Raw genomic sequence first — 57,671 nt, forward strand, 5'->3', positions numbered from 1 at the left:
TGCTGACATTATGACGCTAGGTGCGATCCAGGCGATAAAAGCTGCAGGAAGAGAAAAGGAAATTAAAGTCATTAGTATTGATGGTCAACAAGCTGCTTTTGACAATATTTCAAAAGGAATTATAGATTCTACTGCAGTTTATCCTGTTGTCGTTCCTATGAGTATTATTGCAGCTGCAAAAGCCTTAGCCGGTGAAGAAATGCCGGAATTCATTAAATTAGATGCACCAGTAGTGACAAAGGATAATGTATCAAAATATAACGGTACAACCTATTAATTAATAAAATTTAGGAGGAATTACTATGACAATGAAACTATCTTTTAACACTTGGCCTTATGCAAGCTTTCCAGTTTGGTTACCAGCCTATCCACTTGAAGAGGTAATCAAGCGTATTGCCAATATTGGTTATGACGGTATTGAAATCGGTGCTGCCAGCCCTCATAGCTATCCGCCTACAACCACAAAAGAAAGACGTAAGAACATTAAAAGTGTTTTGGAGTATTACAATCTTGAAGTATCTAGTATGCTGCCTGGTCTTAGCGGCGGCCCTGGTCATAACGTTGCTTCACCTATACCTGAAGAACGCCGGCATACTATTGAGCATTATAAACAAGTGGTTGAGCTATGTGCTGAGTTAGGAGGAAAAACAGTCCTTTATATTCCAGGTTGGCAAGTTTTCGGAACAACTCGTAAACAGGCTTGGGCTTGGAGCCGTGAGGCACTTAGTGAAATCTCTAAAACGGCAGCGGACTATGGAGTTACGATGGTTATTGAACCTACCCCATTTGATAGTAATCTAGTTGATCGTTGTGACGATGCTATTGAGTTGATGCAAGAAGTGGCGGAACCTAATGTAAAGTTGATGTTTGATACTTTCCATGCCCTTTACCGGAAAGAGGTTTCATCAGATTATGTATACAGCATGGGTGAAAATCTCCACCATATTCATATTTCTGATAATGATCGATTAGTTCCTGGACAAGGTAGAGGAGATTTCGTTTCTCTCATTAATGCACTTAAGGATATTAATTATGATGGATACCTAGCTATGGAGCTTGGATTCGACCGCCGCGATATTGAGCCGGACAACGTGGCACGTCAAGCATTCGAGTATCTGAAACCATTAGTGGATGAAGCCAATAAGAGCATGTTAATTAAAGCTGAAAGATAAAGTTTTCATCACATGTAAGTTCCTATCAATTTGGTACATGCATTGTTCCATACCAAATTGATAGGTTTTGAATGAAAGGGGAGGATATTGTGACTGATAAAAAATTATATGTTAGACCCGATGATGTAGAAACCTTGATGTTTGACTGGGGCTGCTTTAAGTTAACTTCTACAACGGATGTTACAGGGGCAAAAAGCTTTAGCACGGGTATAGTGGTGGTGGATCCGGGTAAAGGGCACGAACGGCATAACCATCCTGGTACGGAAGAAATCATCTATATCGTTTCCGGTGAGGGTGAACAGATGGTGGAAGATGAGAATGGCAATCCAGTGATACAGAAAGTGACAGCGGGCTGCACTGTCTATGTTCCTGAAGGCAGATACCATTATACCATCAATACTGGATGGGAACCGATGAAATCATTTGTGATTTACTCCCCAGCAGGTGCCGAGCAGGAGTTAAAGGAATTACCTGATTGCAGAATAGCACCGCCCGGTGAGATACCAAATCGATAGTCCGAATTCATAAGGAGGTAAAGGATCATGGCAACTGTCGTTGTGTTAGGAACACTGGACACGAAAGGGAACGAACACAACTTCGTCAATCAGATCATCCGCAATAAAGGTTGTGATGTCGTACTGATCGATATTGGTGTTCTGGGACAGCCCCAAATCAGGCCAGATATAAGCAGAGAGGAAGTAGCTCGTGCAGGTGGAGTTGAGATTGAAGAACTCGTCCAAAAAAATGATCGCGGATTTGCCATGGAGGTCATGGCAGTCGGCGCAACAGAGATTGTGCGTCGATTGTATCAGGAGTGCCAACTCGATGGGATTTTTGCGTTAGGAGGTTCCGGCGGGGCTTCCATTGCAACCCACGCCATGCGGGCACTGCCAATCGGGGTACCGAAGCTTATGGTTTCGACAGTTGCGTCAGGTGATACCAGGCCATATGTAGGAGAATCAGATATAACCATGATGTATTCGGTGGTAGATATTGCAGGAATTAATTCCATTTCAGAACGAATTCTCTTTAATGCTGGGATGGCTATTTCTGAAATGGCTAAAGCAGGCGGTACTTACGTGCCGCAAAAAAAAAGCAAACCATTGGTTTCCATTACTATGTTTGGTGTTACAACACCATGTGTTTTACAGGCAAGTAAATGGCTGGAATCAAAAGGTTACGAAACAGTAGTATTTTCCGCTAACGGTGTGGGCGGGCGTGCCATGGAGGCACTGATGAGAGACGGATTTATAGTCGCTTCCTTAGATGTAACCACTACCGAACTAGCGGATGAGTTAGTTGGAGGAGAACTCTCGGCAGGTCAAGATCGGCTGGAAATGGCGGGACGTCTTGGAATTCCACAGGTTGTATCTCTTGGAGCTTTAGATATGGTGAATTTTGGTCCAGTTGATACACTTCCTAAACAATTCTCTGGAAGAAAAATCTATAAGCATAACCCGAATGTGACGCTTATGCGTACGACCGTTGAGGAGTGCCAGCGATTAGGAAAAATCATGGCTCATAAATTGAATCAAGCAAAAGGACCAGTAAGTGTATTTATCCCGCTCAAAGGCATTTCTGCTGTTGCCAAAAAGGGGGAAGTTTTCTACGATCCCCAGGCCGATCAAGCACTAATTGATTCCTTAAAAGAATCGTTGGAGCCTCATATTGATGTAGTTGTGTTGGATACAGACATTAACGACCTATTATTTGCAGAGGCGATGGCGAAGAAAATACACGAGTTATTTTCTAACAATAAAAAAATCGAGGTGTTGAATTATGAGTAGAAAAGAAATTTTAAGCCGATTAAAAGAACAAGTGGCAAAAGGGATACCAATTATTGGAGCAGGAGCAGGGACCGGCATTTCTGGTAAGTGTGCGGAAGCCGGAGGGGCTGATCTTTTGATTGTTTACAATTCTGGGCGTTTTAGGATGGCAGGAAGAAGCTCTATTTCTGGTTTGATGCCATATGGAGATGCAAACCAAATAGTCGTCGAAATGGCAGCTGAGATCTTGCCTGTCATAAAAAATGCTCCAGTACTTGCCGGTGTATGTGGTACGGATCCTTTTAGAGACATGCGTTCCTTCCTGGAGGAATTAAAAAAGATCGGATACCAAGGCGTTCAAAACTTTCCAACCGTTGGACTTTTTGAGGGTCGCATCCGACAGAATATGGAGGAAACAGGTCTTGGATATGATCGCGAAGTGGAGATGATCCGTATCGCGCGTGAACTTGATCTTCTAACTACCCCTTATGTCTTCAATGAACAAGAAGCGCGGGACATGGCTGCCGCTGGAGCGGACATTATTGTTGCGCATGTTGGAACAACTCTAAGTGGCTTGACTGGAGCTCATAGTACCATGGGCCTTGGAGAAGCTGCTCAAATCATTCAAGGTATCCACGATGCTGCCAAAGAAGTAAATCCGGATGTTCTTGTCATTTGTCATGGCGGCCCGATTGCCGGGCCAGAAGATGTGGAATATATCTTAGAGCATACCAAGGGTATCGATGGTTTCTATGGTGCATCCAGTATGGAACGACTACCTGTTGAAACCGCTATTATTGAAAACACAAAACGCTTTAAATCGTTACCACTGTCAAATGCAGGGGTGTAATATACATCCTATCATTTGTTCATAGATTAATAGCGGGCAGGAAGTTCCTCCCGCTATTTCAATAGAATACTAGTTTAATGGAGGAGGGGAAAACAGTGAACAGAAATAAAGAATTACCCGTTATGATGTTTTTAAACCCGGATGAAGCTAGAACGATTGAAGCCATAGCCTCCCGTATCATTCCAAGTGATGAGACCAGACCGGGCGCAAAAGAAGCAGGTGCAGTGATTTATATTGATCAATCACTAGCAGGTTATTTTAGGCATCTTCAAAAATTTTACCGTCAAGGAATCATCGAATTCGAATCTTTTTGTAGAGAAAAATTTGGAATAGCTTTTAAAAATCTTACTGAGGAGCAGCAGGATCAACTTCTACTTTCTATAGAAAAAATTGAAATAGTTGATATAACAGAATCCAGTGATGATATAGAGAAAAGAGAAAATTTATTAGCACAATTTTTTGCGGTTGTACACGAGCATACAATGGAAGGAACATTTGGTGACCCATTATATGGTGGAAATCGTGATACGGTAGGCTGGAACTTGATTGGCTTTCCAGGCGCACAATGGGGCTATACTCCTGAACAAATGACACTAGGCTTTGATGTGAATCAAATCAAAGTAAAAACGCTTTCTGATATACAAAAGGAATACAAGCCAGTGGTAACAGAGGTGAAATTATGACAAAGAAAATTGACGCAATTGTCGTAGGACTAGGTGCTTCCGGAGGACTTATCGCAGCAGAACTTGCTCGGGCAGGATTGAAGGTAGTTGGACTTGAAAAAGGTGCTTTCTATCAGGATGCGGATTTTTTAACAAAATTCGACGAAATTCGTTATTATACGCGAAGCGCCATGGTTCCTCACATGAAGACAGACCCTATTACATGGAGACCGAATGAAAAGACAAAGGCGAAAGTTCTTCCTTGGGCATCCAATAAGCTTGGATTGGGAAATCCGTTCCAAATTCCTCCTTCGATTGGAACGGGAGGCGGTACACGGTCATGGGGGGCAGCGGCATTCCGGTTCCGGGAAAAGGATTTTAGTATGCGCAGCTCAATCATTGAGCGATTTTCTGAGTCAGCATTACCGGAGGACAACACCATCGTTGACTGGCCAATTAGTTATAACGATTTAGAACCCTACTATGATCGAGTCGAATGGGAATTAGGTATATCTGGTAAAGCGGGTAATATTAATGGTGAAATACAATCTGGGGGGAATCCTTTTGATCCACCTCGGAAAAGAGATTACCCAATGCCGTCTTTGCCGCGTGCAGGAGCTGATAAGATATTTGTGGATTCTGCTATACGCTTGGGTTACAATCCTTTTCCCACTCCAACAGCAATTGCCACAAAAGACTATAAAGGAAGAAATGCTTGTACCAACTGTGGTTTTTGTCATGGATACCATTGCCATGTAGGGGCTAAAGTATCAACACATGATTTAGTCAAAACTGCAGCTTTAGAAACGGACAACCTTGAAATCCTGCCGCATGTTCGCGTTTTCCGGGTGAATACAGATTCCACTGGAAGAGTTCGTGGCGTTTCATACTTTGATCAAGAAGGCCAAGTTGTTGAAATTGAAGCTGAGATTGTGATTTTAGCTACTTATGCGCTTGAAAATGCACGACTGCTGTTTGCCTCAGGAATTAATGGCAATGGTCAGGTTGGAAAACATTTGTCCATTCATAATTATGGCTGGTTCACAGGTGTTTTACCTGAAATTACAAATCCATTTATGGGCTCCTTGCAGTCCGGAAGTGTCATCGACGATCTGACATCAGAATTAATACCTGATAATGATGAGGGTGTCCTATGGGGTTCACCAATCAACACATGGACAGGTGATATGCAGCCAATGGAGGTTGTACATAGTCTCCCGCCGCATGTTCCACGTTGGGGCAAAGGCTTTAAAGATTGGATGACTGAAAACTATCGGAAATTATTCAAAATCTATTCACAACACTCATCTTTACCATCCAAACAATTCTATGTTGATTTGGATCCTGCTGTTAAGGATCGATTTGGTCAGCCTGCAATAAGGATAACCCATGACTGGACAGACTACGATCATAAAACGGTTGAATACTTCATGAAAATTAAACGCCAGCTTGCCAAGGAGATGGGCATTACTGAATATTGGGAAGATATCCCTAAACCGACATATCATGTTTCTGTTCATGATACCGGAACACACCGGATGGGGTGGGATCCTACAACGTCTGTTGTGAATCCTTTTGGAGAAGTACATGAGTGTGAGGGTCTTTACGCAGTTGGTGGAGGCCAATTCCCAACTTTACCTTCCTACAATCCAACTGAGACTATCATGGCCTTAGCTTATTTAACCGTTGATCATCTTTTAGGTAAAGCTCGACAAGAAGGGGAAAAAGTAAAAGTTGGCACCCATCATCCTATCGCATAGAACCGGAGGTGTGACAGATGAAGGTCGTAATTGCACCAGATTCATTTAAGGAAAGTCTGACGGCACTCGAAGTTTCTGAAGCTGTTGAAAAAGGTTTTAAAAGGATTATGCCAGATGCTGAGTATGTAAAAGTGCCAATGGCAGACGGTGGAGAAGGAACGGTTCAGTCGCTTGTTGATGCAACCGGTGGGAAAATAATTCGAAAAAAAGTCACGGGACCGTTAGGTGTACCGGTGGAAGCATTTTTCGGAATTCTTGGTAATAAGACTACCGCTGTGATTGAGATGGCTGCTGCTTCTGGCTTACACCATGTGCCTGTTGGAAAGCGAAATCCCCTAACTACAACTACTAGGGGTACCGGGGAATTAATCAGTGCAGCCCTTGATTTTGGGGTAAACCGTATTATTATTGGAATAGGTGGGAGTGCTACAAATGATGGCGGTGCGGGGATGGCGAAAGCCCTCGGAGCTCGTCTCCTTGATCGTAATGGATTGGAGATTGGCGAAGGAGGAGGCTCACTGTGTGATTTAGCTTCTATTAGTCTATCAAATTTAGACCCCCGAATAGATAGTATCAGGTTTGATGTCGCTTGTGACGTAGATAATCCACTTACTGGTGAAACAGGGGCTTCCGCCATTTACGGACCACAAAAAGGGGCGACCCCTGAAATGATTGTTCAGTTGGATCATGGTCTTGAACATTTTGCCGCCATAATTGAACGTGATCTGGGCATGAAGATAAAAGATGTACCCGGTGCCGGCGCAGCTGGCGGTCTTGGAGGAGGTCTACTGGCATTTTTACCTTCTGAGCTCAAGCGGGGCATAGATATTGTAATAGAAGCATCTGGACTTTCAAATTTAGTTCAGGGTGCGGATTTGGTAATTACAGGGGAAGGAAAAATCGATGGACAAACGATATTTGGTAAAACGCCAATAGGTGTAGCAAAAACAGCCCAGAATTATGGTATCCCTGTCGTCGGTATAGCAGGGAACATCTCTAAAGACAGCCATGTTATTCATGAATATGGTATCGATGCTATCTTTAGTATTGTTCCCGGTGTTGTTTTGTTAGAAGATGCCTTTAAAAATGCAGTGGAATATGTTGAGCGGACAGCCGAGAATATAGCGGTAGTTTGGAAAAGAAAAAGATGAAAAGGATATAGGAATTTTAAAAAAGCAGAAAAACTCCAGTTCAGTTCTTTCAGGAGAAATTGCTATGAAATATAATAGATAAAAATTGATCAGCTATGCCCGTTGTTTTACAATTACTTTTTGAGAAAAATCCCGTCCATCGAACGGGATTTTTTTAGGTACTTAGGAAATATTTTTGTGCTTATGTCGGGAATTATCGAACCTAAAAATTTGCTTCCTTTGTTTCCACGGATTCAAACCTATTTTAATAACCGCTTATCCCAATATTTTCATCATTCCATTTGGCAAATGGTTTGTTTCACAACCATTCTACCTTATTTAAATAAGCCTCAATTGGGGAAAAAAACGGGCGTCATATCGTTAATTTTAATTGGTCTCCTATTAAGTGGGACGCATGCGCTTCAAATCTCTGTTCTCGGGGCGGTTATGTACAGCCGGGCTACATTTCCTATGTTTGTAACCATCAGCAAAGTAAACATTGCTGATTTTCTGCAGAGTATGGATTCAATTGTCATTCTTACCCTAATTATTGGTGTATATTTTAAAATATCAATTTATTGTTTTGCCGCGGTAAATGCTTTTTTGTTAATAAATTTTCTAAAAATGAGATAGTTTGTGTACACCGTTGATTTTTTCATTTACGTAAAGTATTGTATTTATTCATGTAATCGATTACAATAAATGTAAACGAACACTGAAGGGGAAAGTAATACATGGTCAGAATTGCGGATGTTGCAAAAATGGCAAATGTTTCAACGGCCACAGTATCCCGAGTCATTAGTAATGCAGGGACTGTAAAAAAAGAAACAGCTGAAAAAGTTTTAGAAGCCATAAAAAAATTAAATTACCACCCTAATATGCTGGCAAGACAATTGAGAAGATCTGAAACCAAAACAATTCTTGTGGTGGTTCCTGATATAACCAATACTTTCTTTTCTGCGGTGCTGCGCGGAATTGAATCCGTTGCCATCGAAAACGGATATCAAGTACTTCTAGGAGATGCGCGAAACGAAGTCGAAAGCGAAACTGGTTTTTTAACGATATTAGGTCAGAAAAAGGCCGATGGGTTGATATTATTAACCGCTAGGACGGATCAAAAAATATTAGAAGAATTATCCCAGGATTACCCCGTAGTATTGGCGTGTGAATACTATGAGGGTTCCAAGCTGCCTACGGTCTCCATTGATAATGTTAGCAGTGCAAGAAAGGCAACTGAATATTTAATTAGCCTAAACCACAAGAGAATTGGACATATTTCCGGACCCTTGAATATTGTCGTTGGACGAGATCGATGCAGGGGGTTTCACCAAGCAATGGCGCAACACGGCCTGTCTGTGGATCCAAGTTTGGTACAGGAAGGCGAATTTTCTTTCGAAAGTGGATTTAATTTAATGATGAAATTTTTGTCACTAGAGAATCCTCCGACAGCCCTTTTTGCCGGTAATGATGAAATGGCTATGGGTGCCATAAAAGCCGCTAAATCAAAAGGTTTAAGAGTTCCAGAAGATTTATCTGTTGTTGGCTTTGATGATATTCAATTTGCATCAATTTTTGAACCTGCTCTAACAACCGTGGCACAACCAACGTTTGATATGGGTCAAAAAGCAATGCGTTTACTGTTAAAATTAATTAAGGATGAAGAAATAGAGAAAGATCAATTTATTCTTCCTGATAAACTCATTGTCCGTGAATCATGCAAAGAACTTACCATAGAAGAGTAGTTTAGCCTAATCCTGTTAGAATTAAAATAATGATAAAAAGGGAGTGAACGTGGATCACTCCCTTTTTATCATTATTAGGGGACCGGCGATTCTATTGGTTCCAGAATAGTTTTTATCATTCTGATTAAAAAAGAATCGAAGAAGTTTTAAAAAAAATATTGAATTCTAGACTGTAATCGATTACAATAAAGGTGTCGATAAAAAGAGTAAAATATATTAGTCTAAGTGAACAGGTAGTTTATCCTGAAAGGCTATTTCTTAATTTAAATGTATGAATAAACTTAAATTTTTTTCGACTAAAATGTAATCCATTACATTTATAGATGTTTGAAGTATAGGTAAATTATTTATTCATTAAGATTAAACACATATTTTTTTGCAAGCTATTGTAATCGATTACACTAAATGACTTCTATTCATTCTTGGGTGAATAGAAAAGTTCGATTGGAGGACGGAAAACAAATGGAAAAAATAAAAGTAGGAATCATCGGGACAGGTTTCATTGGCCCGACACATATTGAAGCAATCAGAAGACTTGGATTCGTGGAAGTCGTAGCATTAGCCGAGACAAGTCAAGAACAAGCGGAAAGAAAGGCAGCTGAACTTGGAATTCCGAAAGCATACGGAGATTACCGTGAAATGCTGCGTGACAGCGAAATTCAGGTAGTTCATAATTGTACCCCAAACCAAGTGCACTTTGCGATCAATAAAGAAATTATTTTAGCAGGTAAACATGTGATCTCAGAGAAACCGCTTGCGATGAATAGTGAAGAATCAGCGGAATTGTTGGCATTGGCTCAAAAACAGGGTGTTGTACATGGTGTGAACTTTAATTACAGACAGCATGCGAGTGTGCAAAACCTGCGAGCTAAAATTGCTAACGGTGACCTTGGGAAAGTGAATTTGGTTCACGGAAGCTATTTGCAGGATTGGTTACTATATGAAACGGATTTTAACTGGCGTTTAGCACCGGAAGTCGGCGGGAAATCTCGCGCAGTAGCAGATATCGGATCTCACTGGTGTGACACCGTTCAATTTGTTACCGGTAAAAAGATTGTAGAAGTATTTGCTGATTTAGCAACGGTCATTCCAGTTAGAAAGAAAGCAATTGGAAGTGTGGCCACTTTCAGCACACAAAGTACTGAAGATGTAGAATATGAAGATGTTTCAATCAATACAGAAGACTATGCATCCGTACTAGTTCGTTTTGAAGATGGATCAAGAGGAGTCTTCACTGTTTCACAAGTAAGCGCAGGACGAAAAAATCGATTAAGCTTTGAAATCGATGGCAGTGAGAGCTCTGCTTACTGGAATCAAGAAGAGCCTGAAAAACTATGGATGGGACACAGGGATAAGCCAAATGAAATTCTTCTTGCCGATCCGGCACTGTTCGCACCTGAAGCAAGATTAGCGATCCATCATCCAGGAGGACATAACGAAGGCTGGCCGGACGCACTGAAAAATATGATGTTAAATTATTATTCGTTTATTCGTGATGGCAAAGATCCTTTAAAGGATCAAGCTAATTTTGCTACATTCGAAGACGGTCACATTTCAATGGCCATTACCGATGCCATTTTAGAAAGCCATGAACAGCAAAAATGGGTGAAGGTTCAGTCGGATAAGGAGGTTTTAGTGTGAAACTAGGTGTGTTTACAGTTCTATATCAAAATCTTCCTTTCGAAGCCATGTTAGATAAATTAGCCCAAATCGGAGTAGAGGCCGTTGAGTTAGGAACCGGTAACTATCCAGGGAATAGTCATTGTAATCCCGATGAATTGTTAGGGAATCCAGATAAAATCAAATCGTTCCGAAGGGCGATTGAAAGCAGGGGACTAACCATCAGCGGACTAAGCTGCCATGGGAACCCTCTACATCCTAATGTAAAGGCTGCCAAAGAGGCGCATGATGTATGGAGAAAAACGGTTTTACTGGCTGAACAGTTAGAGGTACCAGTTATCAATGGTTTTGCTGGATGTCCAGGGGATCATCCTGGTGCCAAGTTTCCAAATTGGGTGACCTGCTCTTGGCCTTCAGAATATGCAGAAGTCTTAGAATGGCAATGGAGTAATATCGTTATTCCGTACTGGAAAGAAGAAGCGAAATTCGCTGAAATGCATGGGATTCATCAAATTGCTTTCGAAATGCATCCGGGATTTGTTGTCTATAATCCGGAAACACTACTAAAGCTAAGAGAACAAGCAGGAGTGAACATCGGAGCCAACTTCGATCCAAGCCATTTGGTATGGCAAGGAATCGACCCAGTCGAAGCTATTAAAAAATTAGGCAGGGAAAATGCAATCTTCCATTTCCATGCGAAAGATACGTATTTAGACCGAGCAAATATTAAGGTGAATGGTGTTCTTGATACCAAGCATTACAGTAAAGTGTTGGATCGATCTTGGACATTCCGCTCTGTCGGATATGGCCATAATGAAAAAATGTGGAAGGACATCATCAGTACACTTCGGGCTGTAGGATATGATTACGTTGTTTCCATTGAACATGAGGATATGCTTGCGTCTACCGATGAAGGTTTAATGAAAGCCATCACACTGTTAAAAGGAACGTTGTTTAAAGAGCAAGTATCGGAAATGTGGTGGGCTTAAGGAAGCACAGGGACGGTTCTCATGCTTCCGAAGCATGAGAACCGTCCCCTCGCACCCAATTAATAAAAATAGAGGTGTTAAAAATGAAAAGGCTTGTAGGTCAAGAACGTACTTTAGGCGGACTTCCAATGGGAGTCGTTTGGGGATTTGTTGCAACGTTAATTTTTATGGCCGGTGACGGTCTCGAGCACGCATGGTTGTCTCCCTATCTGATTGAAAAGGGATTGACCGTTCAACAATCCGCCACACTTTTTGCGGTTTATGGAGCGATCTTAGCTATCGCATCTTATTTTTCTGGTGTACTCACCGAGATGTGGGGACCAAGGAAGGTAATGGTTATCGGTCTTGTTACTTGGTTAATCGGTCAGGTTCTATTTATTGAATATGGTTTAAAGTTAAACAATTACGCTATTATGCTCCCTACTTATGGGATTCGTGGTTTAGGTTATCCTTTATTCTGCTACTCTTTCTTAGTGTGGGTTACTTATCGCAGTCCAGAGCGGATTTTGGCAACAGCTGTAGGATTGTTTTGGGCAGCGTGGAGCGGCGGGCTCTATGTTGTAGGAAGTTATTTCCCTGCTTACATGCTTCCAAAGATTGGATATATCGGGTTGTTGTGGAGTGCAGTAGCATGGGTATTAGTCGGAGGAATTGTTGGTCTTATTGTAGTAAAAGGTGATGTAAAAAAGGAACAAAAGGGAGATCCAAAGGAAAAGCTAAAGAGCTTAATGAGTGGATTCACCATTTGTATCGAACAGCCGAAAGTGGCGATCGGCGGCGTGGTTCGGATTATCAATTCTACTGGGATCGGTTCCCTGCCAATCTTTTTCCCGATGTATTTGAAGTCGAATTATGGATTTACCACTGAACAGTTTCTGCAAATGTGGGGAACGATGTGGTTTGCAAATATTATCTTTAATCTAATCATTCCTTACATCAGTGATAAATGGTTAGGTTGGCAAAAAACGATTCAATGGCTTGGCAGCTTCGGCATGGGCGTCATGTTACTTGTCTTGCTTTACACGCCTGAAGTATTTGGCAGCAGTTTCTTGGCCTTGAATATAGCAGGTATTTTTATGGGAATTGTGCTTTGTGGTTTCGTCCCACTTTCAGCTCTAGTAGCATCGCTTGCTCCGGAGAAAAAAGGATCTGCGATGGCGATTGTAAGCTTTGGTGCAGGAATGTCCTACTTTATTGCCCCAGCAATCGTTGGGTTATTTATTGGAATTATCGGTGCAAAAGGGGTTATTTGGATTTTCGCAGGTACGTATTTCCTTGGTGCTTATCTAATGAAGTTTATGAAGCTTCCTTCCGAAGAAAATAATAAAAACGAAATCGTATTAGTAAAACACGCAGGTTAGTTTTTAAGAAATACCATCAACAATAAGGGGGATGTACCATGATTATTATTCATGCAAGCATAAAGGTAAATGCGCCTTATCGTGAAATATTCTTGGAAGAGGCAAGGCTTGTAACAAAACCGTCTCAAGCGGAGTCCGGGAATATTAGTTATCAATATTATGAAAATCCGGAAGCGGCGAACAGCTTTATCTTTGTTGAGAAATGGAAGGATGAAGAAGCCATTCAACTGCATGAGGAAACCCCTCACTTTAAAAGATTCATAAAAGCTGTTGAACCCATTGTTGCTGAACCTATCCATGCAGAATTATTTGAGGCTTCAGTGAAAAATTAATATTAGACAAACATAAGGATTAACTCCGGGCTGTGTATCAGCTAGAGTTAATCCTTATTTGGTAACTACAATCTTATCAGGTTAGTATAGAAAGGAATGGATGAAAAAATGAATCTGGAATTAAAACATAAAACCGCACTTGTAACTGGCGGCAGTAAAGGTATTGGGAAAGCAATTGCCATGGCGTTTGCGGAAGAAGGTGCCAACGTTGTAATTTGTGCACGCGGCGCGGAATCGTTAAATGAGGCGTCGGCTGAAATCGAAAAAACCGGAGGAAGTGTTCTTGCTATTCAAGCCGATTTAACAAAACAAGCAGACGTCGACCATCTTGTTGCTTCTGCTATTGATCGTTTTAAAACCGTCGACATCCTCGTTAATAATGCGGGGATTGCAAGTGGATTTGATGACTTTGAATCATTAGATATAGACGAATGGCAGCATATTTTTGACGTCAATCTTTTTGGAACTGTACGTGTAACTAAAGCAATTATTCCTTTTATGAAAAGAACAGGATTTGGCCGCATTATTAACATTTCATCAGAATCCGGCATTCAACCAGACGCATTCATGCCTCATTACAATGCCACTAAAGCAGCACTGATTAATTTTACAAAAAGCTTATCCAAGGCATATGCTGCAGAAGGAATACTTGTCAATACGGTATCGCCTGCGTTTATCATGACACCTATGCTTGAGGACCTGTTGAAGGATAATGCCAAAAAGCTGAACATCAGTTATGATGAAACAATCCAGCAATTTCTTAAGGAAAATCGTCCGCATGTTGAAGTGAAACGGCCAGGGACGGTGGAGGAAGTTGCTTCAGCTATTGTGTACCTTGCATCAAACAAGGCTTCTTTTATAAACGGTGTCAACCTTCGAGTTGATGGTGGCTCCGTTGCAAGTCTGTAAGTTGGCGGCTTTAGATATGGACCATCGTGAACATCTTGAAAAGCTGGCAGTTAGTATCGCTCATGAAATCCGTAACCCATTGACGACCATAAAAGGTTTTATTCAGTTGCTAAAGCCCGATTTGAAGGAAATAGGCAAGGAATATTATGCGGATGTGATGATAGAAGAACTTGATCGCGTAAATCAACTCATTAATGAATTTTTGAATGCAGGAAAGCCGCAACATCCTTTGGCACAAAAAACTTCCCTGAATAAACTGATCAAAGATATGGCCGTGCTCTATGAAGGTGAAGCGATACTAAGGGATATCCGACTCTCTACTTCCACTGACGGTGATGACGTTGTGCTGAATATCCCAACTAACCAATTAAAACAAGTAATCATGAATTTGATGAAGAATGCCATGGAAGCAATTGACGATCAGCATGAAAGAGAAATCTATCTATCTGCGTCTGTTCAAAATGAATTTGCTACAATTGTCATCAAGGATAATGGATGTGGGATGTCAGAATAAGCGAGGGCGATGTTATATATCCCTTTTTTCTCAACCAAAGAAAAGGGGACTGGATTAGGTTTAAGTGTATGTAAAGAAATTATTGAGCGATTAGGCGGATCCATACATGTTGATAGTTCGCAAGGAAAGGGAACTATATTTACAATTTCCTTTCCTCCTACGCTTATCGTGAACAAATTGTGACAATCGAAATTTAGTTGTTGCAAATTTAGGTGTAATCGATTACAATAATTCATGTAAGCGATACAACATCTATTTTCTTGTCAGATGATAGTGAGGACTAGTAATAGATAGGGATAAATCATTACTTTTTTATAGGAAGCAGCATTTCATCTGTAAACAAAAATGTAATGGATTACATTAAGGTTTTTTTATTACTTAGCTTTACTATTAATATTATTGAAGGTGAAGAGTAATAATTTTAGCGAAAATGTAATCGATTACTAACCTTGAAGGTGAGTTTGCCTCGGTTTTTCTATGATGAAATATGGCACACTAAATTCCAAAAGATATGGAGGTAATCAAATGAAATTAGGTTATCAAACAAATACTTGGGGCGGCGTAGTTGGTCATCCAGCAGGTGTGACTTGTGTGAAGGATAATTACTACCTTGCTTATGGATCAACGGAAGAAGCGTTAAAGGACATAGCGGAAGCTGGCTATGACGGCTTTGAAATCTTCGATGGAAACCTGATGCAATATAAAGATAAAAAAGAAGAATTTTTAAAATTAATGAATGATCACTCTTTATCTTTGGTTGGTGTTTATACAGGCGGGAACTTTATTTTCCCTGATATTTTAGAAGAAGAATTAATAAAAATCGAAAGTGTAGCGGCATTCGCATCAGAAGTAGGTGCAGAGCATATTGTGATCGGTGGCGGAGCAGTACGTGCAAACGGGATTCTTGAAAGTGATTATACCGCTCTTGGTAATGCGCTTAATAAAGTAATAGAAATTGCTGAAAAATATAATCTTGTTGCAAGTTATCACCCTCATTTAGGAACGAATGTTCAGGCTCCTGAACAACTAGATAAATTAATGCCATTAACAAAAATTAATCTTTGCCCAGACACAGCTCATATCGAAGCAGGCGGTGGAGATCCTGTGGCTGTCATCAGAAAATATGTGGATCGTATCAAGTATGTGCATTTCAAAGATTATGCCAATGGAGATTTTTTACCATTAGGTGAAGGGCATCAAAAATTTGATGAAATGGTTAAAGCATTAGAAGAGGCAAACTATGATGGCTGGATTACGGTTGAGTTAGACAGCTACCCAGATCCAAAACAAGGGGCTAAAATCAGCCGCAGCTATTTAAATCAATTTGATAAAGTAAATCAAGCATAAACGTTTCATCCATTAAGAATATCAAACTTTTTATAAGAAGATAATAGTGGGAGGATATTAAGATGAAAAAATTAAACGTAGGTATGATCGGCGGAGGATTTATGGGTAAAGCGCATTCACTTGCATATGCAGGAATGCCAATGTTTTTCTGGCCAGCACCAGCAATTCCTCATCGCCATACAGTAGTTGACGTTAACGAAGGATTGGCTAGAGATGCGGCAGCAAGATTAGGCTTTGACAACTATGCTACCGATTGGAGAGAAGTTGTTAACAATCCGGAAATCGATGTGATTGATATCGTAACTCCAAATAATACTCACGCAGAGATTGCGATTGCAGCTGCAAAAGCTGGAAAGCATATTATCTGTGAAAAGCCATTATCATTAGGTGCTGAACAAGCGAAAGAAATGTTAGAAGCAGTAAAAGCAGCAGGTGTTAAACACGCAGTTGCTTTCAACTACAGAAGAACACCAGCTGTTGCGCTTGCGAAAAAATATATTGAAGAAGGAAGAATTGGTAAAGTTCTAAGCTTCCGTGGAACGTACTTACAAGACTGGTCAGCTGATCCGAACTCTCCATTATCATGGCGCTTCCAAAAGAAAATCGCTGGGTCAGGTGCTCTAGGTGATATTGGTACACACGTAGTTGATTATGCTCGTTACCTTGTTGGCGAAATCACAGATGTAAATGCGATCACAAAAACATGGATTCCTGAAAGACCAATTCAAACTGGCGGCATCGACAAGTTAGGTACTGTGAAGGCCGGTAGCGACGATGTACCTAAAGCAGCTGTAGACGTGGATGATGAATTTATTACGATGGTTAAGTTTGATAATGGTGCAATTGGAACGATTGAAGCAACACGTAATGCACATGGCCGCAACAACTTCCTAACTTTTGAAATTCATGGTGAAAAAGGTTCTTTATACTTTAACTATGAGCGCCGTGACGAGCTTCAAGTTTGCTTCGCTGATGATCCAAGTGATGCAAAAGGATTTAGAACGGTTTACTCAGGACCAGCTACTCCTTACGGTGAAGGACTATGGCCAATCCCTGCTCTAGGTATTGGTTACGGCGAAACAAAGATTATTGAAACATATGATTTCTTTAAAGCAATCAGTGAGGGTACTGAGTTTTCTCCTAACTTCAATGATGGCTATCAGATTGAATTAATCGCAGATGCAATTCTTGAATCAGCCGAAAAGGGTCAATGGATTAATCTTGAAAAAACAGCTGCAGCTGTAAAATAATGAGAAAAGCGAATGTCTGCTCCTAGCTGGCTCTAGCTACACAAATCTCAAATTACGACAAGAGGCTTCTCAATTGAGGAGCCTCTTTTGTAAAGATGCCGCTTTTCGGAGCAGGAAAACATGGAGGAAATGAGTGAATCGTTATGGGAGAAAAATGGCTAGTAGGTGTTGATATAGGTGGCACCACGATTAAAATGGCATTTATCAGTTTGTCTGGTGACATTATTTGTAGTTGGGAGATCGATACTGACATTAGTAATAAAGGCAAACACATACCCGCATCCATTGCGAAATCTATTGAAGAAAAGTTGAAAGAATTCAATCTAACCAAAAATCAGTTAGTTGCAATCGGAGTTGGTGCGCCAGGCCCTGTGAATGAGGAGGACGGCTCCGTTGAAGTGGCGGTGAACCTGGGATGGGAACGATTCCAATTACAAACTATCCTCGAGAGGGAAACATCTCTGCCGGTTGTTGTCGACAACGATGCAAATATAGCGGCAATCGGTGAAATGTGGAAAGGTGCGGGCAAAGGGGCTAAAAACTTAATTTGTGTTACTTTAGGAACAGGTGTTGGTGGGGGAATTATCGTTAATGGCGAGGTTGTACATGGGGTAAATGGAGCCGGTGGTGAAATTGGCCATATGACTTCCGTACCGAAAAACGGAGCCCCATGTAAATGTGGGAAATTAGGATGTCTGGAAACGGTAGCGTCAGCGACAGGAATTGTCCGCTTGGCAAAAGTAGAATTAGTATCTTCGAATGAGGGTAGCTGTTTACGACATTATAAGATACATCAAACCTTGTCCGCCAAGCACGTTTTTGATGCGGCGAAGGAAGGGGATGTACTTGCTAACCGAGTCGTTGAACAGGTTGCTTTTCATTTAGGATTGTCTCTTTCAAATTTAGCGAATGGCTTAAATCCTGAAACAATTGTGATTGGAGGCGGGGTTTCGAAAGCTGATGATACCTTGTTGCGACCGTTGAAAGAGGAGTTTGTTAAATTTGCTTTTCCGAGAGTGGCACAAAGTGTCGAGATTGTGACTGCTACACTAGGTAATAACGCAGGGGTTATTGGTGGAGCTTGGCTGGCGAAAGAAAAAATGATCAATAAGCCTGTGTTTCAATGATAAATCTTTTAAAAAGAGAAAGGCGAAAACTAATCAGTTTTCGCCTTGTTTATTGTTCTATTTACCATTTTCCTTGTGTATTTGAAATTACAAAAGGGAGAGTGTAGATTTATTCGTGATTTGATGGCTTACTTAGTTTCTTTAGAAGTGCAAGATAATCACGATTAATTGGTGGAGGTTATTAGTGTGCTTAACCAAAAAGAGAAGATAACATCTTTATTTTGGATTGCTATACTTGGCTTAATTTTAACAACGATATATACAATAATCCTTGGTATTTTAGGATATAGGACGAGGAAAACAATACTTTTATAATTATAAAGTATGTCCACCATTGACAGGGGTGAGGTCGGGGGTTCGAACCCCTCACAGGTCATCATCCAAAATCCTAAAATCTTAATGATTTTAGGGTTTTTTTCTTTTGTAAGAGTTAAATTATCCATTTCATCAAAGTGGAAAACTTGAAAAAGGTTTATGCCCTAACCTATTGGATACATATTTAATTATTGGTCTGGTATCGTTTGTTGGTGATATAATTTCGGCTTGGGCTCTTTCAGCCAGGAGTTACTTTCAAGAGAAATTTGAAAACAATTAATTTTTTCATGGTAAGTCCTTTTTCTTTTCTATTATTGAAAAATAGTTAACCCCCCTTTCGAATGATGAAAGGGGACAATTTCATTATGCACTTTGGGAAATTTGTTTATTTCCTGCTTTCTTATAAATCCATTTTCCAAATAAAGGCATAAGCCAACGATCCAATCCGAGTTTTCCTGCATTCATTCCCGCCGCAAGAATAAATAATCCTAATAAAACCATCTGTGGATTTGTACTTGTCGTTCCTGATAACATATATGCAAAGTTCATGGTAATTCCCATTAATATAGAGAATGAAGTGAAAATTCCTAATATCAATCCAATTCCTACTAAAAATTCCCCCCAAGGAACAATAACATTAAAAAGATCGACGTACGGTATAGCAACCTCTTTTAAAAAATTTCCCCACCAAGGCTGCACAGCAGGATGTTCACCAGACATATTTTTAACTGCTCCAAACAAAAAGCCGCTTGCATCAAAATTGCCACTAGAGATTTTCCCCCAGCCAGCAGTTAACCACTGCCAGCCAAGATAGAGCCGGAGTACAGTAAGTACCATTGTTACAAAACGGTTTTCCTTTAAAAATTGAATAAACATAATCATACCTCCTGAGTTAATTGATAACCATTATCATTGATATCGATTATCATTATCATTGATTACTCAGTGATTAACAATGAGGAATAGGCACCAAAATGATTTTCCAATTGTAGGTAAATATTCCTGAATTAATAGAAAGTTAAAATGCAAACAAGACGGCAGGGTCGTCTCGATCTTTTCTATGTTGATATAACTTATTGGCCAGATATACCATCATCAGTTTGGTACCCATTATCTGTTTGTTCAGTATTGGTATGCATCTGTCATTGGCACCTTTCTCTTCCCGGTCATTTTGACGAATTATGGTTTAGCAGTAACATTGTATATTTGTCGGGCGTTGTTATTATTGGATTTCTACTATCTCTATTCATGGCTCCGGAAACAAAGAATATGAGTTTAACGGAATCCAGCTCTATAAACAAAGGCACTACTCGTCGTCCGGAAAGCATCTTAATCGGAAAAGCGGTAAAATAGAAAGAGCGAAGTTTGTGAAACAGCAGAAACCATTCGTTTCTGGGGAGGGTTTGACTCGGTTAACGGCGAAGTGATTAATCGGTGTCATTCCCTTTGGAAAAAAGAGGTGCAAAAATGGAAAAACTGACGAGTTTAAGAGTTTACATCATTACAATTGCTGGTGCGATATGTTGGGGACTTATTGGTTTATTTATTGCCCCATTGTATGCTCGCGGATTCACGGCTTGGGACGTAGTTGCCATTCGTGGTATTTTTACCTTTGTTATCTTAATTCTAGTTATGACAGTATTTTATCGGGATCAGTTACGTACCAGATTAAAAGATCATATTTTTTTCGCTTGTGCAGGAATTTTAAGTGTCGCTTTATTTAATTTTTTTTATTTTGAAGTTTTTTCTCAATCGAGTTTATCCCTTGCAGTAACACTTTTATATACAGGTCCTCTGTTTGTAACCATACTGTCTCGGCTCTTTTTTAAAGAGCCCCTGACTATTCGTAAAGGGTGGGCACTTGCTCTTGCTATTACAGGGTGTGCATTTGTTGTAGGCCTGCTGCCACTAGGCCAAGAAGGTATACATATGAAAACCTTGTTCATGGGGATTTTATCTGGATTTTGTTATGCGTTGTACAGTATTTTCAGTAAACCTGTAACCCAAAGGTATTCTGCCTTGACCATTACAACGTACACATTTTTTTATACGAGTATATTCATGTTATTGACAAGTGACATAATAAAAAAGACTGATCAATTTCAATATGCAGATGTTTGGATGTCAGCGGTTTTGTTAGCGCTAGTATCAACGGTTGCAGCTTTTGTTTTGTACACTTCAGGACTGAAGCATTTAGAAGCTAGTAAGGCTTCCATTTTAGCAACGATTGAACCTATCATTGCAGTAGTAACTGGAGTACTTTTTCTTGGGGAACATCTACGGGGATGGCAGGTGTTAGGAATTGGATTGGTTTTGTATTCAGCAATTCTTGTCGCAGATGGAAGGTCTAAGGCAAAGAAACCAATTGATACCATTTTAGAGGAGGAAAGCACAATATGATACAACTAGAGCAGGGGAAAAGTGTATATGGCGTTTTAGAAAAGCTAAACATTCCCTTTGAAAGGTATGAAAATGAAGCTGTTTTCACAGTTGAAGAAATCCGTAATTTGGATATCACTATTCCCGGTGGACATACTAAAAATTTATTTTTAAGAAATCGAAAAGGGGGGAAAAACATTTCTTAGTGATTATTTCAGAAGATAAGGATGTAGATTTGAAAAGTTTATCTAAGCTTATTAATAGCATCCCGTTGAGTTTTGGTTCACCGGAAAGATTGAATAAGTATTAAAAAGTTTTTCCTGGAGCAGTCGGTGCTTTCGGATTGATAAATGATAATACTAACCATACACAGGTTGTATTAGACAGTGATTTACTTGATAAAGACACAATTAACTTTCATCCCAATGTTTTGCATTCGAGCCAAATACTAATCGAGTGATTGAAACAGTTAAGCTGGCCCTTGGTCCCACACACTTATACAACTAATCGATTACTTAGAAAACCGAAAAAATTAAAGTTTCATTTCGAAACTTTAATTTTTCGTTTTTTTTCATATGCATAAGTAGGTCTATAATAATTTCGGGTTTTGAGAAATGTAAAGGCAAACTTATAGTAATATTTTAAGGATTCTTAAGATAATATAGATTTTTTTTATGGTTCTCTTTAAATTGTCTTGGTGTTTCACCGGTCATCTTTTTAAAAAGTAACGTAAAGTAATTGGTGTTATCATAACCCATAATCCTCGCAATTTCCCCTATTTTTAACTCGGTTGATACCAAAAGGTTCTTAGCTTCTCCGATTCGCCGATTGATCAGGTAATTAATCGGCGTCATTTGCATCTGCTCTTTGAATACATGGGATAGATAATACTTGTTTATAAATAATGCGTCTGCAATGTCTTCTAGCTTTAAATTCTTTTTATAATTTTTATCAATATATTCTTTAATTCGATGGGCAAGTGAATTGGAATCCCGTGCATCATTCTTAAAGTTTTGCAATCTTATAGCACGGTGTATTAAAGCAATAGAAGATGTTAATAGACCTTGGCAAATGATTTCATATCCATCACCTTTAAGTGAGGATTCTTCAAATATATGTGAAAAATAGCTTCCAATTTGATCAGAGTATTGATTTTCGCGAATGACCGGTTCGAATTCAAAAGGAATAATACAAAGTTCTTTCAATTGGTCAATTGCTAAATTGGAAATCCCACAGAAATAAGTAATGAGGGGATTGGATGGATTTGAATATTCCTCATGTATAATCCCCGCATTGTATATGAGAATATCTCCTTTTTTCGCAGTATAACTTTTATTATTAATAATAAAAGTTCCCTCTCCTTCACAAATATAAATAATTTCACTTAAATCATCATGCTTGTGGCTGGGAAAGTTCCAATTAGGATTACCACCGACCTGCCCGGCGTATGCAAGTACTGGGGGGTTCTTAAATTTCAAAGGTGTATATATATACTCCATATCATAATCTTTGTTGTTTGAGCTCTCCATGAACATCCCCCCATTTTATTTGTTTTTCCAAAATAATTTTGTCTATAGCAAGATATTATAGTTTTTTGCTATAAATAACAATATAGTGAAGATTATGTTAGCAAGTTAGTGAATTTGAATTCTTTGCTTTTTTATCATTTTATATCAGTATGCCTAATTGTAAACAGTTATTTTTATAAAATTTCTTTCATCCTTTCCCTCATTTATGATAGTTGCCATTTAATTTAATAGATTTATTACCTTTCAAGAGTTCAATTAATTCATTCGAATAGCAAGATATTATAGTTTTTTTGACATCTCAGCACGATAGTTAATTGTTTTAACACTATCATGATAGTAATATTTCAATAGTCAGAGTTATCACAAAATTTTAAAACTAAAGCAGAGGTGAATTTTTTTGGTGAAAGAGAAGAATGCATATGCTCTTGAAATGAAAGGAATTTCCAAGTCATTCCCTGGTGTGAAAGCTCTTGATAATGTATCTCTTTTTGTGAGAAAGGGGACAGTCCATGCGCTAATGGGAGAAAATGGTGCAGGGAAATCCACTCTTATGAAAATCCTTGCAGGAATTTATAAACCGGATTCGGGTGAGTTATTTCTAAAAGGGGACCAAGTGGGGTTTACTAATCCCCGAGATGCTTTACATTATGGAATCAGTATGATTCATCAGGAGTTAAGTTTTATTTCCGAACTAACTGTTGCGGATAATATCTTTCTTGGAAGAGAACCATGCTTGGGCAAGTCCAAGATAATAAACAAGAAGGAACAGACAGTAAGAGCTCTTAAACTTTTTAACCAATATAAGATTGATTTGGATCCCGATAAAAAGATGTCTGCTTTATCCGTCTCAGATAGACAAATGGTTGAAATTGTGAAAGCGGTTTCAAATAATGCGGATATAATCGTTATGGATGAACCAACTTCAGCTATTACAGAAAGAGAAGTAGAAAAATTGTTTGAAATTATTAAATTGCTCACATCACAAGGGAAATCTATTATTTATATTTCTCACAAAATGGATGAAATTTTTAAAATTGCTGACGATATCACCGTTTTAAGAGACGGATGTTTTATTGATAGTAAACCAGCTGCAGAGCTAAATCATGATCAACTTATTTCCTTAATGGTGGGAAGAGAATTAAAGGATGTCTATCAATCAAAAACTGCCAAAAACGAAACTGTCTTCATGGAAGTGAAAAACCTGAGCCGTAAAGGCAGTTTTGAAAATATCTCATTTACCCTCCGCAAAGGAGAAGTGATTGGAATTGCAGGTCTTGTAGGTGCAGGACGAACGGAAGTGGTTGAAAGTATTTTTGGGGTATATCCTCCTCATAGTGGAGAAATTTATATCAATCAAAAAAAGGTGGTCCATAAGCACCCGAAACAGGCTATCAACAATGGAATCGCTTTAGTAACAGAGGATAGAAAACAAACAGGCTTAAATTTAACAGGTTCGGTGAGAGATAATATAACTTTAGTTAATTTGCGAAAATTTGCATTCTTGAAGAATATCATTTCTCAAAAAAAAGAAAACAATGTGGTAGATGAACAAATCCAATCATTAAAAATAAAAACTCCCAACCGTAACATTGCGGTAAAGAATCTAAGCGGAGGTAATCAGCAGAAAATTGTTATCGCTAAATGGCTTATAAATAACCCGGATATTTTAATATTGGATGAACCAACTAGAGGAATCGACATAGGTGCTAAAGCTGAAATCTATAAAATTATTTCCGATTTTGCAAATAGTGGTAAGTCTGTCATTGTTATTTCCTCAGAGATGTCTGAACTGTTTGGAATTTGTGATCGGATCATTGTCATGAGTGAAGGGAAATTGACTGGAGAGTTTACCCGGAAGGAGTTTGATCAAGAAAAAATCATGGCGTGCTGTGCAGGAATTATGAAAGGAGAAAAAATCGGATGAATGTTCAAAAAGAAGAGACAGCAAGAGTTAGTTTAATAGGCATGGTAAATTCGCAATCGGTAATAAAGTCAGGGAGTACGGGAAAGATTCTTGCTAAATATGGCATTTATACTGCTTTTGCTATCCTGTTTATAATCCTATCAATCTCATCAGAATCTTTTTTAACCGCTACCAATATGATCAATATTTTGCGGCAAGTATCGATTATAGGTATTGTAGCGATTGGAATGTCCTTCGTTATTATTACCGGAGGGATTGACCTTTCAGTCGGCTCCATTATGGCCTTATCAGCCGTTGTTGCAGCAAGCTTTGCCCAAGCTGACAGTAGTTATTCTATTTTTATTCCAATTATAACTGGGGTAACAGTTGGTTTAGCATGCGGTCTGATTAATGGTGTCTTAGTTGCAAAATGGAAGGTAGCACCCTTTATTGCTACGCTTGGAATGATGACCGCTGCACGAGGACTTGCTATGGTCTATACGGATGGACGACCCGTTATAGGACTTAGCAATACGTTTAATAATATTGGAAGCGGATACTTATTCGGACTTCCACTTCCCGTGATCGCTTTTGTTGGTATTGTCATTATCGGTATTTTTATGCTTAATTTTACGGTATTCGGAAGGCATGTCTTTGCGACGGGTGGAAACGAACAGTCTGCTAAACTATCAGGGATTCGTGTTACCTCCGTCAAAATTAGCGTTTACGCGATTGCAGGACTGTTAGCGGGAATCGGAGGGATGATTCTCTCATCTCGAATCATGTCAGGATCCCCGGTGTTAGGTCAGGGATATGAACTTGATGCCATTGCAGCAGTCGTTATTGGAGGAACAAGTCTTTTTGGCGGTGTAGGAAGCATAATTGGAACCGTCGTTGGGGTATTAATTATTGGAGTAATGAATAATGGCCTTGACTTACTGAATGTCTCTTCTTACTACCAGCAAATTTTAAAGGGAGCGATCATTGTTATTGCCGTTCTTCTTGATAAAAAGAATCACCATTAAAAAATAATAACATTATAGGAGTGAGTTTATGAAAAAGGTCAAAGTATGTGCTGCTGTTTTAATTATGATTCTTGGTATTTTAAGTGGTTGTTCTGGCAAAGCGGAAGAAAAAACAAATGGAACTGAGAAAGGGAAAATAAAGATTGGTGTCTTATACCAAAATTTACAAAATGAATATATTGTTGGTTTACAAGATTCAATCAGAAAATATGCTAAATCTTCAGGTATTGAATTAATAGAATCAGATGGGGAAGGTAAGGCTGAAAATCAAATCAGTCAAGTAGAAAATCTGATAAATCAGCAAGTAGATGCCATCATTTTAAATCCAGCTGATAAGGACGGAAGTGCTGCGGTGGTCGAAAAGGCTGCTGCCGCAAAGATTCCACTTATTACGGTGCTGGCCGTGGTCTCAAATGAAGAAAAAGCAACAGCACATGTCGGATCTGACGATGTAGAAGCTGGGAAAATTGAAATGAAACATGTTGTTGAATTATTAGGTGGAAAGGGTACCATTGCCATTATTCATGGTCCTAATGGAAATTCGGCAGAGGTCAACCGAACAGAAGGAAATAAAGAAATTTTAAAAGACTCACCTAATATTAAAGTTGCTGCAGAGCAAACAGCAAATTGGTCACGCGAGGAAGCGCTGGCATTAACTGAAAATTGGTTACAATCGCAAAAGTTGGATGCGATCGTGGCGCAAAATGATGAAATGGCATTGGGAGCCATTAAAGCTTTAAGTGCAGCAGGAAAATTAAACGAAACAAAAGTTATCGGCATTGATGCGATTCCAGATGCTTTGAATTCCATTCAATCAGGTGAATTAACCGCAACTGTATTCCAGGATGTAGATGCACAAGGGAAAATGGCAGTCGATGTAGCGGTTAATGCAGCTAAGGGAGAGAAAGTAGAAAAAGATAACATGATTCCTTTCCAATTGGTAACAAAAGACAATCTCGGCAATTTTAAAAGTAAATAACTATTTGTTTTGATAAGAGAAGGAGGAATATAAAATGAAAGCAGAAAAAAAGTTGAACAATATCCTGGAAATCGTGACGCCATTAAATGAACGTGTGAATAATGAACCATTAAGAGTATTGAGTGAAGAGGACTGGAAGTTTTGGAAAGAAAATGGTTATGTTGTCATCCGTGAAGCGATTCCCAAGGATCATATCGATCGGCTTGTGAGTTTGATCTGGGAATTTGAAGAAAAAGACCCTCATGATCCGTCCACATGGTATTCTCGTCCTGCACGTGAAATGGCCATGAAAGAACTGTTGAACACCGGTATGGTGGAGCTGTATAACCATCAATATTTATGGGATAACCGTATGTACGAAAAAATTTACAATGCGTTTGTGGATATTTGGGGTACTGAAAAATTATGGGTGAGTATTGATCGCTGCAATTTAAATCTTCCAATGAAACCAGGTCATGAGTATAAAGGATTTATTCATTGGGATGTGGATACTTCTTTAGACCCGATTCCTGTAAATGTCCAAGGGGTGTTGTCTTTAGTTGATACGGATATTGATATGGGAGGGTTTCAGTGTATACCGGAGCTGTACAGAACGTTTGACGAATGGGTGAAAACGCAGCCTGCTGATCGAGACCCGCATAAACCAGATACAACTGGTTTTACTCCAACTAAAGTAGTGACGAAGGCTGGAGATTTGTTGATTTTTAATAGTTTGCAACCTCATGGTATACGTCCAAATTATTCTGAAAAGGCACGACTGGCACAATATATCTCCATGTTTCCAGCGCAAGAAAATAATCAGGAATTAACAGAGGTGAGAATCCAATCCTGGCAAGAGAGGATTAAGCCTGAGGGAGAGGCTTTCCCAGGAGACCCACGAAATTGGGAACAAGTGAAATATGATAGAGCCCAGCTTACCGAATTAGGTGAAAAGTTATTGGGTTTAAAAAAGTGGTGAATCAGTAATTATAATTGTCAGATAATTAAATAACAAAGACATCTAAACCCCGATAGGAGGATTTGGAAATGGCTAAAACAAAAGTAAATAATATTCTTGAGATTGATATTCCATTGAATGAACGCCCTAACAATGAACCATTACGAGTGTTAACGGAAGAGGAATTTAAATTTTGGAAAGAAAACGGTTATGTAGTCGTTCGAAATGTTGTCCCTAAAGAAAATATTGAACGAACTGTCGATCTTATTTGGGAGTTTGAAGAACAAATCCCTAATGATCCTTCTACTTGGTACAGAGCACCACGTCGTGAGCATCAAATGCCAGAGTTACGTGGAGCTGGGATGGTAGAGTTATATAACCATCAATACTTCTGGGACAATCGATCCTATCAAAAAGTATACGATACCTTTGTAGATATTTGGGGAACTGAGAAATTATGGACTAGTATTGACCGATGTAATTTGAGCTTCCCTAACAAACCTGGAACTTTTGAATTTGAAGGGTTCATTCACTGGGATGGTGATACTTCATTAGACCCGCTTCCAGTTAATATTCAAGGGATTCTTTTCTTAACAGATACGGATGTAAAAAACGGTGGATTGAATGTCATTCCTGAGTTATTTAGAGATTTTCCTGAATGGGTAAAAACTCAACCTGCAGATAGAGATCCTTATCACCCAGATTATACAGGCTATACACCAACACCCGTAACCTTGAAAGCAGGAGACTTATTAATTTTCCATGTCATGCAACCACATGGATTACGTAGAAATGTGTCGAACACACCAAATATTCATCAATACATTTCGATGTTCCCTGCACAGGAACACAATGAAGAATTAAAACAATGGAGAATTACACAATGGAGAGATAGAGAGATTCCAGAAGGTATTGCATTCCTAGGAGATCCTCGAAATTGGGAGAAAGAAAAATACCCACGAGCAGAACTTACTGAATTAGGCGAAAAATTGTTGGGACTTAAGAAGTGGTAAATAGTTGAGGGGCATTATCATCAAATTCAGCGCAACCTAACCAAACTAGAAAACTAGATTTTAACCTTTAACTAAGAATGTGCATCCGCAAATATTCCGTCACACTGCAGCGACTATGTTCCAGGAATCGGGCAGTGATATACGACACTTACAATTATTACTTGGTCATGCGGATTTACGTATGGTGCTACGTTATACTCATTTATCGAAGGAATCCTTAAAAAACCAGCACGCCGCGATGAATCAGATAACCGGTAAATTGAATAAGCCGCGAAAGATTAATCGATAACTATTGCGTCACCTTTACCGGTGACGTTTTTTGTATATAAAATATTACAGAGGATAAAAATGCCTCGGACCTTTAAATAGGTCCTTTATTTTTTATCTATATAGAAACCATTGCGTCACCACGGGGTGACATTTTTATTTGTACAAAAATTAAAGAAAGCCCTATGTTCAAGGGCCCAATTGTCGTGTAAAGTATCGATAATTAATTCTTAGAGTTTTCCTCAATTTTATGAATATACACGACACCGCTCGTTACAACTGAACCATTTGTTTCACCGCAATGGGGGCAATTTATATACTCACGCTCTTTGCCCCCAGGGACATTCATTTCCGTAACTTGGAAATAAAACTCTTTTTCACATTTTTTGCAGTTTATCAAAAGACATCCCTCCGTGTACTTTTATTAATAACTCAAAGTATATATTCGCTAATATGTAAGCGTTTTCCTTTTTTAAATTATATATTTGACGGAATTATAGAGGGTTTTTCAAATATACCTACTAGGGGTATATAAAAGAAGGGACTCAGTATTTCGGAATATGTGCGGGTAATGGTGCGTAATGTGGAAGAAATAACGCTGGGTGCTATTGGTTTTGACTACCGTCATTATCTTGCATATGCTGTTTTAACTCAAAGTATAATAAAAAAGCTAATATAACGAGAGGAATCGAGAATAAAGAGATGACAAACCAACCTGTGTTTATAAAATGAGTGTATATCCAAGAAGAATACATGCGAAGCACCTCCTAATTCTAGAGTGTCCGAAATGTATCCATTTAATCATCAGCACGGAGCTGCCGGAGCGGACGCCTTGTCACGGGTAGCAAAATATTTTCATAAGTATTTTCCTAGTGAAATGATAAGAGTTTCTAAAAATGAATTCTTTCTGAATTCCTAGTTGACATATTGGATTAGTCGAGTTTATTATATGTAATAGATTCATAATATTAAAAAAAAGCATTTTACATATGAGCTTATGAGCATAGCTGATCAGTCAACTGAAGGCTGCTCCCACTACAACGGGAGCAGTCTTTTTTATTTTAAAGTGTTTAGGAGGCAGCAGAAGGATGTTAGAAGTATTTATTAAAAATAGTAAACAACGTGAGTGGCTGGAACGTTTGACACCCTTAGAAGTGGAATTTAAACAACGGTCCGCCTTGATTGACGAGGAAGGCAGCTTCCCTCATGAGAATATTCATGCTTTACGAAAAATTGGTTACACAAAGGTAACCTTGCCTGAAGAATTTGGCGGGTCTGGTTTTTCTCTTTATGATGCCATTCTTTTACAAGAAACACTGGGCAGCTTTGATGGCAGTACAGCATTGTCAATTGGCTGGACATTAATGACCGTTGGAGAATTATTTGAAAACCGCTATTGGGAACCGGAAAAGCTAGCTTTTTTTGCAGAAGAGGTCAATAACGGTGCCATCATTAACCGGGCTGTGAGTGAAGTCGCGACAGGCAGTCCAATTCGCGGCGGCCGGCCGGGAACCAATGCCAAACAATTAGATGGCAATTGGGTGATTAATGGGCGTAAGAGCTATACAACCTGCTCACCAGAACTGGATTACTTCCTAACTTCTGCCTGGATTGAAGAAAAAGAAACAGTTGGCTTTTTCCTTATTCCAAAAGATGCCGAAGGTCTATCCATCGAGGAAAATTGGAATGTGATCGCGATGCGTGGGACTGGCAGCCATGATCTAGTATTAAAAAACGTGGTGGTGGATGAGTCAGATTTAGTCGAAATTCCAAGCTACAATACGGGGTTTAAATTAAATGGATGGGGTCTGCTGATCCCCGCAGCCTATTTAGGAATAGCGCAGGCAGCCAGGGACTTCGCGCTCCATTTTGCCAATACCCACTCTCCCAATAGTATAAAGGGAACGATTGCAGGGCTACCGAATGTGCAGGCATTGTTAGGCGAGATGGACTTGGAATTATACAAAGCCAGATTTGCGCTTTATGGTGCAGCAGAAGCTTACATGGATGAGGAACGCAATAAAACCATTACGAATGAAGCGCTTATAGCGAAGCATATCGTGACCAATTCATCTATTACAGTCGTTGACAAGGCTATGCGGTTAGTGGGAGCAAAAAGCTTGCAGCTGACCAACCCATTGCAGCGATATTACCGGGATGTCCGGGCAGGACTGCACAATCCGCCAATGGATGATTTAACCATTACAAAATTAGCTCAAACAGCTATTCAACAATATGAATCTAAGGGAGGAAAAAACAATGAAAATTAATAAGTTTTTAAAAATCGCAGCAACAGGAGCAGCTTTAGTTACCCTAATCGCAGGATGCGGTTCCACGACAACAACAGGAGCAAAGACAGATTCAGGAGATGCTAAGAAAGAAGTCAGAACAGTAAAAGTAGCGTTTGATCAAGGCGGTAAACCAATCGGGTATGTAGATGAAAAGGGAAATCCGACTGGATATGAACTTGAAGTGATGAAATTAGTGGATAAGGCACTTCCTGATTACAAATTTGAATATGTGCCAACATCAAGTGAGGACTTATTGGTAGGGGTACAGCAAGGCAAATACCAAGTAGGGGTAAAAAATGCCTGGTTCACGGAGGAAAGAACGAAAAGCTATATTTTTCCAAAAGAATTCCTCGGACTTAGCGGAGTCGGCCTTTTAATGAAAAAAGAAAATAAAGATGTCAAAGATTTATCCGATTTTGCGAAAAAGAAGTTTTCTTTAGCGCCTATAGCTGCAAGCAATGCTCAATATACCATCGTGGATGAATATAACCAAGCTAATCCTGATAATAAGGTCAAACTGGAGGCCGGAGATGCGTTCTCAGTGGATGTTGTTCAATGGGTTAATGAAGGACGTGTAGATGGCGGTATTTATTTAGGAGCAACGTACGAAAAGCAAGTTCTCGCTAAGGATGGTCCCTATCATAATTTAGTAGATCAGGTTGTCTATAATGAGTTTACGGTTGTCAAAACCTGGCCATTATTTAACAAAAAAGAACAGGAATTTGCCGACGCCTATGACAAAGCCATTAAGGAATTAAAGGAAGAGAAAAAGACGAATGAAATTATGGTGAAATTCTATAATACTGATTTATTCAAACTATTGGATACTGTAAAAAGATAATAACTAAAATGGAGGCAGCACATGCAAAAGTATTTTGATGTTTCCTACCTTTGGGGTACAATACCACAGCTTATTCCATTTTTAAAAGTAACATTTATGGTTGCGGGTCTATCGGTTTTGTTCGGATCAATTTTAGGCTTTATCTTAGCGTTGATGAAGCTTGGAACGAGTAAAATAGCGAAAAAAACCGCCAATGGTTATACCACCATCATTAGATGTACCCCATCGATTGTACTGTTATTTTTGGTTTATTATGGACTTCCGGCCATAGTTGGTAATTTTGGTACAGACTTGAATACTCTACAAACCGCTGTCTTTGTTATCATCACCTTTTCGCTTCAATTTGGTGCATTGATGTCTGAGGTGATGCGAACAGCCTATGAGGCTATTGACAGAGGTCAATTTGAAGCAGCCGTTAGTGTCGGGCTCAGCCCGGCACAGGCATTTAGGAGAATCGTTTTACCGCAGGCATTTGTAGTAGCATTGCCCAATTTCGGTAACAGCTTTCTAGAATTATTGAAAGAAGGCTCGTTAGCCTATACCATTGGGCTGGTGGATATTATGGGTAAGGCAAGTCTCATTATATCAAATAACTATAATTCCCATTCCTTAGAAATTTATCTTGGATTATCGCTTATATACTGGATTCTATCCATTTTAATAGAACAATTCTTCTCCAAGCTGGAAAAAATATTCAGTAAGGGCAAGCAGGTAATCAAAACAACGTAAGGGGGTGACAGAGTGTCGGTCGGCTTAGATTATCAGTTTTTAGTTAAAACGTTTTTTGTTGCGTTATCCGGGGTACCTACAGCATTAATCATTACCATTGTTTCGCTGTTGATCGCACTTCCTTTGGGATTTTTGCTTGCCTTATCGAGGATCAATCAAATTCCTGTCATCAGCCAGTTAGCGCGGGTGTATGTTTCGTTTGTAAGAGGGACACCTGTTATTGTGCAAATTTTTATTACTTTTACCAGTGTGCCATTACTATTCAGGCCGGTATTTGAAGAGTACCAGGTTCAAACGAATATATACGATATAAATCCGATTTGGTATGCATTCATTGTTTTTTCTTTAAATACGACTGCTATATTAATAGAAGTATTTCGCTCCGCTATCAGCACAGTGAGCAAGGGGCAGCTGGAGGCAGCGTATTCCGTGGGGTTGAACAATGTGCAGGCATTCAGGAGGATTATCATTCCACAAACATTGGTCGTTGCATTGCCCAATATTTGCACAGCAACCGTCAATCTCATCAAAGCTACCTCATTAGGATATGCTTTGTCTTTAAGAGAGATAACGTTACGAGCCCAAGTGGCAGCCAATGTCGGCTACAATTATGTTGAAGCGTACATAGATATCTTTCTCGTCTATCTTCTTTTATGCAGTTTAGTTGAATACTTATTTAAGCTGTATGAAAAACGGTTAAGAAAGTATAAAGCAGTGGATGTCTGAAATCAATATTGGAGGCGAAATCATGTTAGCGATTAAGAATATCCATAAATCCTTTGGTAAGAATGAGATTTTAAAAGGAGTAGATTTAAAGATTGAAAAGGGGGATGTGGTGGTCATTCTTGGCCCAAGCGGTTCTGGGAAGACAACCTTACTCCGGTGTATCAACTTTCTTGAACGGGCCGATGAGGGGCAGGCCATTTTTGGGAACATGGATGTTAACCTCAAATCGGCTTCCCGAAAACAAATTCACCAAATAAGGCAAAAGACGGCTTTTGTGTTTCAGAATTATAATTTATTTAATAATAAAACAGCATTAGAGAATGTGACAGAGGGTCTTATTATTGGAAGAAAGGTTCTGAAAGCAGAAGCCAATAAGATTGGGAAGCTGGCGTTGGAGAAAGTCGGTTTATCAGATAAAATAAATTCCTACCCCAGCCAGCTGTCCGGCGGCCAGCAGCAGAGGGTAGGAATAGCTAGAGCCATTGCTTTAAATCCCGATATTATTTTATTTGATGAACCCACTTCCGCTCTCGATCCTGAATTAGTCGGCGAAGTATTAACCGTCATGAAGACCATTGCAAAAGAAGGCACAACCATGTTAGTCGTGACTCACGAAATGTCTTTCGCAAAAGATGTAGCAAACAAAGTCATCTTTATGGACGGCGGTGTCATCGTAGAAGAAGATGCCCCTGAAGAAATTTTCTCAAGACCAAAAGAAGAAAGAACCAAGCAGTTCCTAAAACGGGTGATTCCCGAGGATTATATCTATAATATTTAGGCAGGGGGACGGTTCTCTGCTTCAGGAGCCACTCAATGGCTGGAACAATCATAAAGCTGGACAGTTTTTTGTTGTTTTTTGTGTTTCACTCTAATGAAGATAAGCTCCTATGAGCCTAACAAAAAAATAAAATTGAAATGTAGCAGGAGGTACTTAATCAAGGGAGTACCTCTTTTTATTATTTAATTTTACTAAATAAGCCATTTCTATTTAGAAGCCTCCAAAAGATGCACAAAAAAATGATTTATTGATAGAAATAAGATAAAATGATAAATTTAAGATATAATTAATTCGTTTATTAAACAAATTAGCAAACAAGTGTTTACATTTGGAGACGATCGAGTAGTTCGCCCCCTAGACCAAGTTCAGTTGAAAAAGAAATATAAATGAATCCCCACCTAAAAAAAACACAAATTATCCTAAAAAAACAGCATTTCAAAAGATTCATATGATTCGTACAATTAAAGACAAGAAAACGTTTTCATCTAGGGGGGATTATATGAATTTTATCAAAAAGGTGTGCCTTTTCATCGATGCAGTTTTTGAAAAATTCACTCTTTTATCATTAGTCTTATTAATCTTTGTCGTAACCACTCAAGTCATGACCCGAAAATTATTAAACTTCGTCTTTTTCTGGTCAGAGGAAGTGACGCTTCTTTTACTTGCCTGGTTTGCTTTAATGGCTATCGCCATTGGTTTTCGGGAGTATATTCATTTGGGTATTGATTCTTTTACAAACCTTTTTCCAAAAAGATTTAATAAAGTCTTAGATAAAATCATCAGTGCTAGCACTTTTGCTTTTGGTTTATATTTAGTGATTCAAGGTTGGGACTTTACGGTATTGATGATGGATTCCACACTGCCAGCTACGAAACTTCCAAGTAGTGTTACCTATGCGGCCATGCCAATCACAGGAATCATGATTTGTGGTTATTCGATTTTGCATTTCTTAAATATAAACACAAGCCGACATCAAGATGTAGAGGAGGGCATGTAATATGGACAGCAACACGATAGGTATTATCATCTTACTTTCAAGCTTTGTTATCTTAATTTTATTTCGCTTTCCAATTGCCCTTACACTCGTTGCTTCATCATTGCTGACTGTCATCTATCTGGGGATACCCCTTCCGGTAATAGGACAGCAAATGATACAAGGTGTCAATTCTTTTTCCTTGCTCGCCATTCCGTTCTTTATCCTGACAGGACAAATAATGAGTGAAGGTGGACTTGCCAACAGAATTGTAAACTTTGCAAGTTTATTAGTTGGAAGAATTCGCGGTGGTCTGGCAATGGTAAATAGTGTTGCTGCTTTGTTTTTCGGTAATATTTCGGGATCTGCCGTCGCTGATGTTTCCTCTGTAGGGTCAGTTATGATTCCAATGATGAAAAAGAATGGATACGAAGCGGATTACGCTGTAGGTGTTACCATTGCATCCGCTATTCAAGGTGTAGTAGTTCCGCCTAGCCATAATCTAGTTTTATATTCTCTAGCTGCTGGAGGAGTTTCGATCGCTAGTCTATTTATGGCTGGTATAGTTCCCGGAATCATCATGTTAATTGCTTTAATGATCACGGGCTACATCATTGCCCGAAAAAGAGGATATGGAAAAGCGGATCCTGTGCCAAAATCTCAAATCGGCGGCATTCTTCTTCACGGAATTTTGTCTTTAAGTCCAGCCGTCATTATTTTAGGCGGTATCTTAACAGGTTGGTTTACAGCAACAGAGTCAGGTGCATTAGCATGTTTGTATTCTTTTATTCTAGCTTTCGGTATTTATCGGGAGGCACCAGTATCAAGTATTTGGAAAATTTTAATCAGAACAACGAGAACGGTGTCCATGGTTTTTTTCTTGATTGCCGCTTCTGCAGCCTTTGGCTGGATCCTAGCATATTTGCAAATCCCGGGAATGGTAACAGATTTATTCTTAAATATTTCTGATAATCCACTTGTTATTTTATTAATTATTAATATTTTATTGCTTCTCCTTGGTGCACCAATGGACATGGCGCCAATGATCTTAATAATGACGCCAATTCTCCTTCCAGTAGTAACGAACTTAGGAATGGATCCTGTCCACTTTGGAATTGTCCTTATTTTAAACGCTGGGATTGGTCTTTTAACACCACCAGTAGGAACGGTGTTGTTTGTCGGGTGTGCCATAGGGAAAGTCTCCATTCAGCAGGGAACGAAAGCTATGATGCCATTTTTCTACGCATTACTTGTCGTTTTGTTAATTATCACTTATATACCTGAGGTTGTTATGTGGCTGCCGCATTTGTTAGTCAAGTAACCGAAGGAATAGGTGAAAATATAAAAAAATTCAAGGGGGTTTCAAGAATGATAAGAAAAAAGGTTACAGGAGTTTTAGCAGCGACGCTTTTAATGGGTACCATCCTGGCTGCCTGTGGGAAAGATGAAACTGCTTCCACCAAAGATGGAGGATCTAAAGCGGAGGAGGCCAAGTATACATTTCGCTTAGCAGATAACCAGCCGCCAGATTATCCGACCGTTGTAGGAGACAAAAAGTTTGCTGAATTAGTAGAAGAAAGATCTGATGGAAGGATTAAAATTGAAGTATTTCCATCCGCTCAATTAGGGGATGAAAAATCTGTTTTGGAACAGGTGCAGCTTGGGGCAATTGAGTTTACTAGAATCAATTCCAGCCCACTAGCAGAGTTCAACGATCAGTTTGCAGCACTTTCACTCCCATATGTATTTGAAAGCGATGAACATTTATGGAAATTCCTTAACGGTGATATGGGGACAAAATTGCTCGATGGTCTTGAGCAATCCAAAATGAAAGGGCTTGCTTATTACGATTCAGGGTCGCGGAGTTTTTATTCTACCAAACCGCTTACTAGTGTAAAGGATTTAGAGGGGCAAAAGATTCGTGTACAACAGAGCAAAATCAATATTGATTTCATGGCTGCTTTAGGGGCAAGTGCGACACCAATGCCATATGGTGAAGTATTCAGTGCCCTTCAAACAGGAATTATCGATGGAGCAGAAAATAACCTGCCAAGCTTAGACTCCTCCAATCATTATCAGGAAGCCAAGAATTTTATTTTAGATCACCACCAACGTATTCCTGAGGTATTACTCATTAGTAAAGCGGCGTGGGATAAGCTATCAGAAAAAGATCAAAAAATTATCAAACAAGCAGCGTTAGATTCTGTCAAAACCCAACGAGAAGAATGGGCGAAGTGGGAAGAACGTTCAGAAAAGAAATTGAAAGAAGCTGGAGTGAAATTTGTTGAAGTTGACGATATGACGCCATGGAAAGAGGCAGTCAAGCCAATGGTTGATAAATACTCCAAAGATTATACAGAAGTAATGGACGCAATTGACAAAGCACGTCCATAGTTTTTAACTAGTAACAAGCCTAGTCGGTAAATGTATCCATTTATCAGCTAGGTCTTTTCTGTTTATTTATCCTAGAAAAAATCGCAAAAATTTTACCTAATTGGGATGGTTGAAAAATGAAAAAGCAATGGAGAAAAACAGCAGAATTTATTAATCGCTACATTCTATTAAGAAATCAATCACTAATGACAAAGCTTTGCGCCTTCTCCAGTGTTCTGGTTATTTTTCCTGTTCTTTCAGTTGGATTTATTTCGTACAAGCGTTCATCCATTGAGCTGGAAAATGAGCTTAGTCAATCCAGCAGGCAAGTAATTGATCAAGTTGAGACTCATATAGAATATTATTTACAAGATTTTGAGATTACAAGCTTAAAAATAATTAACTCTCCCGAATTTTCCAGCCTTTTAAAAATGCGATCACAAGTAGTTGAAAATAAAGAGGCCACTCGTGAATTGGCTCGTAATACCTTAAAGTCAGCGGAATATTCACGAGCTGATATATCAAATATTACGGTGATCCTTGATAAAGGTCAGGTAATTGACACCCTCGGGACAAGAAATTATTATCCTGCATCCAAAATAAAGGATGAATATTGGTATTCTTCTGTCCCGCTTAATGGAATGAGTATGCTGGTAACTCGAACGCTAAAGCTACAAAATAAAGAGGAGCCTGTTATTTCCCTTGTAAGGAGGCTGTATAACCCTGTAACTCTTCTGCCAGTGGGAATGTTAATTATTGATATCAATTTCAGGAGGATAGAAGAAATTTCAAACAAAGTAACGATTAGTGAAAATGGCTACTTTTTTATTCTAGATGCAAAAGGCCATTATGTATATCATCCCGATTATTCGAAACTTGGAAAAAAAGTAGAATTCAATCAACTTTCTAAACTGGAAACAGAAGGAAGCAGTACGAAAATATTAGAAAACAAACGGAAAGATTTCGTCACCTATACATTTTCCCGAAACCTTGGCTGGGGTTTTTTCACAGCAGTCCCATACCGAGATGTGACGGGGGGAATTATTCAAATTGGAAGGACAATTGCCTCAACAATTCTTATATCATTAATCATTGCCTATCTGATTGGTTTCGGTTTTGCTACCAGCATCATTCGTCCGATTCGGCGTTTGCAACAATATATGAAGGAAGTTGAAATTGGAAACCTTAATTTTAGAGTCCGAGTGGAATCTAACGATGAAATCGGACAATTGACCACAGGTTTTAATAATACAGTTGAAAAGCTATCAAATCTGCTTGAAGAAGTTTATGTCTCGAAGTTAAGAGAGGCAGAAATGTCACTCAAACAAAAGGAAATTGAATTAAAAATGCTTCAGTCACAAATGAACCCTCATTTTTTATACAATTCTCTTGAAACGATAAGAGGCATGGCATTGGAACAGAATCAGGAAAATATTGCTGATATGTCTTCCGCGTTAGGAAAACTGCTTCGCTATAATTTAAAAAATAGCTCATCTACAGTAAGTCTGGGTGAAGAGATTAAATTTTGCCAAATGTACCTGCAAATTCAGAAATTTCGCTTTGACGACAGGTTTGAGTATTTGTTTGATATTCCAGAATGGGCAATGAATCTTAAGGTGGCAAAGTTTTCACTGCAGCCATTAATAGAAAATTGTTTTGTCCATGGATTTGGTCACAATATTTGGAAATTGAAAATAAGCATTTCTGTGTTTCGTCAATCCGAAAATTCGTTTATTATTCGAATTTCAGACACAGGTGCTGGAATTAAGGAACAAATACTTGAGCAGATCATAAAGAAAATTGAACAAAAAACTACTTCTAGTGATGGAATTCACATTGGGGTAATAAATGTCCACCAAAGAATTCATTACTTGTTTGGCCCTGAATACGGAATTTCTCTGCAGAGTGAAGAAGGGGCAGGGACAGAGATCAAAATGCACTTACCAATCATAAATGAACAAGAGGAAGGGGAAAAAGTATGAAAAATATCTTGTTGGTTGACGATGAGAAATGGGTTCGAACAGCTCTGAAGTGGACGATTAACAAGTTAAACCTTCCCTTGCATGTGGTCCACGAATGTGAAAACGGGTTAGCGGCACTAGACTGGATAAAGCTACATGAGGTTGACCTGATTATAACGGATATCCGTATGCCGATCATGGATGGTCTTTCATTGGTAAAGGAACTAGAGCAATTAAAGAGAAATCAGGATGTAGTCGTTATCACGGTACATGATGAGTTCCAGTTTGTCCAACAAGCAATGCGAAGCGGGGTAACCGATTATCTCCTTAAACCGATAGAGGAGACTGAGTTAAGAAGTTGTCTTGAAAAGTGGTTAGATAAATGTAATAAAGAAGAACAGAAAAGAAACATTGCTCATTATGAGGATGAGGACCTTCCTTCCTCAACAATAGACCGTGTGTTGCATTATTTAAAAATAACTCCTTTAGACCAAATAACACTTAAGGATGCAGCAGAAAGTGTACACATGAATCCTAGTTACCTCAGTCAATTGTTCAAGCAGCAGCTTAGTAAAAAGTTTGTTGAGTATATAACCGAACTTCGAATTGAGGAGAGTAAACGTTTGTTACTAAATACAACATTAAGAATGTCGGAGATCGCCGAAAGAGTGGGATACTCTGATTTAGCCTATTTCAGTAATAACTTTAAGAGAATTACGGGTTGTTCCCCATCAGAGTTTCGAAAATCTGCAATATAAAAGGACGGGTTACTTCGAAAACCACAAAAAACTGTCTTCCTATAGTCAATGATGACCAAATTCCATTGAAAAAGCAGAGAAAAAGGTCATCATTAAGGCGATGATGACCAAACCCCATCAAAGACCTAGAGGAAAAGGTCATCATAGAGGCGATGATGACCAAACCCCATCGAAGACCTAGAGGAAAAGGTCATCATAGAGGTGATGATGACCAAAACGCATCGAAGACCTAAAGAAAAAGGTCATCATAGAGGTGATGATGACCAACCCCATCGAAGACCTAGAGAAAAAGGTCATCATAGAGGCGATGATGACCAAAACGCATCGAAGACCTAGAGAAAAAGGTCATCATAGAGGCGATGATGACCAAACCCCATCGAAGACCTAGAGAAAAAGGTCATCATAAAGGCGTTGTATCTTAAATTCCAACAGTTGAATCCTCTTTCAAGTAAATCTTCGATTACTTCACTGACTTGTTAGGAAACCGAAGCAAATCATAATATTCATAGCCATGTTCACAGCTGTTTTTATGCGGAAACTAAATCAATTCTATGGATGCTTATCTGGTGTTTTATAGTGATACTTTAGTTGATTTAATAGAGAACACGCCATAAATAAAAGGTTGCATAGGATTCCCAGTTCTCCCATGGCGTTGATAATTCTAAGATTTCCTCCTTGGTCGGCTTTCTATCCATATTAAGTATTGTTTTAATGGCATTGATTAAACCTACATCATCGATTGGAAAGGCGGTAGGGAAGCGCAGGCAGCGCATCAGGACATAATTGGCTGTCCATGGGCCAATCCCACGTATTTTAATTAAGTTTTTTTCGACCTCTTTAAAGTTTTCAACTTCCATTAATTTTACTTTGGATAATTCACCGCTGGCCATTAATTGCGCAATCCCAATAATATATTCACTCTTTTTCACGGTCATTTTTATTTCTGCCAGATCAATGGGTGTGAGTTTAGCAATTCGTTCGTAGGAAGGAAAAATCCAATATTTTTTTCCTTCCCATTCCTTTGACTCACCAAATTTTTCAACAAATTGCTTCTTTAATGAGTAGGCGAAGTTTAAGTTAATTTGCTGACCTAATACTCCCCAACAGAGTGCCTCAAACAAATCTGGAATGCCGATAAGTCGTAATCCAAAAAAATTTTCTACGGGCATTTTAAGTAATGGGTCAGCTTTCGCCATTTGATAAAAGGGAGTTAAGTCGTTATCTAGGTCAAACCATTCTCTGATATAACGGATCATTTCTATCATGTCGTTCGGTTTGCCCTTTAAAAAGTGTACAATCATTTGGTTTGAATCATTGACTTTTATTCTTACAAGGGTTGGAATTTCACCAACTGAAATGACCCTTGTAATGGTATCATTTTCAACTTCATACATACATTCATTTTTATTCCGCTCTAGATAACCAAGATTTACTTTGAGATTAAACTCTTCTGGCAGTGGAATAATGAGATCTTCGTCTTCCTTTTCAATCGTACTTCTAATAGTAGTCACGGTATCCCCCCAGCTATCTGCTATATTCAATTATTATTATCATAACAGAATAAAAAGTTAGGTTTGTACCTTGATGCCCCAATCAAATATCTATTATTTTCCACTTAATTAAGTGTATATTGAATATATGTTAATTTCTTCTATTAAGGAACTAATAATGAATGTGAGGAATCTTAGATGAAACCAAAAGTTATTGTCTATAAAAAGGTTGATTTAGAAGTTTTAGAATATGTTCGTGATAATTGTGAAGTTATTTATTTTGAAAACCTAGATACAAAGACATTTCCTAGCTTTTACCAAGAATTAAAGGATGCAGTAGGGATTCTAGGCTCTGGTTTAAAAATGGATGAGAAGTTTTTAGAGCAGGCCCCTAACCTAAAAGTGATAAGTAATATTTCAGTTGGCTACGATAATTTAGCTCTTGAGGAAATAACAAAACGAAGAATTATGGCGACCAATACACCTGGTGTTTTATATGATAGTGTTGCCGATACTATTTTTGGTTTATTATTGGCAACCGCAAGAAGAATGCCAGAATTAAATCAGATGGTAAAGTCAGGAAAGTGGACATCGAAAATTAGTGAAGAGCAATTTGGCGTTGAGGTTCATCATAAGACATTAGGTATTATCGGAATGGGAGGGGTAGGTACGGCTATTGCCAAACGGGCTCATTTTGGTTTTGATATGCCTATTTTGTATCATAATCGCTCGCGAAATCTAGAAGCTGAACAAACCTTTCAAGCAACCTATTGTTCACTTGAAGACATTTGCCAGCAAGCTGATTTCATTTGCTTAATGACGCCGCTAACTCCAAATACTGTTAAGTTAATCGGAGAAAAGGAATTTAAATTAATGAAGAAATCAGCCATTTTTGTTAATGGTTCGCGCGGGGAAACTGTTGACGAAGATGCCTTAGTTCGGGCTCTTCAAAATGGAGAGATTTTAGCTGCAGGACTTGACGTCTTTACACAAGAACCAGTAAACCCAGACCACCCGCTATTATCAATGGATAACGTCGTCACATTGCCGCATATTGGTTCTGCTACTTATGAAACACGATTGAAAATGGCCAAACTTGCTGCGGAAAATTTAGTGATCGGTCTGCAGGGAAAACAGCCGCCTTCCTTAATCAACCAGGAAGTTTTAAGCGAAGTCCGGTCTTGAGCAATTGGTAATATCCAACAATCATTTTCAGGTGCCTGACACCAATTAATGTGATAATCTATATATGGTATAATAGTATTAAATTTGTTTTCAACTACTTCTTAGGAGAGGATATTAAATGAGTAATAATGAGATACCTTCTCTACAGAAGGATGGAAGGTCTATAATATTAAATCAACGAAATCTATCTAGTTTAATGACTGATCTAAAGTTACTATTTAAAGCAAATGTTTTAATCGCTAATGTCCTGCCGGTGTTTGCAGGATTCTGGTTAGCCCTCCATTTTACGAATGCTTCCCTTTCAAGCAATATAGGTATATTACTTTTGACCATTTTTGGAAGTACAATGGTAATTGCCGGGGCACTTGCGCTCAATAACTGGTACGATGTTGATATTGATACAGTAATGGATCGTACAAAGAATCGTCCAACGGTGACAGGGAATTTCTCACTAAAGCAAGTATTAACCATTGGAATTTCACTTACTGTAGTTGGCTTTATTTTATTACTGTTTACGACATTCGAAGCGGCGTTATATGGTTTCGTCGGCTGGTTTACTTATTGTTTTCCCTATACCATGTGGTCGAAACGAAAGTATACCTTTAATACCATAATTGGCAGTGTGTCTGGTGCAGTTACACCTTTAATTGGCTGGACAGCGATCGCACCTGGATTTCAAAAGGTACCAATGATTATGTTTTTAATCTTGTTTATTTTTCAAATGCCGCATACCTTCGCGATAGCCATCAAGAAATATAAAGAATATAAAGCGGCTGGGGTGGCAATGCTTCCTGTTGTTCGTGGCCTTTCCGTAACTAAACGGCAAATGGTCATGTATATTGCCTGCTTGTTTCCATTGCCATTCTTTTTAGATTCACTTGGAACTACCTTTATGGTCATAGCTACTTTGCTTAACGCAGGGTGGTTGGTGGTAAGTATTAGCGGTTTTTTTATCAAAGATAACCTGAAATGGGCACAAGTGAATTTCTTATACTCTGTAAATTATATAACCATTATCTTCCTCATGATGATTGTGGTTACCTTACCGATTTTCCATCGCTAAAAGAAATATTTGAAAAAGTCTGATCGCTGTAGGCAAATACAATGCCTACAATCGATCGGGCTTTTTTTTTATTAATTGGCTCTCTTATATGTATTTAATTTTTTAAATGCAAAGATGTGTGATGCGGTTCACTACAATGAGAATTGTTCCCAACTATGATATAAGTATGAAAATCACAAAGGGGATGATTCGGAATGGGAGCTGCTAAAGAAAACAACAAAAAGAAGTCAGGAGAAGTTCATGAAGTACCGTTAAAAGGAACATGGATATCCGTAAGTGTTGTGGGAGTAGTCATTCTACTTACGTATTTCTTATTATATGGACTTTACATGTCTAGAGTTTAGGGGGGGGTTGGAATGAAGATGCATCTTGATGAAAAAATTTGGCTGACCTTAAGTTTTGGGATAATCATGATTTTCATGTTTATCACAGGCTATCAAGCATTTGCCTTGGATATGGCTCCACCAAGCAATAAGGAAATTATTGATCCCCAAAAGGTGGACCAAATCGCACCATTCGATAAACCAGGTGTTACTAAAATTGGTGAAAATGAATTTGAGGTTGTAATGACATTACAAGTATTTAGTTTTAATCCAAGTAATTTTGAAATCCCTGCTGGTTCCACAGTACATTTTACTCTAACCTCCAAAGATGTGGTCCACGGCTTTGAAGTAGCTGGAACAAACGTGAATGCAATGGTAATGCCAGGACATATTCAAAAAATCACCCAAAAATTTGATAAACCAGGCACTTACTTAGTGTTATGTAATGAATATTGTGGTGCTGGTCACCAAGCAATGAGTACAACGATTACGGTTAAATAAAGGGGGGAAAGAAAATGCAAACAGTAAAATCACATACACTAAAAGATCGAGCAAATAAAGTAATGGGGATCAGTAAGGAAGATGCTATATTAACCAAAACATATATCTTTGTAGCATTTACTGCACTGCTTCTGGGCGGAATATTAGGACTGCTGCAAGGACTAAATAGGTCAGGACTTTTAGAATTGCCATCATGGCTTAACTATTATCAAGTACTAACAGCACATGGTTTATTATTAGTTGTTGTCTTAACTGCCTTCTTTACGATTGGATATTTTTATGCATCACTTTCCCATACTTTAGGGGGGCTGTTGCCAAAAGTTAGGAAGATTGCTTGGATTGGTTTTGGAATGAAGATTATCGGCTTTGTTTTATGTGTGGTCCCAATTTTAATGAACGAAGCATCAGTTATGTATACATTTTATCCGCCAATGGCAGCGCATCCTGCCTTCTATATCGGGTTAGTATTCATTGCCCTAGGCGTTTGGATGTGCTGCATTGGGGCGTTTATCAATGTCGCTAATTGGAGAAAAAACAACAAAGGTCAACATGTTCCTATTCTTGCTTACTTTGCAACCGGCGTTTTTATCCTATTGTTCTTTGCTCTAATCCCAGTTGCAATTGAAGTTTTAACGATCATTCCATGGGCGTTTGGCTGGGTTGAAACAATTAATGTCATGGTTGCTCGGACACTTTTTTGGGCGTTTGGACACACGCTGGTTAATATTTGGTACTTAACGGCCGTGTCTGCATGGTATGTTATTGTCCCAAAAATTATCGGTGGAAGACGTTGGAGTGATATCTTAACACGTGTTGTTATTATCGCCTTAGTTGTAATGAACATCACTGGTGGATTCCATCATCAGATTATCGACCCAGGAATTTCAGAAGCAGTTAAATTTATGCACGTATTTATGAGTTTAGCGATTGGTTTCCCATCATTAATGACTGCATTTGCTATGTTTGCTGTATTTGAGAGGACAGCTAGAAAACAAGGTGGAAAAGGTCTTATTGGATGGTATAAAAAAATGCCATGGGGAGATGTGCGTTTCCTAGCACCATTTATTGCAATGGTTGCCTTTATTCCAGCAGGTGCAGGCGGGATTGTTCAAAGTACGAACCAGCTAGACCAGGTCGTTCATAATACCATGTGGATTGTTGGGCATTTCCATTTAACACTAGGAATGTCAGTCGTAATGACTTTCTTTGGAATTAGTTATTGGTTAGTTCCGTATATTTCAAAACGTGTTTTAACTCCACAAATAAATAGATTAGGTGTTATTCAAACTTGGATCTGGACAATTGGTATGATATTTATGTCAGGTGCTATGCATTGGGTAGGATTACTTGGTTCTCCGCGAAGAACTTCCTATACAACCTACGGTGATAATGCAACAGCATTAAGCTGGGACCCGTATTTAATGTGCTTAGCTGTGGGAGGAACACTATTAATTATCGGTGTTATTCTTCAAGTGTATGCTGTTGTCAATATGATGTTTTTTGCGCCAAAAGGTGAACCAGAATTTCCCATTGCGGAAGAGGAAGAAAATGCAACAAGAACACCATACTGGACAGAGCGTTGGGGCCTTTGGATTGTTGTTATGTTATTAGTTGTGGCAATGGCCTATGTTATCCCATTGACGGAATTTATCGTCAATGCACCTCCAGGGTCACCGCCGTTTAAAACATGGTGATTACAAAAAGATAAAAGCCCTTAGGCGCTTTAGCTGGACAGTTTTTAAATAAAGAGATAGCTCGTTTGCTAGGGCTATCTCTTTATACTTAAAAAAATAGATTTGGGAAGTGATCTTCATGATCAAAAATAGACATCATATATTTGCGTGTTTGCTTGTTATCTTTTTTGGCTGTGCGTTGTTTTATTGCGGAACAGATGGTTTCACAGCCTTTACGGCAGAAACGGCGCGGGTAAAGGACCTAATTGACGATAAGCCCAAATTCCCAAACGTAACCTTAGAGGACAGCAAAGGGAGGGAATATTCTATTTCTGAATTTGAAGGCAAATATGTATTTATTACCTTTTTGTATACTTCCTGTACAACGGTTTGTCCTCAATTAGAAATGAATATGTCGAAAGTTTATGATAAGGTACCAAGCAAATATATGGGCAAAGATATTGTCTTTTTAAGTATCAGCTTCGATCCTTCCAGGGATGACCCAGCCACGTTGGATAAATACCGAGGCTATTTTAATAGTGATGGTGAAACATGGAGGATGGCAAGAATTGCAAATAAAACAGAATTAAAAGCATTGTTAAAAGCATTCGGTGTGATTGTCATTCCCGATGAATACGGTAATTTTGCCCATAATTCGGCTTTTTATATTGTTGATAAAAAAGGTAGACTTCTAAATGTTTTAGACTACAAAAAAACTGATGAAGCTGCTAAAAAGCTTACCGGGATTCTTGTCAAGGAAGCCGGGGAATAGTTATGAAGCAATCACTATATGGCTTATTGATCCTCCTATTTCTTGCACTGCCTCCTGTGGCAAATTTAATGGAATCAGTCATGATTATTCATATGCATATGCAAATGCCTTTGTTAATTTTTACCGGATTTCTCTTTGCCCGTATTTTTCAACTACGCTTCCCACGCTTTTTTGAAAAATGGAATGGAAATGGAATACCAGGAATCATCTTGTTTGTAATCATTGTCTCTTATTGGACACTGCCAAGGTCAATGGATGAAGCATTAACTTTACAGAGTATGGAAGTGTTTAAATTTACTAGTTTATCCTTATTGGCAGGGATCCCACTAAGGGATAGTTGGAAAAAGCTTAAGCCTGTTAGTAAACATATCACTTTCTATTTTTTTATTATCATGTTTTCCGCAATGGGGTGGTTATATATCGATTCTCCCGTGCAATTATGTAACAACTATTTAATTATTGACCAAATTACACTAGGCTGGGGATTTATAACAACTGCAATCTGTATGGTCATTTATTTGGTTTATAATGCTTTCGTTGACCCAACGAAATACGAGTAACAATTAACACTCTTTATGATTCAAAAAAACTGTTAGGATACATTGCTCCTAACAGTTTTTTGCATTCGATATTTTATAAGAGATTCTTATGGTTGGTTTGAAGCAGTTGCCCTTTTTCGCGCCTGCAGAAACTTTATAACATTTAAAACGATGGTCTTGACTACGGCATAAAACGGTACTGCCAATACCATTCCCAGGATGCCAGCTAAATTTCCGGCAGCGAGCAAGACGATAATGATTGTCGCCGGGTGGGTATCAAGTGATTTTCCAAGGATGAGCGGTGATAAAACATTCCCTTCCACTTGCTGGGCAATCACAATAATCAAAATAACTAATAATGCTTTTGTTGGTGAATCAAATAATGCAACAATTACAGCGGGTGCACCGCCTAGAATGGGGCCGACATAAGGAATGATGTTGGTAAACGCAACAATTACTGCCATAACTAGCGCAAATGGCAGCCCGATAATCAGGTATCCAATAAAAGCAAGTATTCCAACTGACAGGGCAACAATAACTTGTCCTTGAATATAGGAGGAAAGGGTTTCACCTGTCTCTTTCAACATAAGCAATCCTGCTTCTCGATATGAAATAGGAAGGAATTTTGTTACAGCCTTAGGGAACTTATGTCCATCCTTAAACATATAGAACAGTAAAAACGGAACGGTAGCTAGAATGACAGCGATATTTGCAAACACACCAAGGATATTCGTAATACCGCCAGTAATCCTGTCCGGCAAGGTATTTGCATAGGCTATCAGTTTTTCCTTACCGGTTTCCAAAAGATCATTTTGCTCTTCCATGATCCATTTAAATTCAGAACTCGATGATAACTTATCAAAATACTGCAAGGTCTTGTTGGCATAATCAGGAAGTGCATTAGCAAGTGCGGTAAATTGCTCTGAGATGGCAGGAACCAAGTTGCCAATTGCTAAAACAAGAATACCAATAAACACTACATAAATGATTAGGATGGCAAGAATTCTGGGCACTTTTTGGCGCTGAAGAAAATTAACGATTGGATTTAGTAAGAAAAAGAGAAATCCAGTAATAAGAATTGGGAAAAAAAGAGTAGAGAAAAAGATACCGATCGGCATAAATAAAAATGAAATCTTTGTTGAAACAAAGATGATAGTTAATATTAGAAGGATTTGGATTAACCCATATTGGAATTTTCTTTTTGACATTATTTTCCCCTTTTTTCAATTAGTATAGCTAAAATTATATCAAAAACTTGGAATAGAAGACAAATAATAGTATTTCTTTTGGTGTCAGGCACCAGATGGGTACACCTGAAAAAAATGAAACTTTCGGCTTAGTTTGTCGTATACTTAAATGGAAGAATTTACATAAATGGAAAGAAGGGGTGTTAGATATGGAATTGCAGACAGAAGTAAATATACAAAAAGAGAATCCTAAGTTATTAGGAATGTTTACGAGTCCAGGGGTACAGTTTGAGCGGATTAAGCAAAGTCCGAAAATTTGGGCACCACTAACTATTATTAGTATCCTTTATGCCATTGGGATGGCGTTAATGGCCTTATCACTAGACGCAGCTACTTTAATTGCTCAAGGAGTGCCAGAAGATCAAGTTGAATTGGTGTTAACCATTACAAAGGTAACTGTTGCAGTCACGGGCATCATTACGCCTATTATAGGTGTTTTAGTTTGCAGTGCTATTCAATTAGTGATTGCCAAAATTGCTAGTTCCACTGTTTCTTTTAAACAATTATTATCTATGAATACTTTTATCATGATTATCGGGGCAGCAGGACTTATATTGAATATGGGAATCAGATATGCCATCGGCGGGGACCCAGAAATATATATTACTAGTTTAGCAGGGCTTCTCAATCAAGATAAAGCTGGTGTTTTAGGTTCAATCGAGGTATTTGGGATCTGGTCCGCCATATTGACTGCCTTGGGCCTTCATAAAACAGCGCAATTTTCTAAAGGTCTGGCATGGACAATTGCGGTGATTTTCTTTGTTGTTAGTATTGGCTTTGCTTTGGTCGGTACCCTTTTACAGGGAGCGCCGAAGCTATAATGAAAAAGAAAATTTGGATTAGCATTAGTGTAATTTTAGTAATCATCATGATGATTTCTGTAAGTGTCTACCGGCAGGTCCTTGCAAAGGGGCCTTCCGTTAAGACCACGGAAATTAGCCAAGAAGAAATCTCCTCTCTATTAATGATTCCAGGAACAGTGAAGCTTCCTCAAGAACAACTAGTCTATGCGACACCAGACAAAGGGGAAATCAAGAAATTGCTGGTCAAGGAAGGACAGACAGTCAAGAAAGGTACTGTCTTGGCTAAATTAGAAAATCCCCAGCTTGAGTTAGAGATTGAGCAGAATAAATTAGCGGTCGAATCTGCTAATTTAAAAATAAACCAAATTGATAAGAAATTGGAGCAACTCGAAGACAAAGAAAAGACGTTAAGTGAGCAGGTTGGAAAAAAGGAAGCGAAAAAACAGCTTTCTCCTGAATTTGAACAGCTTGAGATGGAAAGGGAATTAGCTAACATTGAACTTAAGCAAACAGAACTTCAAAAAGACTTGATTAGTAAACGCCAAGATGAATTAGAGATTAAAAGTACTATAGCTGGTATTGTTTTAACAGCCCAAAAGCCAGCAACATCACTTGATGCAACAAACGAGCCTATTATACATATTGGGAAATTAGCAGGGATGACAGTTTCAGGACTGTTGTCCGAATACGATACGCTTAAAGTTAGCAAAGGTCAAAGAGTGATCATGAAATCAGAGGCATTGCCAGGCAAAGAATGGCTGGGTGAAATCACGAAGACATCTATTTTGCCAGAGCAGAACCAAGCCAGTTTGCAAAATGGTACACAGGCTGTGCAGTATCCTGTCACAGTAAAGATTTCCGGGGATACAAAAATGTTGAAACCAGGCTTCCAAGTCATTATGGAGATAGAAACAGACAAAAAGACAGCGATGGTCCTGCCGCTCGATGCGTTATTAGATGATGGGAATCAGCCCTATGTATATCTCGTTAAGGATGGAAAGGCGCATAAACAAAATGTCAAAACTGGCATTACCTCAGGGAAGAAGATCGAAATCCTTGAAGGTGTTCCAAAAGGAGACAAAGTCATCATTAATGGACCTGACAAACTAAAAGATGGGTTGGAAGTGACAGTTAAATGATCCGGCTAGAATCCATCTCAAGATCGTTTTTATTGGGAAAAGAAAGTGTACCTGTCTTAAATGGTATCAGTCTATCGATTTGTGAAGGTGAATTTGCTGCCATTATGGGTCCATCTGGCTCGGGAAAGTCGACCTTAATGAATATTATCGGATGTTTGGATAAACCGACTGAGGGAGAGTATTATCTTGGCGGGGAAAATGTCTCTCATTATAATGATAAGGAATTGGCTAGGGTTAGAAATCAATCGATTGGCTTTGTCTTTCAGCAGTTTCATTTGCTCCCGCGCTTGACGGCCTTAAAAAATGTGGAATTACCAATGATATATGCAGGAATCCCCAAAAAAGAGCGCCAGGCCCGTGCAGAAGAGGCATTAATGAAAGTAGGTCTTGCCGACCGAATGAACCATCTTCCTAATGCTTTATCTGGGGGACAGAAGCAGCGTGTTGCCATAGCGAGAGCCATTGTCAATACACCTAAGATTATCCTAGCGGATGAACCCACAGGTGCCCTTGATTCAAAAACAAGCAAGGACATTATGGAACAATTTAGCGAACTGAATAATGAAGGAGTTACAATTATTATCGTTACCCATGAATCAGAAGTAGCCGAATACGCGAACAGAACAATTATGGTTAGAGATGGAATGATTCAGTCGCCTTTTGAGGGTGTTAGGGGGCCGGCAGGATGAGTTTTATGGAAAATCTTTTTATGGCATTAAGCTCACTAAAAGCCCATAAGATGCGGAGTATTTTAACGATGCTGGGGATTATAATTGGGGTAGGTGCTGTTATCATCGTCGTAGCCATTGGACAGGGCGGGGAAGCGATGCTGAAATCACAAATTACCGGGCCAGGGAATACGATTGAGTTATTTTATCAGCCTTCCGATGAAGAAATACGTGCGAACCCTAATATATTTCAGCAGGCCCCGTTCAAACAGGAAGATATCAGAGCGCTGGAACAAATTTCGGAAATTAAAAGTGTCGTGGCCTCAAGCACCCAATTGTCTTCTGTTAAATTTCAAAAGGAAACTGTTGATGCCTCATCGACTGGAATAAATCAGGCCTATATAAAATTAAATGAGTTGAAAGTTGCTAACGGAAGGAATTTTTCAGCCTCTGATTTTCTGGGCGGCCGCCGTACAGCATTAATCAGTAATAAATTGCAAGAGGAATTATTTAAAGGGGAAAATCCAGTTGGAAAGGTTGTTATGGTTGCCAATCAACCGATTGAAATTATTGGGGTTTTAGAGAAACCAACTGGACTTTTATCATTTGGGTCAATGGAGGTATATCTACCTTTCCAAACGTGGAAAACGATTTACGGAAGCAGTGATTTTACCCAAGTAACCCTGCAAGCAGCATCAACTGAACAACTGCAGGTCGCAGGTAAAAAGGCTGCTAAACTATTAAATAATCTGCATAATACGGAAAAATCCTACCAAGTTATTAATATGGAAGAAATCGCTCAAGGGGTAGGACAAATCACAAAAATCATGACATTAATTATTGGAAGTATAGCAGGTATCTCATTATTTGTTGGTGGAATTGGTGTTATGAATATCATGCTCGTTTCCGTGACCGAAAGAACAAGAGAAATCGGGATCCGTATGGCGTTAGGAGCTACACGAGGACAGGTGCTGACTCAATTTCTAATTGAATCAATGACACTAACATTTATAGGCGGCATGCTCGGGATTGTGCTTGGCTGGGGTACGTCCACCGTTGTTAGTTTCTTTGCAGGTTGGCCATCCTTAGTGTCCTGGCAAGTGGTAGTAGGTGGAGTGTTGTTCTCAATGGTTATTGGGATAGTGTTTGGGCTACTTCCAGCAAACAAGGCTTCTAAACTTGATCCGATTGATTCCCTGAGATATGAATAAGGATTGATTAGGAAACTAGACCAAGGGTCTGCACGAAGGTGTAGGCTTTTTCCTATTATTGCCCTATAGTTATTTGTTTGCAGATTATGGGTAATATGATAAGATAATTACAGGAATATTCAGTTAATTATTCATTATAATGTGAATTAGAATAATAGTTTAGAAGGAGTCGAGACGAGCATGGATAGAGTAAGTGTTGAGAGCAAAGGTTTTTTTGGAGAGTTTGGCGGAAGTTTTGTTCCTGAGGATTTACAAGTGGTAATGAACGAATTAGAAGAGCAATTTAATCGTTATAAGGATGACCCTGAATTCATTGCGGAATTCAAGTATTACTTAAAAGAATATATTGGCAGGGAGAATCCATTAACGTTTGCAGAGAATTTAACCAAACAAAATCAAGGGGCAAAAATCTATCTGAAACGAGAGGATTTAAACCATACTGGTGCACACAAAATTAATAATGCAATTGGTCAAATTCTTTTAGCAAAACGAATGGGTGCCAAGAGAATAATCGCTGAAACTGGGGCAGGGCAACATGGTGTAGCAACAGCAACCGCCTGTGCCATGTTTGGGATGGAATGCATTATTTATATGGGAAAACTAGATACGGAACGCCAAGCACTTAATGTCTTTCGGATGGAGTTATTAGGTGCCAAAGTTGTACCTGTTGATAAAGGGCAGGGCCGTTTAAAGGATGCTGTCGACGAAGCCCTTGGGGACTTGGTGCAAAACTATAAGAATACCTTTTATTTATTGGGTTCGGCCGTTGGCCCACATCCTTATCCTACAATGGTTAAGCATTTTCAGGCGATTATCAGTGAAGAATCGAAAAAGCAGATTCTTGAAAAGGAAGGAAAGCTGCCAACAGCGGTGATTGCTTGTGCGGGAGGTGGCAGCAATGCCATTGGTGCCTTTGCCCATTATATTGACAATAAAGAGGTGCGCTTAATTGGGGTTGAACCAGCTGAAGCACCGACAATGACTGAAGGAGTACCTGCTGTCATTCATGGCTTTAAATGTTTAACATTACTTGATGAAAATGGAGACCCTAAACCAACGTACTCGATTGCTGCGGGGCTGGATTATCCAGGTGTTGGTCCAGAGCACAGCCATTTGAAAACAAGCGGGCGAGCAGAGTATGTAACAGTGACTGGGCAAGAAGCCCTAGAGGCATTTCAATTGTTAAGCAAGACGGAGGGGATAATCCCAGCGTTAGAAAGTTCTCATGCCGTTGCATATGCTATTAAGCTTGCGAAAGAATTATCTAACCAAGATGTACTAATTGTTAACCTATCAGGACGCGGCGATAAGGATGTTGAGCAGGTATTTAAGATGTTGAAAAAATAATAAAAATAGATAAGGACAAGTCGATAAATGGCTCGTCCTTTTTTGTTTTTATCGACGGGGGAGAGTCCTTTGAAAGAATTATTATTTATTAAAGATTATAAAGATCATGAATATTTAAGGACAAGTTTTAATCAATTGGCTTCTGATACTTTTGGAATAGAGTTTGAAACGTGGCACCAAAATGGATATTGGACAGAAAAGTATCTGCCGTATTCTTTTGTTGATCATAGACAAGTGGTAGCAAATGTATCCGTAAATCTTGTAAACTTGGTCGTAAATGCGGAGGTTAAACAAGCAATCCAAATCGGGACTGTCATGACACACCCTAATTATCGAAATAAGGGATTGTCGAGACGCTTGATGGAGATTGTGTTAGACGAATATAAACATGTCGATATCATTTATTTGTTTGCCAATCAAAATGTATTGGATTTTTACCCGAAATTCGGATTTTCTTCTACAGATGAAGTGCAATTTATATTGGACTATAATCATATGCCTGCAGTTTCTTCTAAGGTGAGAAAATTAGTTGCTAGCAATCCAGAGGATTTAGAGTACATTTATAATTTAGCGAGGAATCGTAAGGTTATCTCGGAACAATTCGGAACCTCAAATTGTGAGGAGCTCCTCATGTTTTATTGTATTATGGTTTTTAGCCAGGACCTCTACTATCTTGAGAAGGAGAACGCACTGGTGATTTTTCAAAGGGAGGAGGGGGATATACATCTCTATGATATAGTTAGTCCTCGGAAGGTAAACCTTCAAACAGTGTTAAGTACGATTGTCCCGCCTGATTGCAGTAGAGTCATTTTCCATTTTCATCCTGATGAGCATGAACTAGGATATGAGAAACAGCAATATAAAACCAATAATGTCCTCTTTATAAAGAATCTAACAAACGTCTCGTTACCAAATGAATTTAAACACCCGCTTACATCACAGGCGTGATGGTGCCTGACACCATGAAAGAGCGGCTCTTTTTAGTATCGGGGAGTAGAGAATGTTTCTCGGGTTAATTGAATATATTTTAAACACAGTTGATCTATGGAATTTGGTTGAAAAAGGGGACAAGTATGATAAGGAAAAGGACGAACTTTTATATTGATTTAAGCAGAGCAGGGACATGTTCTTTTTACAAACGGCTATTGTTCATTTTTTTTGGTGCTACACTTGTATCCTTATCCTTACAATTATTTTTGGTGAAAAATCATGTGATTGATGGAGGAATCATTGGCGTAAGTATCCTGCTTGCTCATATTTCAAAAGAAGAAATAGGATTGTTTTTATTGGTATTAAATACACCTTTTTTCCTCATTGCCTATCGATTTCTGGGCAGAAGGTTTCTCATGCTCAGTCTTTTTGCCATTCTCATTCTATCGCTTGAAACCTATGTATTTGATTCGCTTCCTGTCATCACCACCAATCCACTCCTAGTCATTGTCCTTGGCGGAATAAGTTTAGGACTGGGTGTCGGCATAACGATTCGATTCGGTGGATGTTTTGATGGAACAGAAGTGATAGCCATTTTATTAAGTAAACATTCTTCTTTTTCGATCGGACAAATTATCTTGTTATTGAATGTATTCATTTTCAGTAGTTCCATTTTTATATTTGGGTTAAGCGAGGCTATATACTCATTAGCAACCTTTCTTATAGCCTATCGAACGATTGATTTCTCTATTCAGATCCATTAATATGCTTAGTCCACCGTTTGTACCAAGGAAATACGGCAACATTGGGATACCTGTTCCAAGCAACGTGTTAAGAATTGTTCGTGAGACATAGGAAGGGGAAAAATGCCCATTCGATTAGTGAACGGGCATTTTTTTAATCATTATTGATTTTCTAAAAATTCTACTACTCTTTCATTTACTAAATCATTGGCCTCGGTTACATAAATGTGGCCAGCACCTTTAATTGTCAAAAATTCAGCATTCGGAATTTTCTCTGCTAAGGTTACCCCATTTTGATAGGGAACCAATTTATCTTCATCTCCATGGATAACTAAGACAGGACATTCGAATTGGTCAATCTCGTTGGAGGTATCGTGAGCTAAGCAGGCCTGAAGTTGAAGGATATAGGCGAAAGGGAGAACAGGTATCTCTATTCTTCTTTGTATGTCCTCTGCCACTAATTCCCGTTGGTTTTCTATAAATGATTGACTGTATAGGATTGGAGCGGTGGCCCACGCCATTTCTTCGGGTGTTGCAACTGCAGAACCTCTTGAAAGCATAAGCATCGAGACTTCTGCATTAGGTTGGACATGTGTCGCGCCCCCAGAGGTTGTACAACCTAAGACAAGCGAACGGACCCTAGAAGGATACAAAAGTGCTAATCGTTGTGCAATCATCCCGCCCATTGAAATGCCATATACATGGGCTGAGTCTACTCCGGCAGCATCCAAGACGCATTTAGCATCTTCAGCCATTTGCTCGATCGAATAGGGGGAGTTTGGTTTGTCACTATGACCTGTCCCGCGATTATCAAATATAATTACTTTAAAGTGCTCACTGAGAGCAGGGAGAGTCCTGAACCAAGATTTTGAATTTAGTGATAACCCCATTATTAAAAGTAATGGTTCGCCCTCTCCATGAACCTCATAATAAAGATTAATACCATTCCCATTAGTTATTGGCATTAATTTAATCCTCCTTTTTAAAAAGTAACGGTAAATTATATGATAATTTAACTACGGAAAGAACATGGAAGAAGGGAGGAAAAAATCCCTCCCTTAACTTACTTCTGAGTGTTTTTTCAAAAAGTTTCGAATAACTCTATTAAATGCCTCCTTTTGTTCTAATTTGGCAATATGACCAGTGTTCCTAAGGATCACAAATTCAGAGTGGCGAATTTGTTTGTGCATTAATAGTTGGATCCATACAGGGATGACAGAATCATATTGGGATCCCATGATTAATGTAGGGACTTTTATTTTAGGAAGTAGTTTTAAATTATTCACTTCCAAACATGCTTTAACCGATTTTAGAAAAACCTCATGATTAGGTTTGTAAAATTTATGAAAGTCCTGATATACTTTACCTTTCCATGAATTAAGTGAAATACGAGCAGCGGTGTTTTTTGGTAAACTTGGTGTTGTAGATAGTGAACGAAATTTTCGATAGTTTATTATTAACTTTGCCAGGTGTCTAGGGATGAAATGAAAGGTGCTTACCAATAATAATGATCGACACATATGGGGAGCCTGACGATAAATTTCCTGGGCTACCAATCCGCCCATTGATAATCCGCAAATATGAGCGCTTTCAACTTGGAGGTCATTTAATAGAGTAATAATGTCACGGGCAAACTGTGGAATAGATATCTTCTCATTCGTAATATGCTCACCATGCCCTCGTAAATCAGGAATAATCAAGTCATACTGATCAGCAAATTCAAACTGAT

At 38.9% G+C, this 57,671-nt stretch carries 59 protein-coding genes and 2 pseudogenes (2 of these 61 cut by a window edge); 54 read left to right on the forward strand and 7 right to left on the reverse strand.

Annotated features, from left to right (window positions below; genetic code table 11):
• The 19 genes and pseudogenes from FS608_RS18510 to FS608_RS18605 all read left to right on the forward strand — a co-directional run.
• Nucleotides 1–277: the 3' portion of a substrate-binding domain-containing protein gene (locus FS608_RS18510; RefSeq protein WP_144553740.1), read on the forward strand. Its footprint begins 773 nt before the window's first position; the window shows 277 of its 1,050 coding nt (coding positions 774–1,050); its start codon lies beyond the left edge, outside the window; its stop codon occupies nucleotides 275–277.
• Nucleotides 278–302: 25 nt separating this feature from the next.
• Nucleotides 303–1,172 (forward strand): sugar phosphate isomerase/epimerase family protein, encoded by an 870-nt coding sequence (locus FS608_RS18515; protein ID WP_144553743.1) that lies wholly within the window; start codon nucleotides 303–305, stop codon nucleotides 1,170–1,172.
• An 89-nt stretch (nucleotides 1,173–1,261) separates the two neighbouring features.
• Entirely contained in the window at nucleotides 1,262–1,687 is a 426-nt protein-coding gene (locus FS608_RS18520) for a cupin domain-containing protein (RefSeq protein ID WP_144553745.1), read from the forward strand.
• Nucleotides 1,688–1,714: 27 nt separating this feature from the next.
• Nucleotides 1,715–2,959 (forward strand): Tm-1-like ATP-binding domain-containing protein, encoded by a 1,245-nt coding sequence (locus tag FS608_RS18525; RefSeq protein ID WP_144553747.1) that lies wholly within the window; start codon nucleotides 1,715–1,717, stop codon nucleotides 2,957–2,959.
• Nucleotides 2,952–3,788: a phosphoenolpyruvate hydrolase family protein gene (locus FS608_RS18530; RefSeq protein ID WP_144553750.1), complete on the forward strand. Its 837-nt coding sequence runs from the start codon at nucleotides 2,952–2,954 to the stop codon at nucleotides 3,786–3,788. Before FS608_RS18525 ends, FS608_RS18530 begins: the two co-directional genes overlap by 8 nt.
• Before the next feature lie 95 nt (nucleotides 3,789–3,883).
• Complete coding sequence (locus FS608_RS18535) at nucleotides 3,884–4,471, forward strand: gluconate 2-dehydrogenase subunit 3 family protein (protein WP_186328803.1); 588 nt, start codon at nucleotides 3,884–3,886, stop codon at nucleotides 4,469–4,471.
• A complete protein-coding gene (locus tag FS608_RS18540; protein WP_144553754.1) occupies nucleotides 4,468–6,210 on the forward strand; it encodes a GMC family oxidoreductase in 1,743 nt (580 codons plus the stop codon). Before FS608_RS18535 ends, FS608_RS18540 begins: the two co-directional genes overlap by 4 nt.
• A gap of 17 nt (nucleotides 6,211–6,227) precedes the next feature.
• Complete coding sequence (locus tag FS608_RS18545; RefSeq protein ID WP_144553757.1) at nucleotides 6,228–7,361, forward strand: glycerate kinase; 1,134 nt, start codon at nucleotides 6,228–6,230, stop codon at nucleotides 7,359–7,361.
• A gap of 120 nt (nucleotides 7,362–7,481) precedes the next feature.
• Nucleotides 7,482–7,973 carry a spore germination protein gene (locus FS608_RS18550; RefSeq protein WP_260871737.1) on the forward strand — a complete coding sequence of 164 codons (492 nt, stop codon included), beginning with the start codon at nucleotides 7,482–7,484 and terminating at the stop codon, nucleotides 7,971–7,973.
• A 101-nt stretch (nucleotides 7,974–8,074) separates the two neighbouring features.
• Nucleotides 8,075–9,082, forward strand: a complete 1,008-nt coding sequence (locus FS608_RS18555) for a LacI family DNA-binding transcriptional regulator (RefSeq protein WP_144553760.1) — start codon at nucleotides 8,075–8,077, stop codon at nucleotides 9,080–9,082.
• A 405-nt stretch (nucleotides 9,083–9,487) separates the two neighbouring features.
• Nucleotides 9,488–10,723, forward strand: coding sequence for a Gfo/Idh/MocA family protein (locus tag FS608_RS18560; protein ID WP_144553761.1), 1,236 nt, complete (start codon nucleotides 9,488–9,490; stop codon nucleotides 10,721–10,723).
• On the forward strand, nucleotides 10,720–11,691 hold the full coding sequence (locus tag FS608_RS18565) for a sugar phosphate isomerase/epimerase family protein (protein ID WP_144553762.1): 972 nt from the start codon (nucleotides 10,720–10,722) through the stop codon (nucleotides 11,689–11,691). The genes FS608_RS18560 and FS608_RS18565 overlap by 4 nt, the downstream gene beginning before the upstream one ends.
• An 83-nt stretch (nucleotides 11,692–11,774) precedes the next feature.
• Nucleotides 11,775–13,052 carry an MFS transporter gene (locus tag FS608_RS18570; RefSeq protein ID WP_144553764.1) on the forward strand — a complete coding sequence of 426 codons (1,278 nt, stop codon included), beginning with the start codon at nucleotides 11,775–11,777 and terminating at the stop codon, nucleotides 13,050–13,052.
• 38 nt (nucleotides 13,053–13,090) lie between these two features.
• A complete protein-coding gene (locus tag FS608_RS18575; RefSeq protein ID WP_144553767.1) occupies nucleotides 13,091–13,384 on the forward strand; it encodes a putative quinol monooxygenase in 294 nt (97 codons plus the stop codon).
• Nucleotides 13,385–13,492: 108 nt separating this feature from the next.
• Nucleotides 13,493–14,293, forward strand: coding sequence for an SDR family NAD(P)-dependent oxidoreductase (locus FS608_RS18580; RefSeq protein WP_186328805.1), 801 nt, complete (start codon nucleotides 13,493–13,495; stop codon nucleotides 14,291–14,293).
• Nucleotides 14,294–14,309: 16 nt separating this feature from the next.
• Nucleotides 14,310–14,990 (forward strand): annotated as a pseudogene (locus FS608_RS18585) (ATP-binding protein).
• Nucleotides 14,991–15,332: 342 nt separating this feature from the next.
• Nucleotides 15,333–16,154, forward strand: a complete 822-nt coding sequence (locus FS608_RS18595) for a sugar phosphate isomerase/epimerase family protein (protein ID WP_144553775.1) — start codon at nucleotides 15,333–15,335, stop codon at nucleotides 16,152–16,154.
• 62 nt (nucleotides 16,155–16,216) lie between these two features.
• A complete protein-coding gene (locus FS608_RS18600) occupies nucleotides 16,217–17,404 on the forward strand; it encodes a levoglucosan dehydrogenase (RefSeq protein WP_144553777.1) in 1,188 nt (395 codons plus the stop codon).
• A 143-nt stretch (nucleotides 17,405–17,547) separates the two neighbouring features.
• Nucleotides 17,548–18,531: an ROK family glucokinase gene (locus tag FS608_RS18605; RefSeq protein WP_144553780.1), complete on the forward strand. Its 984-nt coding sequence runs from the start codon at nucleotides 17,548–17,550 to the stop codon at nucleotides 18,529–18,531.
• Nucleotides 18,532–19,209: 678 nt separating this feature from the next.
• Here FS608_RS18605 and FS608_RS18610 read toward each other — a convergent pair.
• On the reverse strand, nucleotides 19,210–19,722 hold the full coding sequence (locus FS608_RS18610) for a DoxX family protein (RefSeq protein WP_144553782.1): 513 nt from the start codon (nucleotides 19,720–19,722) through the stop codon (nucleotides 19,210–19,212).
• A gap of 147 nt (nucleotides 19,723–19,869) precedes the next feature.
• On the opposite strand from FS608_RS18610, the gene FS608_RS18615 reads away from it, so the two are divergent.
• The 4 genes from FS608_RS18615 (at nucleotide 19,870) to FS608_RS31790 (ending at nucleotide 21,535) form a co-directional block, all read left to right on the forward strand.
• Nucleotides 19,870–20,199 carry a hypothetical protein gene (locus tag FS608_RS18615; protein ID WP_144553784.1) on the forward strand — a complete coding sequence of 110 codons (330 nt, stop codon included), beginning with the start codon at nucleotides 19,870–19,872 and terminating at the stop codon, nucleotides 20,197–20,199.
• Nucleotides 20,200–20,313: 114 nt separating this feature from the next.
• Nucleotides 20,314–21,246, forward strand: coding sequence for a DMT family transporter (locus FS608_RS18620; protein ID WP_144553786.1), 933 nt, complete (start codon nucleotides 20,314–20,316; stop codon nucleotides 21,244–21,246).
• Complete coding sequence (locus FS608_RS18625) at nucleotides 21,243–21,431, forward strand: YbaK/EbsC family protein (protein WP_144553788.1); 189 nt, start codon at nucleotides 21,243–21,245, stop codon at nucleotides 21,429–21,431. Before FS608_RS18620 ends, FS608_RS18625 begins: the two co-directional genes overlap by 4 nt.
• Nucleotides 21,431–21,535: a hypothetical protein gene (locus FS608_RS31790; RefSeq protein ID WP_186328807.1), complete on the forward strand. Its 105-nt coding sequence runs from the start codon at nucleotides 21,431–21,433 to the stop codon at nucleotides 21,533–21,535. Before FS608_RS18625 ends, FS608_RS31790 begins: the two co-directional genes overlap by 1 nt.
• 331 nt (nucleotides 21,536–21,866) lie before the next feature.
• Here the strand turns inward: FS608_RS31790 and FS608_RS18640 are convergent, their stop codons facing one another.
• Nucleotides 21,867–22,754 (reverse strand): AraC family transcriptional regulator, encoded by an 888-nt coding sequence (locus tag FS608_RS18640; RefSeq protein WP_186328808.1) that lies wholly within the window; start codon nucleotides 22,752–22,754, stop codon nucleotides 21,867–21,869.
• Nucleotides 22,755–23,154: 400 nt separating this feature from the next.
• Here FS608_RS18640 and FS608_RS18645 point away from each other — a divergent pair, with 400 nt between their 5' ends.
• The 6 genes and pseudogenes from FS608_RS18645 to FS608_RS18670 form a co-directional block, all read left to right on the forward strand.
• Nucleotides 23,155–24,678 carry a sugar ABC transporter ATP-binding protein gene (locus tag FS608_RS18645; RefSeq protein ID WP_313958722.1) on the forward strand — a complete coding sequence of 508 codons (1,524 nt, stop codon included), beginning with the start codon at nucleotides 23,155–23,157 and terminating at the stop codon, nucleotides 24,676–24,678.
• A 41-nt stretch (nucleotides 24,679–24,719) separates the two neighbouring features.
• Nucleotides 24,720–25,682: an ABC transporter permease gene (locus tag FS608_RS18650; RefSeq protein ID WP_144553923.1), complete on the forward strand. Its 963-nt coding sequence runs from the start codon at nucleotides 24,720–24,722 to the stop codon at nucleotides 25,680–25,682.
• 28 nt (nucleotides 25,683–25,710) lie between these two features.
• Nucleotides 25,711–26,661, forward strand: coding sequence for a substrate-binding domain-containing protein (locus tag FS608_RS18655; RefSeq protein WP_144553794.1), 951 nt, complete (start codon nucleotides 25,711–25,713; stop codon nucleotides 26,659–26,661).
• Nucleotides 26,662–26,695: 34 nt separating this feature from the next.
• Entirely contained in the window at nucleotides 26,696–27,619 is a 924-nt protein-coding gene (locus FS608_RS18660) for a phytanoyl-CoA dioxygenase family protein (RefSeq protein ID WP_144553796.1), read from the forward strand.
• A 68-nt stretch (nucleotides 27,620–27,687) separates the two neighbouring features.
• A complete protein-coding gene (locus FS608_RS18665; RefSeq protein ID WP_144553798.1) occupies nucleotides 27,688–28,611 on the forward strand; it encodes a phytanoyl-CoA dioxygenase family protein in 924 nt (307 codons plus the stop codon).
• 67 nt (nucleotides 28,612–28,678) lie between these two features.
• Nucleotides 28,679–28,900, forward strand: a pseudogene (locus FS608_RS18670) (tyrosine-type recombinase/integrase); the annotation flags it as partial.
• Between the two features lie 201 nt (nucleotides 28,901–29,101).
• On the opposite strand, the gene FS608_RS30415 reads toward FS608_RS18670, so the two are convergent.
• The gene (locus FS608_RS30415; protein WP_186328809.1) at nucleotides 29,102–29,278 is read right to left on the reverse strand and encodes a hypothetical protein; all 177 of its coding nucleotides are present in this window, start codon (nucleotides 29,276–29,278) and stop codon (nucleotides 29,102–29,104) included.
• A gap of 688 nt (nucleotides 29,279–29,966) precedes the next feature.
• On the opposite strand from FS608_RS30415, the gene FS608_RS18675 reads away from it, so the two are divergent.
• From FS608_RS18675 to FS608_RS31355, 11 genes are all read left to right on the forward strand, one after another.
• A complete protein-coding gene (locus FS608_RS18675) occupies nucleotides 29,967–31,148 on the forward strand; it encodes an acyl-CoA dehydrogenase family protein (RefSeq protein WP_144553800.1) in 1,182 nt (393 codons plus the stop codon).
• Complete coding sequence (locus FS608_RS18680) at nucleotides 31,138–32,010, forward strand: transporter substrate-binding domain-containing protein (protein ID WP_144553802.1); 873 nt, start codon at nucleotides 31,138–31,140, stop codon at nucleotides 32,008–32,010. Before FS608_RS18675 ends, FS608_RS18680 begins: the two co-directional genes overlap by 11 nt.
• A 21-nt stretch (nucleotides 32,011–32,031) precedes the next feature.
• On the forward strand, nucleotides 32,032–32,739 hold the full coding sequence (locus FS608_RS18685; protein ID WP_144553805.1) for an amino acid ABC transporter permease: 708 nt from the start codon (nucleotides 32,032–32,034) through the stop codon (nucleotides 32,737–32,739).
• Between the two features lie 12 nt (nucleotides 32,740–32,751).
• Nucleotides 32,752–33,465, forward strand: coding sequence for an amino acid ABC transporter permease (locus FS608_RS18690; protein ID WP_144553807.1), 714 nt, complete (start codon nucleotides 32,752–32,754; stop codon nucleotides 33,463–33,465).
• 22 nt (nucleotides 33,466–33,487) lie between these two features.
• The gene (locus FS608_RS18695; RefSeq protein ID WP_144553809.1) at nucleotides 33,488–34,243 is read left to right on the forward strand and encodes an amino acid ABC transporter ATP-binding protein; all 756 of its coding nucleotides are present in this window, start codon (nucleotides 33,488–33,490) and stop codon (nucleotides 34,241–34,243) included.
• A 499-nt stretch (nucleotides 34,244–34,742) separates the two neighbouring features.
• On the forward strand, nucleotides 34,743–35,240 hold the full coding sequence (locus tag FS608_RS18700) for a TRAP transporter small permease (RefSeq protein WP_144553811.1): 498 nt from the start codon (nucleotides 34,743–34,745) through the stop codon (nucleotides 35,238–35,240).
• 1 nt (nucleotide 35,241) lies between these two features.
• The gene (locus tag FS608_RS18705) at nucleotides 35,242–36,537 is read left to right on the forward strand and encodes a TRAP transporter large permease (RefSeq protein ID WP_144553813.1); all 1,296 of its coding nucleotides are present in this window, start codon (nucleotides 35,242–35,244) and stop codon (nucleotides 36,535–36,537) included.
• A gap of 47 nt (nucleotides 36,538–36,584) precedes the next feature.
• On the forward strand, nucleotides 36,585–37,610 hold the full coding sequence (locus FS608_RS18710) for a TRAP transporter substrate-binding protein (RefSeq protein WP_144553815.1): 1,026 nt from the start codon (nucleotides 36,585–36,587) through the stop codon (nucleotides 37,608–37,610).
• A gap of 116 nt (nucleotides 37,611–37,726) precedes the next feature.
• Complete coding sequence (locus tag FS608_RS18715) at nucleotides 37,727–39,571, forward strand: sensor histidine kinase (RefSeq protein WP_144553817.1); 1,845 nt, start codon at nucleotides 37,727–37,729, stop codon at nucleotides 39,569–39,571.
• Nucleotides 39,568–40,308, forward strand: a complete 741-nt coding sequence (locus FS608_RS18720; RefSeq protein ID WP_144553820.1) for a response regulator transcription factor — start codon at nucleotides 39,568–39,570, stop codon at nucleotides 40,306–40,308. Before FS608_RS18715 ends, FS608_RS18720 begins: the two co-directional genes overlap by 4 nt.
• Before the next feature lie 259 nt (nucleotides 40,309–40,567).
• Complete coding sequence (locus tag FS608_RS31355; protein ID WP_260871739.1) at nucleotides 40,568–40,696, forward strand: hypothetical protein; 129 nt, start codon at nucleotides 40,568–40,570, stop codon at nucleotides 40,694–40,696.
• Between the two features lie 205 nt (nucleotides 40,697–40,901).
• Here the strand turns inward: FS608_RS31355 and FS608_RS18725 are convergent, their stop codons facing one another.
• A complete protein-coding gene (locus FS608_RS18725; protein ID WP_144553927.1) occupies nucleotides 40,902–41,798 on the reverse strand; it encodes a DNA-3-methyladenine glycosylase 2 in 897 nt (298 codons plus the stop codon).
• A gap of 198 nt (nucleotides 41,799–41,996) precedes the next feature.
• Here FS608_RS18725 and FS608_RS18730 point away from each other — a divergent pair, with 198 nt between their 5' ends.
• The 7 genes from FS608_RS18730 to FS608_RS18760 all read left to right on the forward strand — a co-directional run bounded on the left by FS608_RS18730 (nucleotide 41,997) and on the right by FS608_RS18760 (nucleotide 47,875).
• Nucleotides 41,997–42,983, forward strand: coding sequence for a 2-hydroxyacid dehydrogenase (locus FS608_RS18730; RefSeq protein WP_144553822.1), 987 nt, complete (start codon nucleotides 41,997–41,999; stop codon nucleotides 42,981–42,983).
• Between the two features lie 118 nt (nucleotides 42,984–43,101).
• Entirely contained in the window at nucleotides 43,102–44,046 is a 945-nt protein-coding gene (gene cyoE, locus FS608_RS18735; RefSeq protein WP_144553825.1) for a heme o synthase, read from the forward strand.
• Nucleotides 44,047–44,240: 194 nt separating this feature from the next.
• Nucleotides 44,241–44,390, forward strand: a complete 150-nt coding sequence (locus FS608_RS18740; RefSeq protein WP_144553827.1) for a cytochrome c oxidase subunit 2A — start codon at nucleotides 44,241–44,243, stop codon at nucleotides 44,388–44,390.
• A gap of 12 nt (nucleotides 44,391–44,402) precedes the next feature.
• Entirely contained in the window at nucleotides 44,403–44,870 is a 468-nt protein-coding gene (locus tag FS608_RS18745; protein WP_144553829.1) for a cytochrome c oxidase subunit II, read from the forward strand.
• Nucleotides 44,871–44,884: 14 nt separating this feature from the next.
• On the forward strand, nucleotides 44,885–46,564 hold the full coding sequence (locus tag FS608_RS18750; protein ID WP_144553831.1) for a cbb3-type cytochrome c oxidase subunit I: 1,680 nt from the start codon (nucleotides 44,885–44,887) through the stop codon (nucleotides 46,562–46,564).
• Between the two features lie 118 nt (nucleotides 46,565–46,682).
• A complete protein-coding gene (locus FS608_RS18755; protein ID WP_144553833.1) occupies nucleotides 46,683–47,315 on the forward strand; it encodes an SCO family protein in 633 nt (210 codons plus the stop codon).
• Between the two features lie 2 nt (nucleotides 47,316–47,317).
• Nucleotides 47,318–47,875: a hypothetical protein gene (locus FS608_RS18760; protein WP_144553836.1), complete on the forward strand. Its 558-nt coding sequence runs from the start codon at nucleotides 47,318–47,320 to the stop codon at nucleotides 47,873–47,875.
• 86 nt (nucleotides 47,876–47,961) lie between these two features.
• Here the strand turns inward: FS608_RS18760 and FS608_RS18765 are convergent, their stop codons facing one another.
• Nucleotides 47,962–49,062, reverse strand: coding sequence for an AI-2E family transporter (locus tag FS608_RS18765; RefSeq protein WP_144553838.1), 1,101 nt, complete (start codon nucleotides 49,060–49,062; stop codon nucleotides 47,962–47,964).
• 188 nt (nucleotides 49,063–49,250) lie between these two features.
• Between FS608_RS18765 and yknW the strand changes: the two genes are divergently transcribed.
• From yknW to FS608_RS18800, 7 genes are all read left to right on the forward strand, one after another.
• Complete coding sequence (gene yknW, locus FS608_RS18770; RefSeq protein WP_144553840.1) at nucleotides 49,251–49,922, forward strand: YknW family membrane protein; 672 nt, start codon at nucleotides 49,251–49,253, stop codon at nucleotides 49,920–49,922.
• Nucleotides 49,922–51,043 (forward strand): efflux RND transporter periplasmic adaptor subunit, encoded by a 1,122-nt coding sequence (locus FS608_RS18775; RefSeq protein WP_144553843.1) that lies wholly within the window; start codon nucleotides 49,922–49,924, stop codon nucleotides 51,041–51,043. The genes yknW and FS608_RS18775 overlap by 1 nt, the downstream gene beginning before the upstream one ends.
• Nucleotides 51,040–51,732 carry an ABC transporter ATP-binding protein gene (locus tag FS608_RS18780; protein WP_144553845.1) on the forward strand — a complete coding sequence of 231 codons (693 nt, stop codon included), beginning with the start codon at nucleotides 51,040–51,042 and terminating at the stop codon, nucleotides 51,730–51,732. The genes FS608_RS18775 and FS608_RS18780 overlap by 4 nt, the downstream gene beginning before the upstream one ends.
• Complete coding sequence (locus FS608_RS18785; RefSeq protein WP_144553847.1) at nucleotides 51,729–52,922, forward strand: ABC transporter permease; 1,194 nt, start codon at nucleotides 51,729–51,731, stop codon at nucleotides 52,920–52,922. Before FS608_RS18780 ends, FS608_RS18785 begins: the two co-directional genes overlap by 4 nt.
• A gap of 180 nt (nucleotides 52,923–53,102) precedes the next feature.
• Nucleotides 53,103–54,269 (forward strand): tryptophan synthase subunit beta, encoded by a 1,167-nt coding sequence (trpB, locus tag FS608_RS18790; RefSeq protein WP_144553849.1) that lies wholly within the window; start codon nucleotides 53,103–53,105, stop codon nucleotides 54,267–54,269.
• A gap of 69 nt (nucleotides 54,270–54,338) precedes the next feature.
• The gene (locus tag FS608_RS18795; protein ID WP_186328810.1) at nucleotides 54,339–55,217 is read left to right on the forward strand and encodes a GNAT family N-acetyltransferase; all 879 of its coding nucleotides are present in this window, start codon (nucleotides 54,339–54,341) and stop codon (nucleotides 55,215–55,217) included.
• A 125-nt stretch (nucleotides 55,218–55,342) separates the two neighbouring features.
• A complete protein-coding gene (locus FS608_RS18800; protein ID WP_144553853.1) occupies nucleotides 55,343–55,963 on the forward strand; it encodes a YitT family protein in 621 nt (206 codons plus the stop codon).
• Between the two features lie 140 nt (nucleotides 55,964–56,103).
• Here the strand turns inward: FS608_RS18800 and FS608_RS18805 are convergent, their stop codons facing one another.
• Both FS608_RS18805 and FS608_RS18810 read right to left on the reverse strand, forming a co-directional pair.
• A complete protein-coding gene (locus tag FS608_RS18805; RefSeq protein WP_144553855.1) occupies nucleotides 56,104–56,907 on the reverse strand; it encodes an alpha/beta fold hydrolase in 804 nt (267 codons plus the stop codon).
• Between the two features lie 93 nt (nucleotides 56,908–57,000).
• Nucleotides 57,001–57,671, reverse strand: partial view of an alpha/beta fold hydrolase gene (locus FS608_RS18810; RefSeq protein WP_144553857.1) — the 3' portion only. 109 nt of this gene lie beyond the right edge of the window; the window shows 671 of its 780 coding nt (coding positions 110–780); its start codon lies beyond the right edge, outside the window; the stop codon is at nucleotides 57,001–57,003.

Source organism: Bacillus sp. X1(2014), from assembly GCF_007678255.1.

Excerpts from the sequence above, each read along its gene's own strand:
- FS608_RS18515 (WP_144553743.1), top strand. The coding sequence starts at position 303 with ATGACAATGAAACTATCTTTTAACACTTGGCCTTATGCAAGCTTTCCA.
- FS608_RS18525 (WP_144553747.1), top strand. The coding sequence starts at position 1,715 with ATGGCAACTGTCGTTGTGTTAGGAACACTGGACACGAAAGGGAACGAA.
- FS608_RS18530 (WP_144553750.1), top strand. The coding sequence starts at position 2,952 with ATGAGTAGAAAAGAAATTTTAAGCCGATTAAAAGAACAAGTGGCAAAA.
- FS608_RS18540 (WP_144553754.1), top strand. The coding sequence starts at position 4,468 with ATGACAAAGAAAATTGACGCAATTGTCGTAGGACTAGGTGCTTCCGGA.
- FS608_RS18545 (WP_144553757.1), top strand. The coding sequence starts at position 6,228 with ATGAAGGTCGTAATTGCACCAGATTCATTTAAGGAAAGTCTGACGGCA.
- FS608_RS18555 (WP_144553760.1), top strand. The coding sequence starts at position 8,075 with ATGGTCAGAATTGCGGATGTTGCAAAAATGGCAAATGTTTCAACGGCC.
- FS608_RS18560 (WP_144553761.1), top strand. The coding sequence starts at position 9,488 with ATGACTTCTATTCATTCTTGGGTGAATAGAAAAGTTCGATTGGAGGAC.
- FS608_RS18570 (WP_144553764.1), top strand. The coding sequence starts at position 11,775 with ATGAAAAGGCTTGTAGGTCAAGAACGTACTTTAGGCGGACTTCCAATG.
- FS608_RS18575 (WP_144553767.1), top strand. The coding sequence starts at position 13,091 with ATGATTATTATTCATGCAAGCATAAAGGTAAATGCGCCTTATCGTGAA.
- FS608_RS18580 (WP_186328805.1), top strand. The coding sequence starts at position 13,493 with ATGAATCTGGAATTAAAACATAAAACCGCACTTGTAACTGGCGGCAGT.
- FS608_RS18595 (WP_144553775.1), top strand. The coding sequence starts at position 15,333 with ATGAAATTAGGTTATCAAACAAATACTTGGGGCGGCGTAGTTGGTCAT.
- FS608_RS18600 (WP_144553777.1), top strand. The coding sequence starts at position 16,217 with ATGAAAAAATTAAACGTAGGTATGATCGGCGGAGGATTTATGGGTAAA.
- FS608_RS18605 (WP_144553780.1), top strand. The coding sequence starts at position 17,548 with ATGGGAGAAAAATGGCTAGTAGGTGTTGATATAGGTGGCACCACGATT.
- FS608_RS18610 (WP_144553782.1), bottom strand. The coding sequence starts at position 19,722 with ATGTTTATTCAATTTTTAAAGGAAAACCGTTTTGTAACAATGGTACTT.
- FS608_RS18615 (WP_144553784.1), top strand. The coding sequence starts at position 19,870 with ATGCAAACAAGACGGCAGGGTCGTCTCGATCTTTTCTATGTTGATATA.
- FS608_RS18620 (WP_144553786.1), top strand. The coding sequence starts at position 20,314 with ATGGAAAAACTGACGAGTTTAAGAGTTTACATCATTACAATTGCTGGT.
- FS608_RS18625 (WP_144553788.1), top strand. The coding sequence starts at position 21,243 with ATGATACAACTAGAGCAGGGGAAAAGTGTATATGGCGTTTTAGAAAAG.
- FS608_RS18640 (WP_186328808.1), bottom strand. The coding sequence starts at position 22,754 with ATGGAGAGCTCAAACAACAAAGATTATGATATGGAGTATATATATACA.
- FS608_RS18650 (WP_144553923.1), top strand. The coding sequence starts at position 24,720 with ATGGTAAATTCGCAATCGGTAATAAAGTCAGGGAGTACGGGAAAGATT.
- FS608_RS18655 (WP_144553794.1), top strand. The coding sequence starts at position 25,711 with ATGAAAAAGGTCAAAGTATGTGCTGCTGTTTTAATTATGATTCTTGGT.
- FS608_RS18660 (WP_144553796.1), top strand. The coding sequence starts at position 26,696 with ATGAAAGCAGAAAAAAAGTTGAACAATATCCTGGAAATCGTGACGCCA.
- FS608_RS18665 (WP_144553798.1), top strand. The coding sequence starts at position 27,688 with ATGGCTAAAACAAAAGTAAATAATATTCTTGAGATTGATATTCCATTG.
- FS608_RS18675 (WP_144553800.1), top strand. The coding sequence starts at position 29,967 with ATGTTAGAAGTATTTATTAAAAATAGTAAACAACGTGAGTGGCTGGAA.
- FS608_RS18680 (WP_144553802.1), top strand. The coding sequence starts at position 31,138 with ATGAAAATTAATAAGTTTTTAAAAATCGCAGCAACAGGAGCAGCTTTA.
- FS608_RS18685 (WP_144553805.1), top strand. The coding sequence starts at position 32,032 with ATGCAAAAGTATTTTGATGTTTCCTACCTTTGGGGTACAATACCACAG.
- FS608_RS18695 (WP_144553809.1), top strand. The coding sequence starts at position 33,488 with ATGTTAGCGATTAAGAATATCCATAAATCCTTTGGTAAGAATGAGATT.
- FS608_RS18700 (WP_144553811.1), top strand. The coding sequence starts at position 34,743 with ATGAATTTTATCAAAAAGGTGTGCCTTTTCATCGATGCAGTTTTTGAA.
- FS608_RS18705 (WP_144553813.1), top strand. The coding sequence starts at position 35,242 with ATGGACAGCAACACGATAGGTATTATCATCTTACTTTCAAGCTTTGTT.
- FS608_RS18710 (WP_144553815.1), top strand. The coding sequence starts at position 36,585 with ATGATAAGAAAAAAGGTTACAGGAGTTTTAGCAGCGACGCTTTTAATG.
- FS608_RS18715 (WP_144553817.1), top strand. The coding sequence starts at position 37,727 with ATGAAAAAGCAATGGAGAAAAACAGCAGAATTTATTAATCGCTACATT.
- FS608_RS18720 (WP_144553820.1), top strand. The coding sequence starts at position 39,568 with ATGAAAAATATCTTGTTGGTTGACGATGAGAAATGGGTTCGAACAGCT.
- FS608_RS31355 (WP_260871739.1), top strand. The coding sequence starts at position 40,568 with ATGACCAACCCCATCGAAGACCTAGAGAAAAAGGTCATCATAGAGGCG.
- FS608_RS18730 (WP_144553822.1), top strand. The coding sequence starts at position 41,997 with ATGAAACCAAAAGTTATTGTCTATAAAAAGGTTGATTTAGAAGTTTTA.
- cyoE (WP_144553825.1), top strand. The coding sequence starts at position 43,102 with ATGAGTAATAATGAGATACCTTCTCTACAGAAGGATGGAAGGTCTATA.
- FS608_RS18740 (WP_144553827.1), top strand. The coding sequence starts at position 44,241 with ATGGGAGCTGCTAAAGAAAACAACAAAAAGAAGTCAGGAGAAGTTCAT.
- FS608_RS18745 (WP_144553829.1), top strand. The coding sequence starts at position 44,403 with ATGAAGATGCATCTTGATGAAAAAATTTGGCTGACCTTAAGTTTTGGG.
- FS608_RS18750 (WP_144553831.1), top strand. The coding sequence starts at position 44,885 with ATGCAAACAGTAAAATCACATACACTAAAAGATCGAGCAAATAAAGTA.
- FS608_RS18755 (WP_144553833.1), top strand. The coding sequence starts at position 46,683 with ATGATCAAAAATAGACATCATATATTTGCGTGTTTGCTTGTTATCTTT.
- FS608_RS18760 (WP_144553836.1), top strand. The coding sequence starts at position 47,318 with ATGAAGCAATCACTATATGGCTTATTGATCCTCCTATTTCTTGCACTG.
- FS608_RS18765 (WP_144553838.1), bottom strand. The coding sequence starts at position 49,062 with ATGTCAAAAAGAAAATTCCAATATGGGTTAATCCAAATCCTTCTAATA.
- yknW (WP_144553840.1), top strand. The coding sequence starts at position 49,251 with ATGGAATTGCAGACAGAAGTAAATATACAAAAAGAGAATCCTAAGTTA.
- FS608_RS18775 (WP_144553843.1), top strand. The coding sequence starts at position 49,922 with ATGAAAAAGAAAATTTGGATTAGCATTAGTGTAATTTTAGTAATCATC.
- FS608_RS18780 (WP_144553845.1), top strand. The coding sequence starts at position 51,040 with ATGATCCGGCTAGAATCCATCTCAAGATCGTTTTTATTGGGAAAAGAA.
- FS608_RS18785 (WP_144553847.1), top strand. The coding sequence starts at position 51,729 with ATGAGTTTTATGGAAAATCTTTTTATGGCATTAAGCTCACTAAAAGCC.
- trpB (WP_144553849.1), top strand. The coding sequence starts at position 53,103 with ATGGATAGAGTAAGTGTTGAGAGCAAAGGTTTTTTTGGAGAGTTTGGC.
- FS608_RS18800 (WP_144553853.1), top strand. The coding sequence starts at position 55,343 with ATGATAAGGAAAAGGACGAACTTTTATATTGATTTAAGCAGAGCAGGG.
- FS608_RS18805 (WP_144553855.1), bottom strand. The coding sequence starts at position 56,907 with ATGCCAATAACTAATGGGAATGGTATTAATCTTTATTATGAGGTTCAT.